Annotated in this window: 48 protein-coding genes and 5 pseudogenes (1 of these 53 running past the window's edge); 34 read left to right on the top strand and 19 right to left on the bottom strand. The window is 70.5% G+C overall.

Annotation, left to right across the window (positions count from 1 at the left end):
- Nucleotides 1-303 (top strand): annotated as a pseudogene (locus tag ACFYR0_RS35250) (IS110 family transposase); its annotated part reaches 99 nt to the left of the window's first position; the annotation flags it as partial.
- 69 nt (nucleotides 304-372) lie between these two features.
- Here the strand turns inward: ACFYR0_RS35250 and ACFYR0_RS35245 are convergent.
- Nucleotides 373-840, bottom strand: a complete 468-nt coding sequence (locus ACFYR0_RS35245) for a DUF5959 family protein (protein ID WP_389337610.1) — start codon at nucleotides 838-840, stop codon at nucleotides 373-375.
- Nucleotides 841-1,589: 749 nt separating this feature from the next.
- Complete coding sequence (locus ACFYR0_RS35240) at nucleotides 1,590-1,994, bottom strand: hypothetical protein (RefSeq protein ID WP_389337607.1); 405 nt, start codon at nucleotides 1,992-1,994, stop codon at nucleotides 1,590-1,592.
- 400 nt (nucleotides 1,995-2,394) lie between these two features.
- Between ACFYR0_RS35240 and ACFYR0_RS35235 the strand changes: the two genes are divergently transcribed.
- A complete protein-coding gene (locus tag ACFYR0_RS35235) occupies nucleotides 2,395-2,895 on the top strand; it encodes a DUF6082 family protein (protein WP_389337604.1) in 501 nt (166 codons plus the stop codon).
- Between the two features lie 130 nt (nucleotides 2,896-3,025).
- Here ACFYR0_RS35235 and ACFYR0_RS35230 read toward each other — a convergent pair whose 3' ends face one another.
- The gene (locus tag ACFYR0_RS35230) at nucleotides 3,026-3,811 is read right to left on the bottom strand and encodes an SMI1/KNR4 family protein (RefSeq protein ID WP_389337601.1); all 786 of its coding nucleotides are present in this window, start codon (nucleotides 3,809-3,811) and stop codon (nucleotides 3,026-3,028) included.
- 201 nt (nucleotides 3,812-4,012) lie between these two features.
- On the opposite strand from ACFYR0_RS35230, the gene ACFYR0_RS35225 reads away from it, so the two are divergent.
- Nucleotides 4,013-4,426, top strand: coding sequence for a hypothetical protein (locus ACFYR0_RS35225; RefSeq protein ID WP_389337599.1), 414 nt, complete (start codon nucleotides 4,013-4,015; stop codon nucleotides 4,424-4,426).
- Nucleotides 4,427-4,525: 99 nt separating this feature from the next.
- Nucleotides 4,526-5,364, top strand: a pseudogene (locus ACFYR0_RS35220) (hypothetical protein).
- On the opposite strand, the gene ACFYR0_RS35215 reads toward ACFYR0_RS35220, so the two are convergent.
- The 3 genes from ACFYR0_RS35215 to ACFYR0_RS35205 all read right to left on the bottom strand — a co-directional run bounded on the left by ACFYR0_RS35215 (nucleotide 5,352) and on the right by ACFYR0_RS35205 (nucleotide 7,674).
- Complete coding sequence (locus ACFYR0_RS35215) at nucleotides 5,352-5,702, bottom strand: hypothetical protein (protein ID WP_389337597.1); 351 nt, start codon at nucleotides 5,700-5,702, stop codon at nucleotides 5,352-5,354. The pseudogene ACFYR0_RS35220 and the gene ACFYR0_RS35215 overlap by 13 nt on opposite strands.
- 239 nt (nucleotides 5,703-5,941) lie before the next feature.
- Entirely contained in the window at nucleotides 5,942-6,670 is a 729-nt protein-coding gene (locus tag ACFYR0_RS35210) for a TIGR03943 family putative permease subunit (RefSeq protein ID WP_389337594.1), read from the bottom strand.
- Nucleotides 6,667-7,674 carry a permease gene (locus tag ACFYR0_RS35205; protein ID WP_389337591.1) on the bottom strand — a complete coding sequence of 336 codons (1,008 nt, stop codon included), beginning with the start codon at nucleotides 7,672-7,674 and terminating at the stop codon, nucleotides 6,667-6,669. The genes ACFYR0_RS35210 and ACFYR0_RS35205 overlap by 4 nt, the downstream gene beginning before the upstream one ends.
- A 511-nt stretch (nucleotides 7,675-8,185) precedes the next feature.
- Between ACFYR0_RS35205 and ACFYR0_RS35200 the strand changes: the two genes are divergently transcribed.
- The 4 genes from ACFYR0_RS35200 to ACFYR0_RS35185 all read left to right on the top strand — a co-directional run bounded on the left by ACFYR0_RS35200 (nucleotide 8,186) and on the right by ACFYR0_RS35185 (nucleotide 10,161).
- Nucleotides 8,186-8,356, top strand: a complete 171-nt coding sequence (locus ACFYR0_RS35200; protein ID WP_389337588.1) for a hypothetical protein — start codon at nucleotides 8,186-8,188, stop codon at nucleotides 8,354-8,356.
- Between the two features lie 293 nt (nucleotides 8,357-8,649).
- Nucleotides 8,650-9,429, top strand: coding sequence for a hypothetical protein (locus ACFYR0_RS35195; RefSeq protein WP_389337585.1), 780 nt, complete (start codon nucleotides 8,650-8,652; stop codon nucleotides 9,427-9,429).
- Nucleotides 9,392-9,721: a DegT/DnrJ/EryC1/StrS family aminotransferase gene (locus ACFYR0_RS35190; RefSeq protein ID WP_389337582.1), complete on the top strand. Its 330-nt coding sequence runs from the start codon at nucleotides 9,392-9,394 to the stop codon at nucleotides 9,719-9,721. Before ACFYR0_RS35195 ends, ACFYR0_RS35190 begins: the two co-directional genes overlap by 38 nt.
- The gene (locus ACFYR0_RS35185) at nucleotides 9,718-10,161 is read left to right on the top strand and encodes a low molecular weight phosphotyrosine protein phosphatase (RefSeq protein ID WP_389337579.1); all 444 of its coding nucleotides are present in this window, start codon (nucleotides 9,718-9,720) and stop codon (nucleotides 10,159-10,161) included. Before ACFYR0_RS35190 ends, ACFYR0_RS35185 begins: the two co-directional genes overlap by 4 nt.
- Here the strand turns inward: ACFYR0_RS35185 and ACFYR0_RS35180 are convergent.
- The 3 genes and pseudogenes from ACFYR0_RS35180 to ACFYR0_RS35170 form a co-directional block, all read right to left on the bottom strand.
- Nucleotides 10,162-10,686: pseudogene (locus tag ACFYR0_RS35180) on the bottom strand (glycosyltransferase); the annotation flags it as partial. It abuts the gene before it with no gap.
- Nucleotides 10,687-10,815: 129 nt separating this feature from the next.
- Nucleotides 10,816-11,364 carry a hypothetical protein gene (locus tag ACFYR0_RS35175; RefSeq protein ID WP_389337576.1) on the bottom strand — a complete coding sequence of 183 codons (549 nt, stop codon included), beginning with the start codon at nucleotides 11,362-11,364 and terminating at the stop codon, nucleotides 10,816-10,818.
- A 114-nt stretch (nucleotides 11,365-11,478) separates the two neighbouring features.
- Nucleotides 11,479-12,939 carry a hypothetical protein gene (locus ACFYR0_RS35170; protein WP_389337573.1) on the bottom strand — a complete coding sequence of 487 codons (1,461 nt, stop codon included), beginning with the start codon at nucleotides 12,937-12,939 and terminating at the stop codon, nucleotides 11,479-11,481.
- A gap of 1,432 nt (nucleotides 12,940-14,371) precedes the next feature.
- Here ACFYR0_RS35170 and ACFYR0_RS35165 point away from each other — a divergent pair.
- The 7 genes from ACFYR0_RS35165 to ACFYR0_RS35135 are packed head-to-tail and all read left to right on the top strand — an operon-like array spanning nucleotide 14,372 to nucleotide 23,384.
- A complete protein-coding gene (locus ACFYR0_RS35165; RefSeq protein ID WP_389337570.1) occupies nucleotides 14,372-15,304 on the top strand; it encodes a conjugal transfer protein in 933 nt (310 codons plus the stop codon).
- Entirely contained in the window at nucleotides 15,301-15,642 is a 342-nt protein-coding gene (locus ACFYR0_RS35160) for a hypothetical protein (protein WP_389337567.1), read from the top strand. Before ACFYR0_RS35165 ends, ACFYR0_RS35160 begins: the two co-directional genes overlap by 4 nt.
- A complete protein-coding gene (locus ACFYR0_RS35155) occupies nucleotides 15,639-16,262 on the top strand; it encodes a hypothetical protein (protein WP_389337564.1) in 624 nt (207 codons plus the stop codon). Before ACFYR0_RS35160 ends, ACFYR0_RS35155 begins: the two co-directional genes overlap by 4 nt.
- On the top strand, nucleotides 16,259-18,964 hold the full coding sequence (locus ACFYR0_RS35150; RefSeq protein WP_389337561.1) for an ATP-binding protein: 2,706 nt from the start codon (nucleotides 16,259-16,261) through the stop codon (nucleotides 18,962-18,964). The genes ACFYR0_RS35155 and ACFYR0_RS35150 overlap by 4 nt, the downstream gene beginning before the upstream one ends.
- The gene (locus ACFYR0_RS35145) at nucleotides 18,961-19,314 is read left to right on the top strand and encodes a hypothetical protein (RefSeq protein WP_389337558.1); all 354 of its coding nucleotides are present in this window, start codon (nucleotides 18,961-18,963) and stop codon (nucleotides 19,312-19,314) included. The genes ACFYR0_RS35150 and ACFYR0_RS35145 overlap by 4 nt, the downstream gene beginning before the upstream one ends.
- Before the next feature lie 3 nt (nucleotides 19,315-19,317).
- Nucleotides 19,318-22,236, top strand: coding sequence for a hypothetical protein (locus tag ACFYR0_RS35140; RefSeq protein WP_389337555.1), 2,919 nt, complete (start codon nucleotides 19,318-19,320; stop codon nucleotides 22,234-22,236).
- On the top strand, nucleotides 22,233-23,384 hold the full coding sequence (locus tag ACFYR0_RS35135; protein WP_389337552.1) for an NlpC/P60 family protein: 1,152 nt from the start codon (nucleotides 22,233-22,235) through the stop codon (nucleotides 23,382-23,384). Before ACFYR0_RS35140 ends, ACFYR0_RS35135 begins: the two co-directional genes overlap by 4 nt.
- 273 nt (nucleotides 23,385-23,657) lie before the next feature.
- Here the strand turns inward: ACFYR0_RS35135 and ACFYR0_RS35130 are convergent, their stop codons facing one another.
- From ACFYR0_RS35130 to ACFYR0_RS35120, 3 genes and pseudogenes are all read right to left on the bottom strand, one after another.
- Entirely contained in the window at nucleotides 23,658-24,173 is a 516-nt protein-coding gene (locus ACFYR0_RS35130; protein WP_389337549.1) for an NUDIX hydrolase, read from the bottom strand.
- 155 nt (nucleotides 24,174-24,328) lie between these two features.
- On the bottom strand, nucleotides 24,329-25,009 hold the full coding sequence (locus ACFYR0_RS35125) for a class I SAM-dependent methyltransferase (RefSeq protein ID WP_389337547.1): 681 nt from the start codon (nucleotides 25,007-25,009) through the stop codon (nucleotides 24,329-24,331).
- Between the two features lie 537 nt (nucleotides 25,010-25,546).
- Nucleotides 25,547-26,031: pseudogene (locus ACFYR0_RS35120) on the bottom strand (hypothetical protein).
- A gap of 445 nt (nucleotides 26,032-26,476) precedes the next feature.
- On the opposite strand from ACFYR0_RS35120, the gene ACFYR0_RS35115 reads away from it, so the two are divergent.
- The 5 genes from ACFYR0_RS35115 (at nucleotide 26,477) to ACFYR0_RS35095 (ending at nucleotide 33,094) form a co-directional block, all read left to right on the top strand.
- Nucleotides 26,477-29,116 carry an ATP/GTP-binding protein gene (locus ACFYR0_RS35115; protein WP_389337545.1) on the top strand — a complete coding sequence of 880 codons (2,640 nt, stop codon included), beginning with the start codon at nucleotides 26,477-26,479 and terminating at the stop codon, nucleotides 29,114-29,116.
- A gap of 125 nt (nucleotides 29,117-29,241) precedes the next feature.
- Nucleotides 29,242-30,258, top strand: coding sequence for a replication-relaxation family protein (locus ACFYR0_RS35110; RefSeq protein WP_389337542.1), 1,017 nt, complete (start codon nucleotides 29,242-29,244; stop codon nucleotides 30,256-30,258).
- A gap of 343 nt (nucleotides 30,259-30,601) precedes the next feature.
- Nucleotides 30,602-30,835 carry a hypothetical protein gene (locus ACFYR0_RS35105; RefSeq protein WP_389337539.1) on the top strand — a complete coding sequence of 78 codons (234 nt, stop codon included), beginning with the start codon at nucleotides 30,602-30,604 and terminating at the stop codon, nucleotides 30,833-30,835.
- A 526-nt stretch (nucleotides 30,836-31,361) separates the two neighbouring features.
- Complete coding sequence (locus ACFYR0_RS35100; RefSeq protein ID WP_389337536.1) at nucleotides 31,362-31,934, top strand: RNA polymerase sigma factor; 573 nt, start codon at nucleotides 31,362-31,364, stop codon at nucleotides 31,932-31,934.
- Between the two features lie 245 nt (nucleotides 31,935-32,179).
- Nucleotides 32,180-33,094 (top strand): FliA/WhiG family RNA polymerase sigma factor, encoded by a 915-nt coding sequence (locus ACFYR0_RS35095; RefSeq protein ID WP_389337640.1) that lies wholly within the window; start codon nucleotides 32,180-32,182, stop codon nucleotides 33,092-33,094.
- A gap of 362 nt (nucleotides 33,095-33,456) precedes the next feature.
- Here ACFYR0_RS35095 and ACFYR0_RS35090 read toward each other — a convergent pair whose 3' ends face one another.
- Complete coding sequence (locus ACFYR0_RS35090) at nucleotides 33,457-33,630, bottom strand: hypothetical protein (RefSeq protein ID WP_389337533.1); 174 nt, start codon at nucleotides 33,628-33,630, stop codon at nucleotides 33,457-33,459.
- 265 nt (nucleotides 33,631-33,895) lie between these two features.
- Between ACFYR0_RS35090 and ACFYR0_RS35085 the strand changes: the two genes are divergently transcribed.
- From ACFYR0_RS35085 to ACFYR0_RS35055, 7 genes are all read left to right on the top strand, one after another.
- Nucleotides 33,896-34,417 carry an RNA polymerase sigma factor gene (locus ACFYR0_RS35085; RefSeq protein ID WP_389337530.1) on the top strand — a complete coding sequence of 174 codons (522 nt, stop codon included), beginning with the start codon at nucleotides 33,896-33,898 and terminating at the stop codon, nucleotides 34,415-34,417.
- The gene (locus tag ACFYR0_RS35080; protein WP_389337527.1) at nucleotides 34,417-36,711 is read left to right on the top strand and encodes a hypothetical protein; all 2,295 of its coding nucleotides are present in this window, start codon (nucleotides 34,417-34,419) and stop codon (nucleotides 36,709-36,711) included. The genes ACFYR0_RS35085 and ACFYR0_RS35080 overlap by 1 nt, the downstream gene beginning before the upstream one ends.
- Nucleotides 36,712-37,861: 1,150 nt before the next feature.
- Nucleotides 37,862-39,694 (top strand): pentapeptide repeat-containing protein, encoded by a 1,833-nt coding sequence (locus ACFYR0_RS35075; RefSeq protein ID WP_389337524.1) that lies wholly within the window; start codon nucleotides 37,862-37,864, stop codon nucleotides 39,692-39,694.
- A gap of 147 nt (nucleotides 39,695-39,841) precedes the next feature.
- Nucleotides 39,842-40,771 carry an antibiotic ABC transporter ATP-binding protein gene (locus ACFYR0_RS35070; protein WP_389337521.1) on the top strand — a complete coding sequence of 310 codons (930 nt, stop codon included), beginning with the start codon at nucleotides 39,842-39,844 and terminating at the stop codon, nucleotides 40,769-40,771.
- Nucleotides 40,768-44,958 carry a caspase family protein gene (locus tag ACFYR0_RS35065; RefSeq protein WP_389337518.1) on the top strand — a complete coding sequence of 1,397 codons (4,191 nt, stop codon included), beginning with the start codon at nucleotides 40,768-40,770 and terminating at the stop codon, nucleotides 44,956-44,958. Before ACFYR0_RS35070 ends, ACFYR0_RS35065 begins: the two co-directional genes overlap by 4 nt.
- Nucleotides 44,959-45,160: 202 nt before the next feature.
- Nucleotides 45,161-45,319, top strand: a complete 159-nt coding sequence (locus ACFYR0_RS35060; RefSeq protein WP_389337515.1) for a hypothetical protein — start codon at nucleotides 45,161-45,163, stop codon at nucleotides 45,317-45,319.
- Nucleotides 45,316-46,062, top strand: a complete 747-nt coding sequence (locus ACFYR0_RS35055; protein ID WP_389337512.1) for a class I SAM-dependent methyltransferase — start codon at nucleotides 45,316-45,318, stop codon at nucleotides 46,060-46,062. Before ACFYR0_RS35060 ends, ACFYR0_RS35055 begins: the two co-directional genes overlap by 4 nt.
- A 162-nt stretch (nucleotides 46,063-46,224) precedes the next feature.
- Here the strand turns inward: ACFYR0_RS35055 and ACFYR0_RS35050 are convergent, their stop codons facing one another.
- The 3 genes from ACFYR0_RS35050 to ACFYR0_RS35040 form a co-directional block, all read right to left on the bottom strand.
- Entirely contained in the window at nucleotides 46,225-46,641 is a 417-nt protein-coding gene (locus tag ACFYR0_RS35050) for a hypothetical protein (protein ID WP_389337509.1), read from the bottom strand.
- A 374-nt stretch (nucleotides 46,642-47,015) separates the two neighbouring features.
- Entirely contained in the window at nucleotides 47,016-47,147 is a 132-nt protein-coding gene (locus ACFYR0_RS35045; RefSeq protein WP_389337506.1) for a hypothetical protein, read from the bottom strand.
- An 888-nt stretch (nucleotides 47,148-48,035) separates the two neighbouring features.
- On the bottom strand, nucleotides 48,036-48,449 hold the full coding sequence (locus ACFYR0_RS35040) for a hypothetical protein (RefSeq protein ID WP_389337503.1): 414 nt from the start codon (nucleotides 48,447-48,449) through the stop codon (nucleotides 48,036-48,038).
- A gap of 168 nt (nucleotides 48,450-48,617) precedes the next feature.
- Here ACFYR0_RS35040 and ACFYR0_RS35035 point away from each other — a divergent pair, with 168 nt between their 5' ends.
- A complete protein-coding gene (locus ACFYR0_RS35035) occupies nucleotides 48,618-48,965 on the top strand; it encodes a hypothetical protein (RefSeq protein WP_389337500.1) in 348 nt (115 codons plus the stop codon).
- 152 nt (nucleotides 48,966-49,117) lie between these two features.
- Nucleotides 49,118-49,288 (top strand): annotated as a pseudogene (locus ACFYR0_RS35030) (IS1380 family transposase); the annotation flags it as partial.
- A 141-nt stretch (nucleotides 49,289-49,429) separates the two neighbouring features.
- Here the strand turns inward: ACFYR0_RS35030 and ACFYR0_RS35025 are convergent.
- Nucleotides 49,430-50,515: a hypothetical protein gene (locus ACFYR0_RS35025; RefSeq protein ID WP_389337498.1), complete on the bottom strand. Its 1,086-nt coding sequence runs from the start codon at nucleotides 50,513-50,515 to the stop codon at nucleotides 49,430-49,432.
- 13 nt (nucleotides 50,516-50,528) lie between these two features.
- Entirely contained in the window at nucleotides 50,529-51,548 is a 1,020-nt protein-coding gene (locus ACFYR0_RS35020) for a hypothetical protein (protein WP_389337495.1), read from the bottom strand.
- A gap of 453 nt (nucleotides 51,549-52,001) precedes the next feature.
- Here ACFYR0_RS35020 and ACFYR0_RS35015 point away from each other — a divergent pair, with 453 nt between their 5' ends.
- Nucleotides 52,002-52,667, top strand: a complete 666-nt coding sequence (locus tag ACFYR0_RS35015) for a hypothetical protein (protein ID WP_389337492.1) — start codon at nucleotides 52,002-52,004, stop codon at nucleotides 52,665-52,667.
- A 350-nt stretch (nucleotides 52,668-53,017) separates the two neighbouring features.
- Here ACFYR0_RS35015 and ACFYR0_RS35010 read toward each other — a convergent pair whose 3' ends face one another.
- Nucleotides 53,018-53,446, bottom strand: coding sequence for a hypothetical protein (locus ACFYR0_RS35010; RefSeq protein WP_389337489.1), 429 nt, complete (start codon nucleotides 53,444-53,446; stop codon nucleotides 53,018-53,020).
- Nucleotides 53,447-53,993: 547 nt separating this feature from the next.
- Between ACFYR0_RS35010 and ACFYR0_RS35005 the strand changes: the two genes are divergently transcribed.
- The 4 genes from ACFYR0_RS35005 to ACFYR0_RS34990 form a co-directional block, all read left to right on the top strand.
- Nucleotides 53,994-54,221, top strand: a complete 228-nt coding sequence (locus ACFYR0_RS35005; RefSeq protein ID WP_389337487.1) for a hypothetical protein — start codon at nucleotides 53,994-53,996, stop codon at nucleotides 54,219-54,221.
- Nucleotides 54,218-54,817 (top strand): hypothetical protein, encoded by a 600-nt coding sequence (locus ACFYR0_RS35000; RefSeq protein WP_389337484.1) that lies wholly within the window; start codon nucleotides 54,218-54,220, stop codon nucleotides 54,815-54,817. The genes ACFYR0_RS35005 and ACFYR0_RS35000 overlap by 4 nt, the downstream gene beginning before the upstream one ends.
- On the top strand, nucleotides 54,814-57,309 hold the full coding sequence (locus ACFYR0_RS34995) for a hypothetical protein (protein ID WP_389337481.1): 2,496 nt from the start codon (nucleotides 54,814-54,816) through the stop codon (nucleotides 57,307-57,309). Before ACFYR0_RS35000 ends, ACFYR0_RS34995 begins: the two co-directional genes overlap by 4 nt.
- A 153-nt stretch (nucleotides 57,310-57,462) precedes the next feature.
- The coding region (locus ACFYR0_RS34990) for a DUF2637 domain-containing protein (protein ID WP_389337478.1) at nucleotides 57,463-57,671 on the top strand (209 nt) is incomplete at its 3' end.

Here is a 57,671-nt window from a genome sequence, read left to right as displayed (position 1 = left end):
GCTTACGCCGGCTCCTCGCCCATCACCCGGGCCTCCGGCAAGAAGTCCCGCATCACCCGCCGCTGGGTCGAAAACGACCGCCTCAACCGCACGGGTTACCTCTGGGCCTTTTCCGCCCTCCGGGCTTCGCCCAGGGCTTTGGCCTACTACCCTCGCCGCCACGACGAGCACGGCGACTGGCACGCTGCTGCCCAGCGCAACCCCTTCAAGCGCATGCTTGGGCAGATGTTCCACTGCCTCCACCGACGCGAACTGTGCGATGAGAACACCGCCTTCCCAACCGCCCTGGCCGCTGCCGCTTGACGGCTTGGGGTCGTGAGGTGTCTTCCACTCGCCCTCGGATGCGCACTGATCTGCCAGCGACGCCTGAACTCACGGCCAGTAGCTTCTTGATCGCGGCGTCGTGACGACCTGGTTCGGCCATGTCTTCCGGACCCGGCCAAGTTGCTCGCGCAGGCTGTCCACCCAGCCGTCTCCCGGGTTCAGGACGATACGGACCGAAACGCCGGACTCGGCACTGTCATCCACCGTGACGATGGGGCGGGGTATCGAGAACTGCCTGTCGATCACAATCCCGATTTCGGTCTCGTCCATGACCGGCCAGCGGATGTCCTGCCCGCTGGAGAGCTCGTTCAGGGCCGTTGACCAGTCGTCCATGGCCTCCGGTGACAGGCGCAGCCCAAGGCGCCCGCCGGCGAAGGCACTCGTGATGACGAGTTCGGCGTCAAGGTAGTCGTGGTACGGGGCAGCCCCGGGCCTGTTCCGCCCCAGAATGCGCAGCCGGACGCTGCTGTCCGGATCGATCAGGCAGATCAGGTCCATTCCCACGCCCTCGCTCACGCGCCCTCCCGAAACCCCCAGAGTTCCCGGTCATCATGCACGCGTCGCAAGCCGGCCACGATCGGTACTTCGTCAGGAGTCGTAACCCTCCTCGCCGCCCCCGCATCCCACAGGGCTCCGCGGCCTACCCGTCCCTCCCCGTCCACCGCATGCACGCGCTCTTCGACCGTTGCCTGAACAGCGCCACGACCCCACCGGCGACGGCCGCACGCAGACGCACGACACCGACGTAGCGATCACCGCCAAGGCAACTCCGGCGGCCGTCGGCTGACCCGGCACGCCGGAAGGGCTGCGACTGGTCTGCAAACGTTCTCCGAGAAGCCGTCCGCACCGCGGCCTTGGCCGTCGGGACGCTGTGGCTCTGCCCCGCCTGCCGATGGGAAAACGAACAACCCGGGCGTACCGACTCAAGCGGGCGCGGCTGCTGGCGATGCACTGCTCCGGCCCGGCATCGCACGGTGCCCAGTTCGCGGGCCGGACTCAACGGCAACGGTCACACATGCGGGCGGATCCTGCTCGGCGCGATCACGCGCGTTGCAACGGTCCGGTTCCGCGCTGCGGCCATACCAGTTATCCACGGCTGTCGGCCCGTGCTTCTGGTGTGATCACCCGTGACGGCCGGGTTTGCCCCACCAGGGCAGGATCGGCGGCAGATCGCTCAGGTCGCGTGCCGGCCGCTTCGGCGTCGGGGACTCGCCGTCGTCGCCGTCCCAGCGGCGCGCGTACTGGTCCGGGAGGCTCCCCCAGCCTCAGTAGGGCACCGGGAGGACGGGGATCTCACCGAGTTCGTCGGCGGGGTCGATCCGCCGGTCCGCCACCGTGCACAGATGGGTCCACTCGTCCCCCATGTCGAAGACATAGGCAAACTGCTCACCGGCCTGCAGCCTGCTCAGCCTGGTGGCATGGCCGTCCACGGTAGTGTCCGGGGCCTCGCCGTCCCACCAGTCCAAGGGGCTGACCCGGGTGCCGTCGGACAGGGTGAACAGGTGCAGGTGGGCCAGGTCCCATCGGGCGAAGGCGAGATCGACGGCCGTGGCGAACTGGGCGAAGGAATGCGACCGCGCGGCGGCGAAGACCCGTCCGGGGCGAGGCCACAGGTCCCCATCGTGCCCGGAGACCAGTTCCACCCGGATGGACAGCCACGTACGCGCCATGAACACCACCTTCGCCGTCACGTCCTCAACAAGGGGCGAGGCTACCGAGTGTGACTGCCCGACGGAAACTCGCACGTCCGTGCAGGCCGAGCTTCCGTCGGCGGCCGTCACGACACCGGGAACACCTGCGCGCCGTACAGGAGGCGAGTGCGATCAGTGCGGCGGGGGCGCTGCGGCCGATGTCCCGTCGTTGCCTGCCTGCCGTGTGGCCACCATGTGCAGGTCGGTCACGGACTCACAGTGGGGAAAAGTGCCCAGTCTTGAGGGAAGCCGCTCTCGGCACCGCCGGACCGTCCTCGTCTCCGCCAGTGCCCTGCTCCTGCTGGGCCTCATCCTCACAACGCCGTTCATTCTCCACGCACTTGCCCCTGACAGTCTGGACTGGGGACAGCTGAGCGACGTGAGCCAGACCTACGGTGCGCTGTCCGTCCTGTTCTCAGCGGCCGCACTGGCCGGAGTGGCCGCCTCGCTGTGGTATCAGGCCCGGCAGACACGCATAGCCCAGGAAGCCGCCCGACGCGACGCCCACCGCGAACTGATCATTCTGGCCCTCGGCGGCCCTGCCCTCCTCGCCTGCTGGGAACCCCCGGCCACCCCCATGACGGCCGCCCGCAGAAAACAGATCCTCTTCACCAACCTCATCGTCACCAACTGGGAATCCGACTTCCGGCTCGGAAACCTCGGGCCCGCGGCCCTGCGTGGCATGCTCGACGGCCGCTTCCAGGGCGAGATCGCCCGCGCGCACTGGGAAACCGGCGGCCCAGGCTGGCGCGCCTCGGCCGAACACTCTGCCGACACAAAGAGGCACCAGTTCGTCCGGATAGCCGATGAACGCTACACCCGCGCCGTCGCCCACAGCCCCGCCGTCCCCGCCGCGGACTACTTCGACCCCACCCCCTGACACGCCGCGCCGTGCTGCCTCCGCGCGCTCCTTCGCCCACGCCTGATCCAGCGACAGCGTGACTTGAAGATCCTCAGCCGGAGCAATAGTGACGATCTTGGATCTGGTTCCTGCTCAGCCGCCGTGATCGTCAGAACGGCAGAACGAAGTCGTGATCGTCGACCGACCGGTTCACGACAGGCACGGCGGCAGGCCAGACACCAGGAATTGCTTCGGTTGCGCGCTGAAGATCGGTTTCCGTCCTACCCGTCACCACCAGCTCCGTCCCCTCCGATCCGGGCTCAAGGCAGAGCAACAGACCGGGGGCGGAGAACCATCGAACGGGCGGTCCCATCGGATCGAACCACGCCGGATACGGCGGCAAGGCGACAGGGGAGAACTCCTCCTGCAGGCATGCGACGACCTCAGAGGTTGCCTGACACGCGCGCCCATGAGCCCACCTGGCTGTGACGGCTTCGCTCAGCACGGTTTCCACACAAGCAAGCGACATGCGGTCGAGGAAAGGACTCCGGTTGGAAGACCGCGGCAGACGATCGGAGAAGAGAACGACCGGCGGGTCCTCACGGGACAAGTCGGCCAGTGCCACACCCCAACCAGCACAGCCCTGGTTCTCGCTGCGGAACACAAGAAGCTCGCCCGACGGGTCGAGTAGCAGTTCATCTGGCTCCAGGAACGGGTTCTGCTGAGCCACCAGGTCACGTCGTCGGCCGAAGAGCGCGTACGCCTCCCGGAGTGCGACAGGAAGGCTCAAGCCGAGTCGATCCTCCGCCCGTTGGACGTCCACCGACGTGAGCCCATCAGTGAGCGACAACGGCGTGGACCACGAGGCAGCGAAGTCCCGGATGAACGCCCACGCGTCCACTCGCTCCGGGCAGCCACCAGCCAGTGCCTCAGCTACGTCGAACATGCCAGCCATGCCGCTGACCCTATGCGGTCACCCTTCTCCGCCGGTCGCCCCCTTCATCACGCTGTCCGCGCTGTTTCCCAAGAACGTCGATGCAGAGCACTGCAGCTTCGCCGCAATCCGCAAGTCCCGTAGCAGAACCTACCGAACAGCGCCGTCCTGGGCCCGGAGTGAGCCGAGGCGATGTCGGTGGCTGCGTCTACCGTGGCCTGCATGACCAGTGCGCCGAACTCCCCTTCGTCATACCCGCAACTGCTCACCTGCGAGGAGAAGCTCGCCGACGCGAAAAAGCAGCTCTGCCTCCCCCGTATCGTCGTGATCTGCGGCTCCACCCGCTTCATGACCGAGATGACCGAGGCCGATCTGCGGGAGACCAGAGCCGGAAGAATCGTCGTCAAACCGGCCTATGACATGAAGTCGCCGCACGAACTGTCATCCGATCCTGTCGAGGCCGAGACGCTGAAGGTTCGACTCGGCGATCTGCACCGGGCGAAGATCCGGCTCGCCGATGAGGTACTCGTAGTCGGCGACTACATCGGAGACAGCACCCGAGCCGAAATCGCCTACGCCCGGTCGCTGGGCAAGCCCGTGCGGTTCACTCACCCCGAAGTCAACCCCGTCGCCTGACCGCACGCTGCCACCTCGGCAAGCTCCCGTCCGCCGTCCTCCGGCCGGTCTCGGAGGCGTCTCGTGTACACGGGCCGACTACTCGGTACGTTCGGGCGCATGACGCTGCGTTCGGTGGATCTGCGCAAGGAGCCCGTGGAAGCCGTGCTGGACCGTGTCGAACGGTCCCTCGGGGTGAGCCTGAACCGTGAGACGGTCGTGCGTAAACGCCGGTCCGTCGGGGCGCGAACGGACCGCGGTACATGGGTGCGGATCGAACGGCGCGGACTCGATCGGATCGGGGTCCAGGGAGGAGACGGCACCGCGTCCGCGGAGGCTCTTCACGGGGTCGCGAAACCCGCCTGGCTCACCGGCTTCGCGTGGCGGGACGGGACGGAGGCGGTGATGTGGCGGGCGGACGAGACGGAGTTGCTGCCGTCGGCGCCGGTGAGCAGCGCCGACGCGGCGGAGGATCCACAGCTGCCCGAGGCGTGGTGGAACGCGCTGAGCGCCTCGCTCGATGCTCTGGCCACGCAGCACACCAACCGCATCGCGACGCCGGACACCGAGACGCTCACGCAGGAGCTGGTCACGGGGACGGTCCACAGCGTGTTCCCGGGCGTGGATACGGCTGTGGCCGAATGGCGGCCGGCCCATGCGGATTTCAACTGGGCGAACATCACGGCGCCGGTGTTCAGTGTGTTCGACTGGGAGGACTGGGGCATGGCCCCGCGTGGCCTGGACGCAGCGAGTCTGTGGGGGCCTCCCTCGCGGTGCCGGCTCTGGCCGACCGTGTCCGCGGCGAGCGGCGTGAGGATCTACAGAGCCGGGACGGCATGCTGATGACACTGTTCGTCGCCGCGAAGATCCTCGGCCCCTACGCCGATCCCGAGGACCCCCGCCTGGAACCTGCACGGAAGACGGCGGAGCAGCTGCTGCCAGAACTTCAGACGCGCTGACGGGCTCTGAGGAGCTGCCTGTACTCCCGGACCACGTTGTCGTCGATCTCGTACGCCATTGCCTCGGTCAGTTCCCGCCGGTGGCCGACGTCATCCGTGCCGACCGCGACCGCGTCGACCCGGGGCAGGCCGTAGGAGGACCGGAAGACGGCCTGGATCCTCGTGGGGGACGGAGAGTTGAGCAGGAAGATCCTCGGATCAAAACGATCCCACACCGCATCGGCCGTGCTTGCGCCGAAGGGGCTCATGCCCCACACCTGCGAGGGCCGCCACCACAGGGCCAGAGCCTCCGCCGCTTCGAGGACGTCGGCCCCGACCAGCAGCCGGGCTCGGACCATCAGGACATCGGGGCATGGCACGTCGAAGTCGATGAGGGAGCGCGGCTCCCACGTCGAGACGCCCCGGGAACGGCAGAGCCCTGCCTGTGCGGCAGGGCCGCCGTACCGCGGCGCTGCGGGGACGGGCGGACACATGCCACGTCTGCAGGACCGGTTGCGGGTGCCAGGGCGTGCCCCCTCACCGGTCGCCCCGCGGCACCTTCCGGCAGCCGCCCGCGTGGAGGGCGCCCTGACCCTCTTCAGTCGCCGTACTCGTTGTACGGAACAGGCACCGGCCTGGCCTCAAGGACGTCGATGAACGGGATGACGCCACCGTTGACGGGGTCCCTGGTCCGCTTGTCGGTGTAGGTGCCGGTCACCTCGAACCACGAGTCGGGCTGCAGGACGGGCGGAATGCGCCCGGCCAGGCCGACCTTGACGGGCGATGCGTCGGCGGCGCAGCAGTTGAGGGTCATGCGGGTGAGGAACGGGGCGCCGTCGCTGTCCAGGGCGATGAAGCCGGTGATCTTGACGTGGCGGTCGCCGAGGGAGCGTCCGTGGTCGTAGGCGGCGCGGCCTGCGTAGTCGGCGATGCCGAGCGGGAGAGGGTCGCCGGCGGGAAGGGCGGGATAGCCCAGCGGTTCCTGCAGTGCCGTGCCTGTGTGCATGGCACTGTAGGAGCCCAGCGGGGGTGGGGAGACCAGGATGAGGGCGAACAGGGGCAGCAGCCACAGCCAGGAGATCCGTGGTTCGTGGTGGGCACGGCCGCTGCCGCCCCCGGCTTCGGGCACGCCCTCCCGGGCCGCGCGCGGCCGCCGCAGTTCGTACCAGACGGTGGCCACGGCAGTGGCGATCAGGACGATTCCGGCCGCGAGCAGGAACGGGCGCAGCCCGGCCTTGACGTAGCGCAGGTAGAGATCGCTCAGGCCGGCGCGCAGCACCGCCGCGCCGGTGAGGAACAGGACGGCTGCCTGCGCCTGGCGGTTCACAGCAGCACCGCCCCGACCAGGGCCGACACCGCGACGGCCAGGATGAAGGTCGCGGGTGCGAACCGCAGTGCGAAAGTGCGGCCGAACGTGGCGGCCTGCATGGCGAACAGTTTCAGGTCGATCATCGGACCGACGACGAGGAACGCCAGCCGGGCGGTGAGCGAGAACTGCGACAGGGACGCGGCCACGAACGCGTCGGCCTCGGAGCAGATCGACAACACCACCGCGAGCACCGCCAGGGCGAGGAGCGAGATGACGGGGTTGTCGGCCGCGGCCTGCAGCCAGCCGGCCGGCACCACGGTCCTGAGCGTTGCCGCGGCCATCGCGCCTACGACGAGGAAGCCTCCCGCGTGCATCACGTCATGCCGTACGGAGCTCCAGAACGCCGCCCCCTTTCCATGGCCCTCGAGCGAGGGACGGGTAGGCGGGCGCAGCCAGTCGGCCCGTCCCAGGCGTTGCCACAGCCAGCCCATCGCGCACGCCACGAGCAGACTCGCCACGAACCGGGCGAGGACCATACGCGGGCTGCCGGGAAACGCGACGGCGGTGGCGGTCAGCACGATCGGGTTGACCGCCGGGGCGGACAGCAAGAACGCCAGCGCCGCCGCCGGAGGCACGCCCCGGCGCACCAGCGCCCCGGCCACCGGCACGGACGCACACTCGCAGCCCGGCAGGACCGCCCCGGCCATCCCGGCCACCGGCACCGCCAACGCGGGCCGCCCCGGGAGCACGCGGGCGAAGAACGACGACGGGACGAACACCGCGATGACCGCCGACAGCGCCACCCCGAACACGAGAAAGGGCAGAGCCTGGACCACCACCGCGACGAACACGGTCATCCAGCTCTGCATCACCGGCGCGGACAACGCCCGGCGGACCGGGCCCTGCAGCATGAACAGCACGACCAGCAGCATCGTCAGCACGAGGGACGAGCTGGACCGTCCACCCCGCGCGTCCTCCGCCTCACGGCCGTCAACGCACCCCGAGGCCGTTTTGGTGGTCACGGGTGGGACACCTCCGGGCTACATGGACCAGATCCTCTCCTCAATACGCTCCTTTCGACACAGCTACTCACTCGCGCGCATGTTTCCTGCCCCCACGCCTCGCAGGCCCGGCATGTCGACCGCCAGGGCCTGCGACTACTGAGGAGAAGCCCTCGCGGCCGAGCTGAGCGCCCGCACCGACAGCGGCGAGCCGATGACGGCGACACAGCTCGCCGAGCAGTAGGCCACCGAGGCGATCGACCGCGACGGCTGCGACCGCGGCCTGGCGGCACAGCTCAGCCGACAGTTCGGTGGACCGCAGAGGTCCTGGGAGTACGTCGTGCGCAGCGCCCTCGCACACCCCTTCACAGCCGCGCCGCCCTGCGCGAGCGCGGCGACATCCGGGGCCTTGCCGCATCCCTCGCCAGCGGACACGGAGCAAGCCCCGACGTCTGGTCCCGCGCGGTGAAAGCCGCCCGCCCCGGCTCACCGAGCCCGCCACCTGAGCACCCCCGCACAGCATGCACCCCCGATGCCCGGCTACCAGGTCCGCGACACCGCCACCGGCCGGCTCGACGACGAACTCGAACGCGACCTCGCCGCCAACGGCGAACGCATCGGACGCATCCGCCCACCCCTCGACATCGAACAGGTCACCGACAGCGCGACACAGACCCTGATGGTGTCCCGTGGGGTGGTGTAGCCGATCTTGGCGGGGATGTGCGCCTCTTGTGAGCCGTTGGGTGCGTCGGCTGCCTGCATCTGGCCTTCGCTGGACCGACTGAGCACCTCGAAGCAGCAGCCGAGGAAGGAACCACGTCTGCCACGCCGGTGTCCCAAGTCGGCAGTTAGACACACGGCGCGATGCAGGGAGATGTCAGATCTTCCTGGTCCACTCGGGCTACGGCCCTTGTTGTGATGCTCTGGCCCCGAATCCTGTCCGCCGGATAGTGTGATCGCCGGGGCGAAGTTGGCTAACTCCGGTGAACACCACTGATGTTGAATGCCGACGCCAAGGGAGAGCTCATGGCTGGTTGGTGGCGAAAGAAGTCCCCGCTAGAGAAGGACGTGCCGGTAACGGGCGAGCCGGAGTTCTCGGCCGGGTTGGCGCGCGGGACGCTGCCTGCGCATATCGACGGACCTGGCGGGCGGCGGGCGGTGACGCTCGCCGTGCACGATGACGGCGTGGTGCTGACCGACGGTGATGAGCGCCGCGCCTACCAGTGGTCGGAGGTCGCCCACGTGTGGCACGCCAACGACATGGACGGCGAAGCGGCCGACGGTTTGATGATCACGAAGTGGCTGCATGAACTGCTGCTGGAGTTCACCGACGGCACGGTCGTGGGCTCACTGCTGGCCGACCCGCCCGTCGTCACGCCGGAGCCCGCCTTCCGCATTGGCCGGTTGTCGTCCTCGCCGCCCTCTAGCATCGCGCCGCTGATGCAGCGCGTCAACGCTCCGGTGACCGAACTGCATCTCGCCAGGGCGAAGGCGACACTCGCGGCCGGCGGCCAAGTGAATTTCGGCCCACTGATCGCCACGGCGGACGGGCTGCACCATGACGGCAAGAAGATCCCCTGGCACACCATCACCTCATGCCACTACAGCGTCGTCATCTTCTCCGAGGACGAGAAGGAACTGGGCGCGATGCTCCGCATGGAGTACGAGGTCGACGGCGGCGCGTACGGATTCCCGTTCGCCTGGCTGCGGATACCAGCGCTCGACGTCCCGGACCTGGATGTCCTGGTGCGGCTCGCCGAAGAAAACCGCACCTGAACAGCAGTGGCCCCCGCCACGATCGGCTACACCACTTCACGGACACCATCCAGACCCTCGGACACCACGTCCTCCTCCTCGGCGCCGGGAGCGGGACATCGGGGTCGGCGTCCACTACCCGCCCAACCACACCCAGCCCGCGTTCGCCGCCCGGCACCGCTGCCTGCCGACCACCGAGCAGGTGGGCGAGGAGATCCTCAGCCTGCCGTTCCACCCGCACCTCACCGACACGGACATCGACCTCGTGGGGACCTCGCTCGAACAGTCCCTCAATGCCGCCGGAGGATCATGATGCGCAAGATCCTGACCGTGTGCCTGGGGAACTACTGCCGGAGCCCGTTCGCCCAGGTCGCGCTCACCCGCAGGTACGGGGCCGCGGTGACGGTCCGTTCTGCCGGGCTGATCGGCAAATGGCAGGACCAGCCCGCCCATCCGTCCATGATCAACGCGGCGCGGCGGCTCGGGCTCGACCTCACCCACCACCGCGGACGGCAGATCACCGTAGGGGATCTGGACTGGGCGGACGACGTCCTGGCGATGGACACCGCGGTCCTCGACACGCTCCGCGCCATCGACGGCGGCCACACCACGCACAAGCTCCGCCTCTACCTGCCCGGCCGCGACATTCCCGATCCGACGGGCCAGGGCGAGGACACCTTCAAGGAGTGCGCCATGCTGATCGAGGCGGGCACCGCCCTGCACACCGCAGGGCGCCGCCAGCCTTCCGGCTGATCAGGCGGATGCGGCGGACAGCACCACGTCCACGAGCCGGTCCGCCGCATCCGGCCGCCCGTACGTCCGAGCCCGCTGCGCCATCTCCGCGCGCAGGGCGGGGTCGGCCAGGAGCGGGCCGAGCGCGCTGCGCAGGGCCGGGCCGGTGACGTCGCCGAGCAGCGCCAGCGCGGCGCCCGCGTCGGCCAGGTGACGGGCGTTGTGGGCCTGCTCGTTCCCCGCCGACGTGGCGAGCGGGACGAACACCGCGGGCTTGCCGAGCGCGGTCAGCTCCGCCAGCGTCCCGGCGCCGCTGCGCGCCACGACGACGTCGGCGAGCGCCAGCACGTCGGGGAGTTCCGGGCCGAGGAACCCGGTCAGGTGGTAGCGGCCGGCGAGGACCGGGTCCAGCCCGGCGGCGGCCGACCGCAGTTCGTCCACGTTCGCCGCACCGCACTGATGGACCACGTTCGCCTGCGCCAGCAGCCAGGGCAGCACGTCACGGACCACCTGGTTGATCTGCTGGGCGCCCTGGGCGCCGCGGGTGAAGCGCCGCAGCACCTGCTCAACCTTCGGCGGGTCCCGGGCCGAAGCGCGGTGGCGACAGCGAACCACCGAGCCCAGGCCACCCGTGCCGGGGCGTCGTCCGGCCCGTAGGCGGATGCCGCCGATGGGTCACTCGTCAGGCGCGGACTGCAGCAGGGGCAGCAGGCCGTCGCCGGGCCACAACGGGCATCCCACCTCCACGCGTGCCAGATGCCTGCCGACCTCGACCAGGACCTCCACGCGGTCCGCGGGCCCGTATGTGCTCTGCCGCCCGCCTTCCGGGCCGACGGTGCGCACCTGGCTGTGCGGGCCCGCGCACAGCAGGGCGCGGGCGATGTCCGGCAGGCACAGACTCACGGCATCGCACGCGCGTTCCTGCACGAGGCGGAGCAGGTCCGCGGTGACGGTCTCCCAGTCGCCGACCTGGCGCCATCGGGCGCCGCCGTCGAGTTCGTGGGTGAGCGTGGCCAGCGGCACGATCTCCCCCACCCGGCGGCCCCGGACGAGTCGGTTGTGGATGCGGGCGCCGTCGGGCTGCCGCAGCCGGGGGTGCAGCAGAGAGGCGGCGGCCACGACGGTGGTGTTGATCTCCCAGGAGCCGGGACCCGGGTAGTAGGGCTCGTGGGCGAAGAGCAGATACACCGGCCGGACGGGCTTCTGACTGGCGTTCTGTGACATGAGCACTTCCTCCTTCGTGGGCGAAACGGAGCGGCGCCGCGATCACCGGTTGCGGCGGCTGGGCCCGCCCGCCGCGCCGGCGCTCAACACCGGGCGAGGGCAGGGGGCCGGCGGTCATGGACCGGCGTCGTCGGGCGGGTGGGCGGTCACGGTGGCGCAGGTGGTGCAGCGGCCGTCGCCTGCGGGGTGGGCGCGGCGTGGGGTGGGTCCGGGGCAGGTGCGGCACAGCGGCCAGTCCAGACAGGCCGGGCACAGGTCCTCGCCGGGCGCGGTGGCCGGGGCGCCGCAGCCGGCGCACTCGACGAGCGCCCGGTAGGCCAGCGCCTCGGTGACGGTGCGGGCGGCGGCAGTGGACGATCGCCCGGTCGCCGGCCCCGTGGGCGGCTCGTCGGCGAAGGCGTGCTCGTGGTGATGCCCGTACTCGGAATGAGCGGGTGGCGGGTAGGCCTGGGCGGCGCGCAGGCGGGCGGCAACGATCGCGCCGACGCTGGTGCGCACCGGCTGCGGCAGCGGCCGTCCGGCGATCACGTGCCGCAGGTGCTCGCAGGTCCATCCCGCTTCCAGCATCACCGTGACGACCCGGCCCTGGTCGGTGAGCGTCTGACCGGTCAGCAGGAACTCGGGACGTTCGGCGCCGAGTTCGAGCAGCAGCCGGATCCCCGGGTGCAGCTCGTCGGCCACAGGCCCCTCCGTCCGAGGCTTCGACGCCTCAGGAGCCGGGGGGTCTTGCGGTGTCGTCGCGTTGGCGGCGGCGCACGGACGGAGGGGGCTGGTGTTCTGCTTGTTGGTCTTCTTACTCATAGTCTTCTTATGCGTGCGGTGAACCGACGTCGGTTCATCCACCGGTGGATAACCCGACAACGGTCGCGACCTGCGGCTTTCCAGGGCGGGCAGATCGGTGAGGACGTACGCCGCCCCGCCCAGGGTGCCGTCGGGGTTGCGTACGCGTTCACGCTGCAGGAAGCCGTGTTCCTGCAGCGCGGACAGCCCGCTGCGCACGGCCGCCGCACCGTCGGGGCTGCACCGGGTCAGGTCGGTGACGCTCACCCGCCAGCCGTCCCGATGGGTGCTGACGAGCCCGAACAAGCCCTTCGCCTTGAACGACAGCCGGCTGTCGCGGAACAGGCCGTTGGCGATCTGCGTGAACCGGTCCGCGGCCATCACCCCGCGCCGGATCCCCGCCCCGAAACCGGGCCGCACCCCGTCAGCGGGGGCGGGCACGAACACCGGACCGTCGGCCCTGGCGGGGGTGTCGGCGGTCTCGGCGGGGCGGTCGGTGATCGAGTACACGATCTCGCCGAGCGTCCCGTCACCGTGCCGCACCTGCTCACGGACCAGGTAGCCGTGCAGCTCGAGTTCGGCGAGTGCGGCGCGTACGGCGTCCCGTCCGTCGGGCCCGGCCCGCACGAGATCGGCGATGGTCACGTGCCAGCCGGTGGCGTGCGTGCTGATGCAGCCGAACACGCCCTTCGCGCGGTAGGACAGCCGGCTGTCACGGAAGAGACCGTTCGCGATCTGCGTGAACTGATCCGCCGCCATCGCCGCACGCCGCACCCCCGCCCCCGTACCGCTCACGACCGCGCTCCCACGGCGGACAGGCCGGGGCGACCGGAGGGGCGGGCCAACACCGGTGCTCCGAGACGGGCTTCGGTGGAAGGCGTGCTGGTGGACGTGTTCGTCATGCCGTCAGCACAGCGTGCGCCCCTGACCACCAGCCTCACCACGGACCCCTCACCACAGTCACGATGAGGACACGAAATGCGTGGTCGGGTCATGGTCAGACCAGGGCCGGACCGTGGTGGGGCCATGGTGAGCCTCACCACGCCCTCACCGTGAGCCGGGCACAGCCTTCGACAGGCCGTGTGAATCCCTCAAGGCGCGCACCGGCCGCACGCCCCTGCCAGAGCGTGTCCCCGGCCCGCAGCGGACGCGCGGTCAGGCCGGGCAGCCCGTACTGCCTCCTCGGGTGAACACCGCGCTGACCATCCGAGTCCGATCTCCGCCCCGGCGGGCAACTGAAGGCCGCCGCGTCACAGCAGCCGGACTCCTCACCCGGCGGATCCCCATCACGACCGAGCTGCAACGCCCGGTCGCCGTGCCACCGCGTCCGCCGCTTTCGCCGGGCCTGCACCGGCCTACGGCCGGCTCATCGTCAGGTTCGTGGCCGGCCTCACCACGGGCCGACCGTGCCCTGCGAAAGGCTGCACCACTCGACTGCGCAGGACCGGCGGGACGGCGCGCGGCGGCTGCGCAGTCGGCCCACGACTCTGCGCAACCGGCCACCCGGGTCGCATAGCCGCTCGCGCAACCCGACTGCGCACTCCGCCTTCCCCACTGCGCACGCCGAGCCGGAGGACTGCGCAGACGGCGACGCCACTCCCGACTGCGCATCGCTGCGCAGCCCTGGCAGTGCTCAGCCCTCGCTCGGACAGGGGGCGGAGACGCAGGGACGGCCCGGCACGCACCGGCCCGCGCAGGCCCGTGATCAGACCACGGCCGGACCATGGCCCAACCACGGGCTCTCACGGACTGCACAGACCCGACTGCGCAGCAATGGCGGAGCCCGCGTCACGCGACTGCGCAGCCGACCGACGACTCTGCGCAGTCAGCCTGTGTAGTCGGTGTGTGCAGTCCTCTGCGCACTCGTCTTCCCGTTGCCCACACGCGGTCGGCGGCTGCGCAGACGGACAGCGGCTCGCGACTGCGCACCGGCGTGACGACCCGACCCCGCCGAACCTGTCTCCCGGGTCTTCGGGCCGCCTGTGCGGAAAGGAGGCCCCGATCGCGCCCGCCCGAACCTGCGCCGGTCCGTGGTCGGGTCGTGGTCGGCCTCACCATGCCCTCACCACGGCCCGGCCATGGTCTGACCACGGCCTCATCATGGTCTGACCATGGATTTCGTGTCCTCATCGTGACCGTGGTGAGGCCTCCATGGTGAGGCTGGTGGTCAGGGGCGGTTGCTTTCCTGTCGGCGACAACCACCCCCACCCGCACCGGGAGTTCGACCATGCCCCTACGCAAGCGCGCCCCGCAGGGCCAGGCCGCTACCGCGGCGGCGGCAGGCGCCCGCCTGCACACGATGCGCCGCCGCAGCCGCCTCACCCGCCTGGCGGTATGGACCGTCATCGCGGCCGGCCCCGCCGCCCTGCTCCTCACCCTCACCACCACCCCCGCCACCGTCCAGGCCGCTTCCCCTCCCCCGCCCACCACCGTGCGCACCGCGGTCGCTGCCGACCCGGGCGGGTATGCGCAGGTGTTCCTCCGTGCGTGGCTGCACAGCAGCACCGGTGATGCGGCAAGTGCGCAGGCGCGGCTTGCGCAGTCGATGGCCCCGGACATCGCCCTGCCCGACCCCGCCACCGGCGCGCACACGCAGCTGGAGTCCGTGACCGCGGTGCGCAGTGCGCAGCACCCGGGCGGCGGTTGGTCGGTGACGGTGGCCGCACAGGACGCCGACCAGACGGTGCGCTACTTCGCCGTGCCGGTCGCCGCCGACAGTTCGGGTTCGTCGTTCACGGTGACCGGAGCGCCCGCCGTGGTCGCCGGTCCCGGCCGGGCCCAGACGCCGCCGTCGCCGTACACGGTGGACGTCCCCGACGGAGAACTGGCCACCGCAGTCGGCGAGTTCCTCGCCGCCTACCTGACCGGCGCGGGCGGGACCGACCGCTACCTCGCCCCCGGCGTGACCCTCACACCCGTCTCCCCCGCCCCCTACACCGGCGTCACCGTCGAGCAGGTGGCCGCCGCCGAGGAGACCGCGGCCGCCGAAGAAGTCCCTGCCGACGGGACCAGGGTGCGCGTCCAGGCGGCAGTCGAGGCCCGTGACAGTGCCGGGCGCTGGCCGTTGTCCTACGACCTCGACCTCACCGCCCGCTCCGGCCGGTGGGAGATTGCCGGCCTCCCCGCCGCAGCAGCATCCGGGAAGGCAGGCGCGCGATGAATGGGTCGGCATCCGTCGTTCTGGCCGGGAAGCTGGACAACCTCGGCGACAGTTGGATCACCATGCTGGAGGACTGGGCCACCAAGGGCCTCGGCGCGGGCCTGCTCGGCCTCGTGGTCATCCTCATGATCCAGAAGGTCAGCCTGAAGGCGGGCATCGGCGCCCTCCTCCTGATGATCATCGCGCTGGGGCTGTACAACTCCCGCAACGACCTCGCGGAGATGTTCGAGGACGAGGTGAAGAACCCCGCCCAGGGCGCACCCGCCGTCCCCGGCCCCGTCCAGACGCAACTGCGGTCCTCCCTCGATCGGCTGCCGAGCGCCGGGAGCTCGCTGTGAGCGCGGCCGTGGGACGGGTGGGCCGCTACTACACCACCGCGCGGCGTCATCCGTGGGTCCTGGGCAAGGTCGCCGACTGGCGCATCCCCCTCGGCCCCTACACCCCCGCGCAGATCACCGTCGCGGTCGGCGGCGGCTTCCTGCTCTTCAAGACGATCAGCTGGTGGTCCTGGATGGGGCCCGTCCCGGTCGCCGTCTGGGTTCTGGCCGTATGGGCGGTCCGCCGCCCCAAGATCCGCGGCCGCGCACCCCTGCCCGCGATGCTCGGCTGGATCCTCCTGGCCCGCCAGCCCGCCGGCGGGCGGATCGGCGGCCGCCCGGCCCGCGACCGCAGCCCACGACCGCTGCGCGCCGGCTTCACCATCGAGGACACCCCCGCTCCGCCGGGTCCGCCCCCGGCGACGGGCACGACTGCTCCGCGCCCGGCTTCGCGTATCGCGCCGTCCCGTGCGATTCGGCGGAGGCCGCAGCGCTCCGCGCAGGCCTCGCGCCCGCGGATGACTGCTGCCGCCCCGGTACGCCGTCCGTCACCGGCCGCCACTGCACCGGTACGGGGTCCGGCGTCCGGTGTGCAGCGGCTGCTTGCGCAGTCCGAGCGCAGTGGAGGTGGTGTGCGGTGAGGGTGCCGATCCGTCACATCGCCGGGCATCTCGTGTGGTCGACGCAGGGCAGCGTGTGGGCCGTCTACCGGCTGCACCCCGGCCCCGACGAACACGGCCGCCGGAACGAGAACGTCCAGGGCACCCACGTCCCAGCCCAGGCGCGTGAGGAGCAGCTAGCGAAGGTGACGCATCTGGTGCGGTCGCTGTCCGGGGCGCCGCGGCTGATCGGGTTGTGCGCGCAGGTCGATCCCGGAGAGATCGCCCTGCGCATGATCGAAGGCATCGAGCCCGGACATACGTCTGCCGCCGGTGGTGCGCATCCGTGGGTGCAGAACGTCGAGGCCGCCCTCGACCTTTTGGACGGGCAGGAGATGCACCACCGCACCCTGTGGCTCGCCGTTCCCCTCGACGCCCAGGCGTCCGGCCAGCGTCTGTCGGGGGCACTGGGTTCGGCGTGGGCGGAGGTCGCGCCGGTGCTCGGCATGCGGCCGGCCCCGGTCGGCCGGCGGGAGGTCACCGCGTGCCGTCAGCAGGCCACCCGCGTGGAAGCCGCGCTCGCGGGCGGCATCGCGTTGCGTCCCGCCCGGCCAGCGGAGGTCGTGTGGATGATCCAGCATGCCCTGCACCGCGGCCTGCCCGAACCCCTGCTCACCGAAGCCGAAACCAGCGACCACTACGGCGGGCATGTCCGGAGCGGGATGCTGCGCTCCCCCAGCTACGCCGATCTCGGCCAAGTCCGCCTCCACGAAGGCGGCATCGATCCCGCCGGAGAAGACAGCGACGAGCACCCGGCGACAGACGCCACCCGCTCGGGCCGCGGCTCCTGGTTGCGGCGAACGACAGCGTCGCCACTCGCGCGGCGCTGGCTGCAGGTCGAGACCGAGACCGGGACCGGCTATCAGGCGCAGCTGGTGCTGGCGGAGTGTCCGCCCGCGGTCGGCGTGGAGGTGGCGGATCTGTTCGCGCAGCTGGAGCTGCTGGACTTTCCCGTCGACTACGCGGTCGATCTGACGCTGGTGCCGGCGGAGAAGGCGCGGGATCAGGTGCGGCGCAAGAAGAACGAGCTGGTCGACCAGGCCGACCAGTACGACGCCCGGCCCACCGGCATGCCCGCCTCATTGACGGACGCGGCCCGCGATCTCGGCGAGCTCGACGCCCGTCTGTCCCGCACATCGGTGGAGGTGGAGGTGCAGTCGGTGACCGTGTTCAGCGTGTGGGGGCCGACCGCTTCCGTGTGTGATGGGCGGGCCCGCGCACTGACCGCGCTCCTCGCCGGCGCCGACTACCGGGCCGTGCGCCCGGCAGGTCTGCAGGAGGGCCTGTTCACGCTGGGCCTGCCCGGTGCCGTGCGGCCGGGGGTGGTGCGGGAGTTCACCCAGCACCAGGTCAGCGAGGACTGGGCCCTGTCCGGCGCCTTCACCACCACCGAGGTCGGCGACCCGGACGGCATGTTCCTCGGCATCGACCTCGACTGCGGCACCACCCGCCCCGTCATGATCAACATCGCCGACGCCCCCAAACAGGACGCCTCCGCCTCCATGGGCATCGTCGGCGATCTCGGCGCCGGCAAGAGCGTCCTGCAGAAGCTGATCGCGGAGGCGGTGTGGGCGCGCGGCGGCTGCGCGATCTGCATCGACCGCACCCCCGTGCGCGAATGGGCCGCCTTCGCCCGGAGCGCCGCCCGCGGCCGCTGCCAGATCGTCGACGCGGCCCGGGCGGAGGTGTCGATCGATCCGCTGCGGCTGTTTCCCGGGGCGGAGGGCCGCCACTACGCCCTGTCCTACCTCACCCTGCAGCTGGGCATCGCCGCGATGAGCACCAGCGGCGAAGTCCTCCACCACGCCGTCGAACAGGCCGCCGCCGGCAGGCGGCCGTCCATGTCCCGGGTGCTGGACGTCCTCGACGAGATGGCCGGGCGCAAGGCGGGCCGGCGGCAGGACGCCGCCGCCACCCTCGCCGGACTGATCCGGGTGGTCGCCGACAATCCGCTCGCCGCGATGGTGTTCGAACCCGGCCTGCCGCCGCTGCGGCTCGATGCCTCCGGCAGCAGCGACATGATCGTGATCACGACGACGGGGCTGAAGCTGCCGCCGAAGGCCGCGTTCGACAAGCCCGAAGTCCTGCACCAGCAGCCGCTGGAAGCCCTGATCGGCCGCGCCGTGCTCTACCTGATCGCCGCGATCGCCCGGCAGACGGCCTTCGAGGACCCGGGCCGCTTCACCGCGGTGGTGCTGGACGAGCTGTACTGGCTCACCAGCTCGGCCGAGGGCACCGCTCTGGTGCACGAGATCCTCCACGACGGCCGCAAACACGGCGCCGGACTCATCGCCGGATCCCACGACGCCGACGAACTCGGCCCCGACCGCGGCCTGATGGCCTACCGCGCGCTCGCCCGCACCACCGACCGCGAACGCGCCCGCCGCGGCCTCGACTTCATCGGCCTCGACCCAGGCGACGGCGAACTCGTACGGCTCGTCACCACCGGCCTGTCCCCAGTCGGCCAACGCGGCCGCGAGGGCGAGTTCCTGCTGACCTGCCCCCGGCAGAACACCGGCCGGATCAAGGTCATCATCCCCGCTGTTCCCCGCATCACCGACTCCATCACCACCACCCCCGGCACACCCAAACCACCCACCGCCACGCCACCCGCCCGGAGGCCGCGCGGCCGAAGCCGGCGTGGTGGCAAGGGCGCCGCCGGGTCCGAGGAGCGTCCGTCATGAACTCCTCCTTACGGTCCCTACACCGGTTCACCACGGCGGGGCTCCTGGCCCTTGCCCTCAGCTGTGCGGCAGTCGGGATGCTCACGCTGATCCTCACCACCGGCCTGCCGCAGGCCTGGTGGCCGCGCACCGGCGACGCCTTCACCCCCACCGAGCGGCCCCGGCAGTCCCCGGCATGCGCGCTGGTTGTGGGCGCGGCCGGTGAAGCATGCGAACGCCATGCAGCCGCCCACGCGGACGACGGCCGCCAGAACGGGGGCGCTTCCTGGCTGCCGGCCGTTCCTGCCGTGGGCCTCGTCCTGCTCGCCGGTCTGGGCTGCCGGGTGCTGGCCGGTCGAAGGCGGGGATGAGCGATGCGTCCAGACCGCGGATCCCTCCGCTCGATCGGCTCGGTTCTGCTGCTCACGGTGTTTTTCGTGCTGGTCAACGCGCAGGTCGTCCACGCCGCCGACGGCAACGCGACCGGTGACCTGCTCGCGCCGTTGAACATCTCCTCGTCCGAGGGGGTGCCGATCGACGGGTACGAGCTGAACGCCGAGGGCGGCTCGATCGTCAGCCTGAGGACCCAGTCGCTGGCCTTCGCGCTGTCCGGGCTGTTCATGCTGATCCGGCTGCTGGTCGGGCTGGCCGGGTGGGCGGTCGAGGTCGCGTTCCGCTTCCCGCTGCTGAAGCTGCTGGTCGCGCCCGCGCAGAAGGCCGCCGACACCTACAACACGATCGTCGTCGACACCCTCGGTCTCAAGGGGCTGCTGCTGGCGTGGTCGTTCGTGTTCACCGGCTTCATGCTCGTGCGCGGCCGCATCGGCCGCGGCCTGGGCGAGATGGTGCTGACCCTGCTGATCGCCGCGTTCGCCGCCTCCACCCTGATCCGCCCGGACACCCTGCTCGCCGCCGACGGGCCGTTGGGGCAGTCGACGCAGGTGGCGGCGGAGGTCGCCGAGCAGTCCGTCAACTCCTACGACTGGGGCGGCAAACTCGCCAGTCGAGGTCCGTGCGACGGGATGGCGGGCCGGCAGGAACTCAGTTGCCTCGAGCGTGAGGGCGAGGGGCCGGTGTCGGCGGCGCAGGTGGCGCGGCCGCTGCAGGACTCGATCACGAACGCGCTGGTCGTGAAGCCGTACATGCTGCTGCAGTACGGGCGCATCCTCGACCCCGGCAAACCTGCCGACCGCCAGGCCTACGCCGTCCACCTGAAATGGGTCACCGGCGGCTACAAGGCCGACGCCAGCGGCGGTGGCGGGGGCGGGGGCGGGGGCGATCCGTGCCGTCTGGTGGTGAAACCGGCGAGGAAGTACTGCGAGAGCGAGCGGGCCGGGGACAGCGCGGCCGAGGACCTGCCCGCGCTCACGCCGGGCGGGGAGCTGCTGGACGCCTCGAACGCGGTGGTCAGTGAGGAGGACCGCGAGTTCGCCGCGTTCCTCGCCGACCTGGACAAGGCCGGCGAGGTCGGCAAGGCCAGCGCCGCCTACGCAGGGAAGCCGACCTGGTGGCGGATCGGCGGAGCCCTCCTGCTGCTGGTGGCCGCGCTGTTCATCGCCGGGATGATGCTGTCCTCCGCGCTCGTGCTCCTCGGCACCCAGGCAGCCTGTGCGGGCGCGGCGGCCGGGGCCGGGGTGGCGTTCGTGGCGGCGATGCTGCCCGGCCCGGCGCGGCAGTCGGTGTGGAAGTGGCTGTCCCTGTGGGGCATCGCCTGCCTCACCGTCGTCGGGGTGTGTGCGTTCATCCCGTTCTTCGCGATCGCCGTGGACGCCACCATCACCGACGGCCCCGACCTCATGGTCGAACGGATGCTCCTCATCGTCGCGATGGCTGTTGTCGGCGCGGCCCTGCACCGCAGGCTGCTGGCCGGGGTTTCCGGGTTCGGCCGTCGGATGGCGATGCGGATGCGGTACGCGAAGATCGGCGGTACCCATCTGCCCGGCGACACCTCCGAGCTCGGCGCCGCCCTCGCCATGAACTCGCCGTCGGCGCTCGGTGGTTCACCGGGCGGAATGCGTGCACTGACGGGTGGCGGGGGCCGGTTCGGGCTTCTCGGGACGCGGCAGCGGCTGATGGGCGCGCTCGCCTCGATGGCGGACGGCACGGGCATGCCCGTCGACACCGGACGTCTGCTGTCCGACGCCAGCGCCGAGGCCGGCCGCGGCCTGGCCCCGCTCACCGCGGGAGCGGCGGTCGCCGGACTCGGCGCACGGCTCGCGGCTCGCGGCGGGCACTGGCTCCTCATCGGGCGGCGCCCCGACCGGGAACAGCTCGCGCGCTGGCAGCGGCCCACCGCCGACGGCGACGACAACCCGGCGGTACCTGGCGGGCCGGCCGGTCCTGGTGGTGGTGGGCAGGGTGGTCCGTTGCGGCCGCGGGGGCCGGGCGACCGGCACCGCGACGAGGACGGACAGATCGTCGACCGCGCCACCGGCGCGGTGCTCCATGACCAGAACATCGACCGGACCCTGCTCGCGACGCGGGCGCACAACCGGCTGGTGCGTTTGCGCGGCTACCGCATCCTCAACCGCACCACCCGCACCGCCTACGCCACCACCGCCGGCCTGCCCACCACCACCCGTCGCGTACGGGCGGGTGCCAGCCGGTACGCCCACGACGCGCGCCAGCAGGTAAGGGTCTGGGGCAACACAGTCCGAGAGGACGGCCGTGCCTGGGGTGACGCCGCACGCAATGCCGCCCGGGCCGTCCGGGACGGCGGCGACCACGGCGGGCCGGCCCCGTTCACCAACCGCCGCATACCCACCCCGGCTGCGGCCCCCCGCGCCTCCGGCCCGGACAGCAACTCGCCCCTGCCCCCACCGCCGACCCGCCCCAACACGACCGGCCAGACCCGGCGCCCGTCGGCGCAGCCCCGGCCCGCACCGCCACCACCACCGGCCCGGCCGACGGCTCAGCCGGGCCGAAGCGGCGCATCCTCTGCGCCGCCTCCCCGCCTGCGGGGCAGCACACCACGCCCACCGGCCCCTCCCCCACCCGACCCCACCAGCACGCCGCTACCTCCACGCCAACCGAACCCCCGCCCCGCGTCGGTACCACCGCAAGGCGGCACACGACCAGCCGGCTCCGCGCTGCCCGGACGCCGCACACCGCGCAGCGAGACCCGCCGCCAGGCCGAGGAACGCTTCCGGGAACTGCTGCGCCGCACCGACCCCGCCAACCAGACCCCACCCACCCCACCACGGCCGCCCCGACCGCCCCGACCGCCCCGGCCCCCACGACCGACGGACAGCCGCCGACCCGAACCCCCGGACACGAAAGGAGAAGACGGATGAGCCGCGCACGACGGCGTATCACCCGCTGGGCATGCGCGACCGTACTGCTGGCCGGCGCGGCGGCATCCTGCGCCGTGCCCCTGGGCAACGCCATCACCGCCTACACCGCACTCCAGGCCCGGGCGAGCGTGGGCGGGCCGGTTGCCGGAGGCGGGAGTTCGGCGGACATCCCGCCGAGGATGCTCACCGCCTACAAGCACGCCGTGCAGCGGGTGGGCCGGCTGGTGCCGCGGTGCAGGGGCATGCGCTGGCCCGTCCTGGCCGGGATCGCGAAGATCGAGTCCAACCACGCGGTGGGACACCGCATCACGGCGGGCGGTGACATCCGTCCGAAGATCTACGGGGTCCTCCTCAACGGCTCCGGGCAGGGCGGCAACACCACCGCCTTCCCCGACACCGACCGGGGCCGCTGGGACGGCACCGCCACCGGCGAACGCGCCGTGGGGCCGTTCCAGTTCCTGCCCTCCACCTGGGCAACCACCGGCCAGGACGCCAACGGGGACCAGGTCGCCGACCCGCACAACGCCGACGACGCCGCCCTCGGCGCGGCGGTCTACCTGTGCGGAAACGGCCGCGACCTCACCAGGCAGCCGCAGCTCGAGGCCGCGATTCTGGAGTACAACCACTCCCGCACCTACCTGGCCGACGTCCTCGGCCGGATCGGGCAGTACACGCGTGCCGCCGACGACGCCGGCCTGAACGGCATCACCGGGACCGTGCGCACGGTCCTCGAGAGCGCGCTCGCGCAGCGCGGGGTGCCGTACTCGTGGGGCGGCGGCAACACGGACGGGCCCTCGTACGGTATCTGCTGCTCCCCCAGCGGGAAGAGCGGTACGACGGTCAACGGCTTCGACTGCTCCGGGCTGACCGTCTACGCCTACGCCCGCGCCGGGATCCGCCTGCCCCGCACCGCAGCTGCGCAGGCCGGTATCGGCCGGCGCATCCCCGCCGGGCTGGGTATCACCGCACTCGAGCCGGGTGACCTCGTCTTCTTCGCCCACGCGCCCGGCCGCGACGCGAGCATCTACCACGTCGGCATCTATACCGGCAGCGGCCGCATGATCAACGCCGCCCGCCCCGGCACCACCGTGCGCCTCGACCCGGTCAGCTCCATGTCCGGCTACGCGGGAGGAGCACGACTGCTATGACCGCCGCCTCGCCCACACCATCCCCGACGACCGCGCTGACGCTCGCCACCCGGCTGCTGACGGTGACCGGGTCACCCTGCTGGGCATGCCGAGCGGCGGGCAGACGCCGACCGCGACACCACCGTCGCCCGCACACAGCGCCGGTCCACCAGCCGCAACCGCCACACCCTTCGGCCGGCCCACCGTGGCGGCGTCGCCACGACCACTGGCTTGCAGTAGCCCGCTGCCGGACCGCCAGAGCGCGGCCGCCGTCCGGCGGTCAGCGGCCGTGGCTCAGCTCGCGCCGGGGTGCGCGGGGCGGGCGGGGAGGGCGCGGTAGCGGGCGAAGGCCTCGCGGGCGTCCGCGACGAAGTCCTCCCGGCCGGCCATGTCCGCCAGTTCGGATTCGGTGACCCAGGCGTACCAGGCGATCTCCTCCGGATCGGGCCGCAGGGGCCCGGTGATGACGGCCTCGTGGACGGCGAGCCAGTACGGGCTGATCACCCCGTCGCACAGGAACTTGAACACGAAACGCGGCCGGACTATCACGCCCAGCTCCTCCGCCAACTCCCGTGCGGCGGCCTCTTCGTACGACTCACCCACACCCGCCGCTCCCCCGAGCATCCAGTTCACCTGCCCCGGGAAACGACTCATCCCGGCGGGACGGCGGTGGACGAGGAACCGGCCCTCACCATCGCGGCAGACCACCGTCGCGATCCGGTGCAGCCACCGGCTGCGGACCGCCTCCTCCCGGTCCACCACACCCAGCACCACATCCCGTTCGTCCACCCGGTCCACCAACTCACCCATAGGGAGTCACGATGGCAGACACCACTGTCAGTACCGCCCGCCGACAACGCGCCCGGCCCCACACCGGAAGGACCAGCACGGCCCCGCCAGCCTGCGGCGCATCACCGACCCTTCAGTACGAGGCCTGGGTCACGGGACGGTGCAGCGTTCTGCCCTCAACGCGCCGATCCCTCGGGCAGGCGCTGGGTGATGCGCCACAGCCTGCGGGGCAGGCCGCCCTCCTCGAAGGGATGCACCTCCTCCAGGCGCCAGCCGTCGGCCAGGGCATCGACCAGAGGCCGGGAGAAATAGTGCACGGCGAAACCGCTGTGCTCCCAGATGCCGTCCCCGCGACCGGTGCCAGCCCCGTAGTGGGCGTCCCCCGTGTGACGGACGGTGTAGACGAAGACGCCGCCCGGGCGCAGCACGCGGCGAACCTCGCCGACCAGGGCGTGGAGTTCTTCGGTGGACAGGGCCATGCACAGCAGCATGTGCGCGAACACGCCGTCCACCGACGCACCCGCGACAGGAAGCGGCTCCCGCACATCGTGGACCACCGTGGTGACCCGCCCGGCAGTGCCCTGGCCGGCCGCGGCTGCGCGCAGCTGCTCCAGCCCTACCGGGCTGAAGTCGGCGGCCGTCACGGCGAAGCCCTCGCCAGCGAAGTACAGCGCGTCACGGCCGTGCCCCGCGCCCAGTTCCAGCACCTCGCGGGCACCGGCCGCCCGGAACACTCCGGCGGCGTGGACCGCCGCCTCGGACGGCTCGGCCCCGTACATGCCGGGATGCTCACCATAGGTGTGCTGCCAGTGCGCACGCTGCGCCGCGGCCAGATCCTCCCGCCCGTCCCGCGACATGCTGCCCGCCCACCTCTGATCCCGACCGGCTCCCACGCCAGCCTAAAACGACACCGCGGTCCAGGGTCTGCGACCCGCAGACCGGGCGACCAGCACGTACCCCGCCACCGCCACAGGGACGCGCACCACACGGGTTCTCGAGGGATGATGCGCTCCCTGCGGCACCGGCCCTCGTCACCGGCCGCAGATGTGTCCCCCAGCGGCCGCAACAGGCCCCGGCCCTCATGGGGCTCTGGCCGCTGCGTGGTGAGGGCGTGGTGCATGACCGAACCATCCAGCCGTCGCGGGAGGCGAGTCGGCCCGTCGTCCTCTCGGCGCCCAGGAGCAGGAGCCGCGCACAGCGGGCCGTGTCCCGCTGCAGGTGACTCCGCCGGAACCGGGTGCAGCCGCCGGCCCCTTGTGTTCGCTGCGACAGCGAGACCGCTGGGTGCAGGCATCCCGCACCGTGTCTGTTCGGTCTTGCCGGGCGTGGCGCCGACGGCCACGTCCCGACGGTCATCGATGCAACCTTCCGGGAGGCCCGGTCGGCGGCCGCGGTCAGCCGGTCGGCGGCTGGGCGAGGACGACGACTCGTTCGGTGTCGGTGTCGTAGCCGAGGACCGGTCGGCCGTAGCAGCCTTCCGGTTCCATCAGCACAGGTCTGCCCAACCGCTGCCCGATCTCCCGGAGGAAGCCGCAGAACACATCGAGGCGCTCCTGGCCCTGCAACTCCCGCAGGCTGACGTCGAAGTCGATCTCGTCGTCGCTGTAGAAGCGGAAGATCGCCAGCACATCCGCAGCAGGCCAGACCCGCAGCTCCGGGCACTCGGCACCCGCAGGCCGCGACAGCACGGCTGCGCGCGAGGCACCGGCAGCACCACGCCTCCCTCGCAGTACTGGAACGTCCAGCCCTTGTCCGCGACAAGATCGAGGACCGCCTGCCAGTCCTGCACCGACGCGTCCGGGACACGCACGTCCGGCAGCGACCCCATCTCTTCCGGGTCGAAGAAACTTTTCACGTCATCCCACAGCAGATCACTCACCCCGTCATGCTTCCTGACCCACCGGGCCGCCGCACCCCTGTTTCCCCTGGCCAAGGGCGTACCACCCCGTCATCCCCCACCCACCCTGCGACAACCGCACCAGGCCCCGGGCCGCAATCGGCTTCGACCGCGGGAGGTGTGGGTGGGGGTCGGGCCGTCCAGCGTTCCCCGGCGGCGGCCTGGCCCGCCAATCTGTCGCGGCCGAGGCGCGGGGAGCTGCCTGCCGGCGGACCGCGTCTGCAGGTGGCCTCCTGAACCCGGCCGACGGCACCGGTGCTCGCCGCGCCGCCTTCCGAGTTCAGGCCGCCGTCGCGTACCGCGGGTCCAGGGACAGCGAGGTGGTGGTGCATCGGATGGGGGCGGGCACCGACCTCAACGGCACCCACAGCGACGGCCGCCTCACCGGCCTCCATTTCACGCGCACGATCTCGAAGGGAACGGCAGCATGGACGCCACGGCAACAGCCCCGCATCCGACCAGCCAGGCACTCGGCGTAGCCGACGCCATCGGCCTCGTCGTCGGGCTGGTGCGTGCGGTCGACTGGCTCTACGGCCACTGGTACCTCCTCGCCCTCGCCATCGGGGCGGCGTGGGCGGGAGGCGAGTGGGCCGTCCGCCATCTCGCCGCCCAGGCGTCCGCGCAGCGGATGGCGCTGGAGCTGGTGGCGTCGCGGCACTTCGATCCCGGCCTGGAGGAGATCTTCCGCCGGGGTGTGCAGCTGGCGCGGGCATCGACGTCGATGCCGTGGTGGGTACCAAGGCGGGCGAAGTGCGTGCAGATCCGGCTGCGGGCGGACGGTACACGTGCGCTGCGGTACCGGATCGAGGGCCCGGCCGGCGGTGAACGGCTGTTGTCGGTCACGCCGTTCGGGCCGGATGTCACCGTGACCCGGGCCGGGCGGATCTCGGACGCGCCGCGCACGCACACGGTGCGGGCGGAGTTCATCCTGCGCGGCAAGCCCACCGCCCCGCTGCGCGACGTCCCCCTCACCCCGGATCCGCTGCAGCCGCTCGTCGACGCGGTCGCCGACCTGCGGGCCGAGCTCGGAGACCTCGCAGAGATCCGCCTGGCCGTCCAGCGCGCCCCGAAATGGCTGCTACGGGCCCGAAGGGTGCAGCTGATGGCCGCGGCACGGCGGCGCGAACAGCGGGAGGCGCGGCGGGCGGCGTCGTGGGTGCGGCAGGACGCGGGCCGCATCGAGGACTCCCTGACCTGGCAGCTGCAGCAACTGCTGTCCGACAACAAGTCTAGGACCGGAGGCGGGCGCAGGCTGGTGATGCCGCCGGTGCCGCGGCGCATCGATGCCGGGGAAGCGCTGGGCAAGCTCGCCGAGGACGATCATCTGGTGCGGGTGCAACTGCTGGTGATGTGCGCGTCGAACACCGAGGGGCGGGCCGAGGCGCGGCTGGCGCAGATCCAGGCCGGGCTGGATGTGTTCGGGGGCCGGTCCAGGTGGGCGATGCGGGGGTGGCGGGCGGGGCCGTGGCGGCTGGGCGCGGACCGCTGGCCCACCCGCCGTAGTTTCGAACGCCGCTGGCGTCTCGGGCAGTGCTGGCCGCCGCGTGCGAACTGGACGCGGCTGGAGGAGCTGACGGGGCTGCTGAAACCGCCGACCATGCACTGCCGGCTGCCGGTCCTGGCCGCCGACCTGCCCACCTTCACCTTCGGCGACCCCACCCTGCTGCTGCAGGGCATCCACCACGGCCCGGACGGCCGACGCCGCCCCGTCGCCACCTACGCCGCCGAGACCCTGTTCGAGGTCGGGGTCGGCAAGGCCGGCGGCGGGAAGACCGAACGGGCGCTGGCCCAGGCGATCGGGTGGGCGCACGCCGGCGGCGGGCTCGTGTTCGTCGACCCGCACCGCGACTCCTGGCCACGGGCCGCGCCCTTCCTCGCCCACGAGGCGCTGATGGACCGCATCGCGCTGATCGATCTGAACGCACTCGGCCCGCGGCCGCGGGTGAGTTCGTGGAACCCGCTCGGCCTGCACTACGGCCAGCAGCCGCACGAGGTCGTCGAAGCTACCGCCGACGCGTTCGCCTCCGCCCTCACCTGGGACGACGCCTCCGCACCCCGCGCGCTGACCCTCCTCACCGCCGCCCTCACCGTCCTGGCCGCCGTCAACGAGGCCGCCTGCCGGGCCGGACGCCCCGCAGACCAGGCCACCCTCTTCCACATCCGGGCCCTGCTCACCGACCACGCCTTCCGGCATGCCGCACTGACCGCCGTCGCCCACCGGCTCGATCCCGAGACCCGGGCGTGGTGGCAGACGGTGTTCCCGACGCTGGCCCCGGACGCGTTCGCCGTCGTCCTCAACCCCCTCGCCCGGCTCGCCGCCAGCCCTGTCACCCGCGCGTTCCTCGGGCAGGGCGACGGCGTCTACGACATCCGCACCGCCATGGACACCCGCATGATCGTGTGGATATGCCCCGGCGGCAACGGGCCCACCGACCGCCTCCTGACCTCCCTGCTCGCCCGGGACCTGCTGCGCGCCGCCCGCTCCCGCAAAGACACCCCCGAAGGCGAGCGGGTGCCGTTCCGGCCGTACTTCGACGAACTCATCACCCTCACCGGGGCCGCCCCCGAGACCATCGCGGCCATGTTCGAGGACCTGCGCAAATACCGCTGCCACGTCCACGGCATGACCCAGCTCCTCTCCCGCCTCCCCGCACCGGTGCGCCAGTCCCTGCTGCAGAACGCCTCCACGCTGGCCACCACCGCGGGCTCCGTCTCCGCCATCGCACCGGTCACCGCGGAATGGGACGACGATCCCAGCCCGCAACGCGTCGCCACCATGGAACGCTTCCAGCACTACGTCTCCCTCACCGTCCACGGACAGCGCATCGGCCCCGTCCGGTTGGCCGGGCCGCACCTCGACGACCTCTACGCCGACCACGCCCGCCCCCAGCAGGCCACAGCCCTGGAACGCGCCGCACACGCCAACGCCCAGGCTCTGCCCCTCGACCAGCTCAACGAGCGGGCCACGCAGCAACTCGCCCGCGTGACCGCGTTCCTCACCGCACACACGAGTGCCCGCGCCGGCACGACCAGGCCCACCGCGGGAAGGGACACCGAGTTCGGGTGAGCCCCCGCCCCACGCCGGTCCAGCCACACCGCGGCAAGCCCGCCCTCTCGGGGTGCGCGCAACCCGACGACTCGTCACCCGCCCCCGAACCGCGCAAGGGCTGCTCCTCACAGGAAGGACCGCCGATGAACCCCGACACCGACTACGGCAGGACCAGCGCTGGCACCGGTGCCGGCGTGCGGGGCAGCGCGGGTACCGCCGCGGGCGACGGGCCCGGCAGTGCGGCGGTGCCGGCCGGGCAGGCCCCGAGTCCGCGTGACCCGCTGCCGCACCAGCTGCTCACCGCACTCGCGCAGCACCGCATCGCCACCACCGACCAGCTGCGCGCCATGCTCCGCCCCCACGCCGCACGCCAGACCGTCTGGGCACCCTTGAACGCCCTGCGGGAGAAGGGCCTCGTCGACCAGATTGTGCTCCCGGCCTCCCACCGGGCGCGGGCCTGGTACCTCACCCCCGAAGGCGCCCGCCACACCCGCGACCTGCCCGCCCTCAGAGGCCGGCCCCCTTACCCCGTCACCGCCGCGAACGCGGCCTCACTCAAAACGCCCCACACGTTGACCACCGTCCGCGCCCACCTCGCCTTCGCCACCGACGCCGCCCGCCGCGGCGACGAACACGGCTACCTCGACTGGACTCCCGAAACCGCCCACCCCATCGGCGACGGCCAGCGACTGATCGCCGACGCCGTCATGCGCTACACCCTCCACCACCCCAGCCAAGGGCCAGAGCAAGAGCAAGGACGCCTCAAACTCCGTGCGTTCATCGAGATCGACCGCGCCACCATGAGCAGCGAACGCCTCGCCACCAAACTCATCGACTACGCCCGCCTGCACACCTACCAATCCCAGCCCACCGGCCGCCACCGCAACCAGCAGAACGCCAACCCGGGGCCTGGATGGCTGCGCTACTACCCCGTCTACCCGCGCATCCTGTTCATCCTCACCGGCGCCACCCCTCACACCCTCACCAGCCGCATCCACGACCTGCAGGCCATGACCCGTGAACACCCTCATGTCGCAGCCCTCGCCCGCGAGGTCCCCCTCGGCGCGGCCGTCCTCGAAGACCTCGAGGCGCACGGTCCGCGGGCAGACGTATGGAAGCCCCTCGCCGGAGGGCCGGCATGCTCCTGGACCGAACTGTGAGCCGGGCTCCCCCTCGGGAGCAGGTGGCAGCGTGTCCTGCGGACGACGCTGCCGTACGGGCCGAGTCCATCCCCCACAGGCGCGGACAACAGCCCCGTGAAGCACCGGTGGGGCCGCCGAACTCACACCCGCCAAAGCCCAGTTCCGCACGGCAGAAGCAACAAAGTGCCCCGCCGCGAGCAGCTCCGCCCGCCCGAGCGGGCCACACACTGCCGCAGGGCGGCCAGCGGCCCCTCGCCCCTGCCGCCAGCCGGGCAGCAGTCGCCTGAAGACCGGCATCCGCCCCCTCACGCCGCGACGCGTACGACACAGCGCAGTCCACCGTCAGCAATGGAGACCGCCCGTGAAGAAGCTCACCGAAACGTTGATCGCCGAAGGCGTGCCCGACGGCACCTTCGGCGGCGCCCGACCCTGCACCACCCGCCGCAAGAAGCGCCCCACCCCCGACCCCGCAGCGGGACGACACCTCGCCGACCTCGCCGCCGCAGTCCGCGAGATCGACCGGGAACGCGGCTACGGCGTCAACCACCGCTACCGGCAGGCCGGCAAGGGAATTCCCCTCACCGGCAAGCCATGACGGGCCGACACGGCGTTCCTCGCCGTCGGGCGGGGCCAGCGGCCAAGTCCAGGTCCAGGCCGTGCCGAGTGAGGATGCGCAGGTCGACGGCGTTGTCGTCGCCCCGGTGATCGCTCAGGGGGCGGCATGGACGAGGCTGAGGACGGCGCGGGCACGGAAGTGCGTCAGGCGGGCGGTGTTCGGGACGGGAACGGCGCTGTGGGGCCTGAGCCCCGATCTCTGCTAAACACTTTTCCCGGGGCGGCAGATGAACAGGTATGAACGTGATCTCAGCCCTGGTGCGTCGGTGGGCTATGGAAGGGCAAGCCTTTGTGCTGGACGGATTCGCGTGGCAACCCGTCTGTGGTGTCCTGCTCGTCGTCGCAGTGGCGGGAGGGGTCGCCGAGCGGTCTCGGCGCAAGACCTTGGTTGCCGTCACGACACAGTCACCGCCCGGCACCCTGGTGGCCCAGGAACGCGGTATGACTGGCTCGAGGATGTGGATCGAGGTGGGAGCCCGTGCGCACGAACTGCCGGAGAGCGAGTCATGACGCCCCGCGTCCCGCCGGAGCACTGGGGCGAGATCGAAGATCTCTACCGGCGCTTTCGCGACGGCATGGTCAACTACGCCACCCGGCTCCTCGACGGCGAACCTCATCTGGCCCACGACCTGGTCCAGGAGACCTTCAAAGCCGCGGCCCTGAGGTGGGACACGTTGCAGCTGCGCGGCGAGTCCGGTCAACGGGCCTGGCTTTACCGGGTGTTACGGAACAAGGTCTACGACCGGTGGCGGAGCACGGGCCGTTGCGCCCTCGGCGGTCTCGACGAGGAGCGGGCCGCCGACCTGGACACGCCTCGTACGGCAGTCTCCAATGTGCTGCTGCAGATGTGCTGGAAGGTCATCGACGGTATGCCCCGTTCCCAGCGGCGCGTGGCACTGTTGAAATGGCACGGCGAGTGGACCAACGGCGAGATCGGCGGTCATCTCGGCATCACCGAGAGCACGGTCCGGGTCCATCTTCGCAACGCACGCAGAACACTCACCGCGGAGCTGGGGGACGAGGTCGTCTTTCCCTCCGAGTGGGAGGACACTGATCCGGGAGAGGAGGCAGCGCGATGAGCCAGGGTCACAGCCAGGAGCGGCCTGACACGACAGACTCTTCTGCGGCGCCGTACCCGTCGGTGGCCGCCGACGACCTCTTCCAGCAGCTCGACCGCGTCGTTGACGCGCAGACCCCGGCGTCCGGCACCGCCGACGGCCTGAGCGAGCTGAGGCGATGGATGGCCGGTGAGCGGTCGCCGCACCAGGAGGAGAGCGGGATCGCAGCGGGCCGCACCGCTGACCGCGTGGCCGCGCACGGTGCGCTGTCCGCGGACCGGCCCGCCGACCGGGATACGGGCGACGGACGGCTCGCCCGCGCGGTCGCCGTAGCCGTCCTCGCCCCGCCCGCCGCCGAGGAACGCAACCCGCAGGCGCCCGCACCCTCCAGCCTCGACGAGGTGTGGCGGAGATACAGGGCGACCGGGGACGGGCAGCTGCGCGAGCAACTGATCCTGCACTACTCGCCACTGGTGAAGTACATGGCCGACCGGGTGAGCACCGGCCTACCGACCGACGTGGATCTGACCGAGCTGGTGTCGGCGGGCGTGATGGCTCTGATCGAGGCCATCGAGGGATTCGACCCCGACCGGCCCGTCAGGTTCGAGACGTACGCGGTCACCCGCATCCGTGAAGCGTTTGTCGACGAGCTCAGGGCGCTGGAGCGGATTCCCCCGTCGACGCGTCGGCGGGCCCGGCAGGTGGAGCACGCGTACGCCGCCCTGGAGGCCCGGCTGCGGCGGACGCCCTCGCAGACGGAGGTCTCCGCCGAACTCGGCGTGGAGCCAGGCGAACTCGACGCGCTGATGGACCAGTTGGCGCTGGTGAACGTCCGGGCACTGGAGGAGATCCTGCGCGCCGAAGCCACGGACGGCCCCGGCACCGAGATGACAAAGACCCTGGAACGCCTCGGCTCCGACATCCCAGCCGAGCTCTTGCAGGACCGGCAGACGCGCAGACTGCTCGCGCGGGCGATCAACGACCTGCCCGAGAGGGAGAAGACCGTGATCACCTTGCGCTACTACGAGGGCCTTGAATTCGCCGAAATCGGGCACGTGATCGGCGTGACCGAGAAACGGATCGCACAGATCCACATCAGGGCCGTGCTGCAGCTGCGGGCGAAGCTGGAAACCTCCGCACTGCGCACGGAAGGAGACAGCACAACAGCCGGCGACGGCTGAGCACCAGGCCGAGCCACCCACCGCATCCCAGGGCTCCGCACGAAGGGCCGAGCGGACCCCCGCACGTGGGGCCTGCCCGCCGGCAGGCCCCACGGCTGCTGAGATCTCCGGGACAAGGCGGCCTTCCTCACGGCGTACGGTTCGCAGAGGCCGATGCCTGCCTGGGGGGCCCAGTGCAGGAATCCGGGCAGGCGCCGGGGCAGGTTTCCGGGACCTCGGCGCGGGCACAGCAGCACAGCGATGTAGCGCATCCCGCCCTCCCGGACGGACAGCCCAGCGATCAGACAGAGGGTGATGCTCACCGTGCAGCCCGACCCGAACCTGGATTGGGGCCCGAAATCCCACAGGCGCTCCAGAGGCGGTCACCGGGTGATGATCACACTCGCGGCCGCGCAGAGCAGCGTCACGCCCGCGAAGGCCACCACCACAGGCTCGGCCCAGGACGGGTGGCGGTGCACCAGAAGTGCCAGGCCTGCGAAGCCCATGAGGCCGACCACGACAAGGAGAAGAACGACGAGCAGTGCGAGTGTGGACATTGGCGATGGCCTCCAACGGCTCTGCGTACGGCACCGCTTCGTGCGGACTCAGAGACAGACGAAGATCGCGGTCGGTCCGTTACGCCGCCGGGGCACGGGCGCATGTGCCTGAAGTCGTGGCACGCAAATTCGGCGTCGAGCCCTGTAACAACCGGCGGGTGCCGTGCGTCCTGTCCCTACGAGCGGGTCTGTACGGGCTCCTCCTGCACGCCCGCGTAGTCTCCGTGCAGCCGGACCGAGCAGCAGATGACGGAGTCAGGGAGCGGTGAGCGATGAAGCACCTGAGAGGCCCGATGAGTTCGCCGCATTCTATCGAGCTTCCTACGGGAGAACTCTGCGCCGTCTGATCAAGAAGGGGCAGATCTCACAGCATGACGCGGAGGATATTCTATCGATCGCATATGCGGAGACCGCTCGGCAATGGTGCAACATCAGAGATCCGCATGGGTACCTCTGGGACCGGGTCTGCAAACGGTTCCTTGACTACTGGCGCAAGCGGAAGCAGCAGGGCAGGGAAGCGCTCTGTGACCCGTCGGGGGAGATCTCGGTTCTCCCGGAATCGGCTGCGAGCAGGCCGGAAGGCTGCGTAGAACTGGCGCGATTGTATGAGCTGATCGCTCAGTTGCCCGCGGACGATCAGTTACTGATCCTCATGGATGCGTACGGGTACAGCAAGGAGGATCAGGCCACCAAACTCAACGTCTCCCCCGGGGCGGTGAGAGTCCGGCTGTGCCGGGCGAAGAAGAAGCTGGATGCGCTGGTGGAGAAGGACAGGGAGAGCCGCTGATGCCCATCGTCAACGAAGGCTTCGAAGTCAGCCGGCCTCGTCCGATCGGCGGCGGAGAGATCACCGGAACCATGCTGCATTACTGGCGGATCCTTCATCTGGCCGAGGACGAGGAACCTTCTGCCGGCATGGACGAGCTCATGGCGGATGAAGAACTCTTGGAACGCATCAGGGCTCTGGACACAGTGGCTGTTCCACCACTACCGCGAGACATCGAAGAACTCAGCGACAGCAGCCGGTTCCTGCACGCCCGAAGCAGGAGTGCCTCGGAGTGTGAGGGTCCGGAAGACGGGCAGGAAGTCCTGCGCGCACTCCCCGCGCACGCTGGCCACATGGCCGCGTTCCCGTATGAGTTCCCTGGCGATGACCCCATCACCCCGTACCTGTACAGCCCTTTCGACACTTCCAGAGCTACCCTCGGCATCGTCAAAGCCGAGTCCGTTCGCCGCACGCTCGGCCGTCTGGATTCCCATGCGGTAAACACTCTCCTGGAGCAGTATGTCCAGCCCGACAGTTTTGAGGACGCCGCACAAGCCCTCCGGCAGGACCATGTAGTAGTACTCACCGGGCCGGCAGGCATGGGCAAACGGTCGGCAGCCGTGGCCCTGCTCAACACGGTCATGGAGCGTACGGAATGCGTCGAGCTCTCCCCGGACAGCAGCTTGGAAGAGCTGGCTGACGGGCGCCTGGCGTTCCAGCACGGCGTCGGCTATCTGCTCAGCGACCACAGGCAGGAGGACTCGGCCTCAACGGCAGAGTACGCCTGGCGCCGGGTAAGCGACACGGTGCGCGACCGCGGCGCCTATCTCGTGGTCACCACCGCGAATCAGACAGGCCGTGAAACCCTGCGATCCGTACGCCACCTGCCCTGGCAGCTCCCCGACTTGACGACCGTCCTGCGCGTTCGCCTCCTGCGAGCAGGCTGTGTCGAAGACACCGTCGAAAGGGCTGTCTCGTGCATGCCCGCCGGATGCCGGATCGCACAGATCGCCGCAGCGGCCGACCAGATCGCCTACGGCGCAGACCCTGAAGAGGTCTGGCTGGAGCACACAGCCGCCCAAGCCCAGCCTGTGCGCGACTGGTTCGACAATACGCGCTCTGCGCACGAGTGGATCGAGATCACCACGCTGGCCTTCACCACCGGTCTGAGCCACCAGGACTTCGTGACCTGCATGAAGCGCCTGGAGGAAAGCATGGCCGCCACCCTCTCTGCACCGGCCACGCGCGACGAATCGGCCAAGGCCGTCCAGCACGACGCCGACGGCCTGCCCCCCTCGTCTCTGAACACGCTGCTCGCACCGCGAACGGGCGGCGCACCCGACCATTTCCCACTCGTCTTCCATCACCCGCACTACCGGCAGCGGGTGATGGAGGAGCTGTGGGCCAGAGGCTCGACGGCGTACTGGCACAGCGTGCGGGAATGGCTGACGCTCTTGGCCGGCCAGACCCGGCCGCGACTGATGCAGTTGTCCATCGCCTCCGGCCTCGCCCTGCTCGCCCGGCCCGCCTCCCACGAGGTCACCGAGAACTACCTCACCTCCTGGGCGGCAGGTTCCGCAGGCCCCGGCGGCCAGTCCACAGCCGTCCTGGCAGTGCACTGCATGTCCCTCGACGACCAACTCGCCGCGAACGCCCTGTCCCTTGCCCGGGACTGGGCCGCCGCACCCGAACCTGAACTGCACACGACAGCCGCGGCGGCGTTCAGCGGGCCGCTCGGTGTGCGTTTCCCGACCGACGCCGTCACCACCCTGCTGCGCATGCTCGACCGCTCGCAGCAGGCCGAGAAAGCGACGGCCGCACTCGCCGCACTCGCCGCAGCCCTCAGGGAAAACGGCCATGACGCCGGTGCAGTGCTCCGGCCGCTCGCCCACCAGATCAAGAACCCGACCGGGAAACACGCCGCACGGCACACAGAACGCCGCCTCGACGCCGCACTGACCGTGCTGCAGACCCGCGACGCAGCAACCGGCCGCCTGCTCTGCGCCGTGCTGGCGGCCCAAGATCCCCGCAACGCAGACACGATCGGCGAGCTCTGGGCAGAGCTGCTCAAGCACCAGCCCCGACGGCACCAGGGACTGCAGATCCTGGAAGCCACCCTGCGTGACCTGCCCGCCCTCACCCACCAACCGCAGCACACCGCCCAGCAACTGGGCCGCTCCCTAGGATCAGCCCTACCTCCGCGCGAACGCCTGCGGCTGGGGCTCTCACTGTCACCAGCCCTCACGCGCCCCGACGACGCCACCGATGCCCTGATCGACACTACACTCCACGCCGCCCTCACTACGCGGGACTAACCGGTAAAGCGCCCCCCATAGCGCCGCTGCTGACGATCACAGTGCGCGATCCGCAGCACGGAACCCGGCCTCGGAGGCAACAGCTCGCACGCCGACAGACAGCCTCGCCCGAAAGGACCCCGGACGCGCACGCCCCGCCGGGCTGACCGCAGGAAGGGACGATCCGCACAGGTGCGGGAACCTGCCAATGCCGACCCCGCGAGCCGACCGGAGTAGCTGCGGTCGCGGGCCGCCTCCCCCTGCCCGACGACGGTTGTCGCAAGACCGGGCTCGCGCTCCCGCATGCCGCGACACGCACCACGCTGCACAGTCCATCGACAGCAAAGGCGGACCGCTCGTGACCGTGTCCATCGATGCGCTTGCTCGCCAAGGACGTGCCGGACGGCGCCTTCGGCGGCGCCCGCCCCCAAGCGGTACCCGTCACGATCAGCGCCCCGCACCCGACTCCGCGGCCAGCCGACATCTCGCCGACCTGGCCGCCGCCATCCACAAGATCGACCGTGAACACGGCTACAACGTCAACCACCGATACCGGCAGACCAGAACGGAAGGCCTCCCACCTGACGGAACCATGACCGCGGTCGCGGCGCTGCCGCCGCCCTCGAGACCGGACTGCAGCGCCTGCCGTTGATGACGGCCACACCAACCGCTGGTGGCTCGACCCGGCCTACGGCCGCCGCTTCCCGGCCGACATGCGCACAAAACGATCACTTCCATGACGGCGGAGCCGGTGGCGTCAGCGGGGATGCCGCAGGTGCGGCACCTGCAATGTTCCTGTCCGAGTCGCCGTCGGAAACGAACGGGCGACGACACAGGAGCCCCGACGCAGTTGGCGCCGGGCGCGCAACCATCCTGCGCGCAGGATCGTCCTTCGGTCATGCCGTATCCGAGCCCTGCACCGTCCTCAACTCCACCCTCATGGCCGTACTGCGGCCACGGCACCACCCCGCAGGACCCAGTGGGCTGTCGCGGCATCCATGTCCCCGGTGGTACTGCCTGCCTCGCTCACCTCGCCCTTACCAACCGCGACGCCTATCTCGCGACACTGACCCCCGGCACTGATATCGACCATCGGGGTACTCCGTTCACCGCGTCCCTTCTCACCGCCCTCCTCGACGCACTGCGTGACCCTGTAACGGGAAGCCCTCGCGTGGGCAGCGCCGACTTCGAGTCAGCAACCTTCGAGGGCTGTGCCGCATTCACGTCTGCGATCTTCGAGGGCCAAGCCTCCTTCATCTCGGCGACCTTCTATGACGGGGCAGAGTTCAGGGGAGCGACCTTCAATGGCTACGCCTGGTTCGCCGCGGCTGTCTTCAGAAGCTATGCGGAGTTCGTGTCGGCGACCTTCCACGACGGCGCCGGATTCGGCGCCGTGACCTTCACGCACAACGCCAGGCTCAGTGCGGCGACCTTCAAGAGTTACGCGTGGTTCGGTGCGGCGACCTTCAAGGCCTACGCCGACCTCGGCATGGCAACCTTCGAAGGCGAAGCCGGCTTCCCGTCGGTCGCCTTCGAAGGCGAGGCCGCATTCGCGTCGGCAACTTTCAAGGACACTGCCGAGTTCGGGTCAGCAGCCTTCGAAGGCGATGCCGAGTTCCGAGCAGTGACCTTCGAGGACAAGGCCAGGTTCCGAGCCGCTACCTTCAAAGGCGCGGCCTGGTTCGAGGGGGCGACCTTCCAGAACGAGGCATGCTTCGAGGACGCAGCCTTCCAGGACAGCGGCCGATTCCAGACCGCGACCTTTCAGGGTCACGCCCGATTTGCGTCGGCGGCGTTCGAAAGCGACGCCACGTTCGCGTCGGCCACGTTCCGACACAGCGTCGAGTTCCGGGCCGCGTCCTTCGGGCAAAACGCCGGGTTCGAGGACGCTGCCTTCGACGCAGCCGCAACAGTCGGGCCCCTCGTATGCTCTGGGCGGGTCCTGCTCTCCGGAGCAATGTTCGGCGGACCGGTGACCCTCGCCTTTGCCGCGCATCGCCTGGAGTGCCGGCGCACTCGCTGGTCGTCCACGGCGGAGATACGTCTGCGCTATGCCACGGTCGACTTCGCCCACGCGGTGTTCGAGTACCCGCTCACCATCGCTGCAGAGCCCGACCCTTTCGGGCTCGCTGCCGGACAGCAGCTGGCGGAAGATCCATTCGCTCACGTGTCTGACCCGAAGGTACGTCTGGCATCGTTGCGCGGAGTGGATGCCGCCCACCTGGTCCTCGCCGACGTCGACCTATCCGCATGCCTGCTCACCGGCACAGTGCACCTGGACCAACTGCGCCTGGAAGGCGCCTGCCTCTTCGGCACGGTCCCGCCCGCCGTGCACTGGCGCCGCGGGTTACCTCTACGGTTCACCCAGCGCCGCACACTCGCCGAAGAGCACCACTGGCGCGCCTCACAGCCCGGCGCGGTCCGGGGCTGGAACACAGCGGTCCTGGGCGCTGGACACGCCGGGCCGTTGCAGCTGGCACCGGTGTACCGGGCACTGCGCAAGGCCTTCGAGGACGGCAAGCACGAACCAGGGGCGGCCGACTTCTACTACGGGGAGATGGAGATGCGCCGCCACGCCGACGACATCCCCCGCAGCGAACGAGGCCTCTTGACGATGCACTGGGCGCTTTCCGGCTACGGACTACGAGCCTCCCGCGCCCTGGCCTGGCTCGGTGCCGCCATGCTCTGCACCATCGTGACGCTCATGGCCGTCGGCCTGCCCAGCCATCCCCCGAAGCAGACCGCGACCGGCACCGTCCCGTCCCACGGAGGGCGGGTCACGCTCGAGATCGACAAGGACGATCCCCGCAACCCCACTGGCAACCCCTTCAGCGGAGAGCGCTTCGAAAAGGCCCTCAACATCACACTCAACTCGGTGGTGTTCCGCTCAACCGGCCAGGACCTGACCACTGCGGGCACGTACATCGAAATGACCGCACGCCTGACCGAACCCGTCCTTCTGGGCCTCGCGATCCTTGGTATCCGCAACCGCCTCAAACGGTGATCAGCCCGGAGCGCATCAAGTGCTCGACCGAGCACCTCACGGAGTTGCAGCACGCGTCACCTTGGTAGCGGCAAGCCTCCAGCAGCCTGCGCACACAACGGCATTCAGGATCTGCCAGTGGACGGTGCGGCAGCGCCGCTACGGTGAGTGTCCCAGAACGGTGAGCGGGGGGCTGTGGTGGCGCGGGTGGTGCTGGTGCACGGGATCGCTCAGCAGTACGAGGGTCCGGAACTGCTGGGACTGCGGCTGTCAGCCGCGGTCCGTGACGGGGTGAAACTGGCGACGGGGCTGGCGCTGGCGCCGGAGGATGTGGCGTGCGCGTTCTACGGGAACGTGTTCCTCGAGCCGGGCAGCCGCTCCGCGGATCTCCCGCCGTGGAACGAGCACGATGTGGAAGCCGGTCTCGAGGCGGACCTGCTTCAGGCGTGGTGGCAGCAGGCCGCCGCTCTCGAGGACGCGGTGGCTTCGCCGGATGAGGAGGGCACGCGGGGTCCGGCCGGGTTCGCCGCGTCCCGGCTGCTGCTGCCTCAGCGGGCACGGGCGGCCCTGAACGCGCTGGCCGGTGCACGCTTCTTCCAGCCGGTGACGAAGCGGATGCTGGTCTCGGAGCTGAAGCAGGTGCGCCGCTACCTCGACGAACCGCCCGTCTGGCAAGCTGCGCGGGCCGCGGTGGCGGAGCAGGTGGGTGCGGACACGCGGGTGGTGGTGGCGCACTCGCTGGGGTCGGTGGTCGCCTACGAGGCCCTGTGCGAGAACCCCGGCTGGCCGGTGACGGACCTGGTGACGGTCGGCTCCCCGCTCGGCCTCCCGGTCATCTTCAACCGGCTCAGTCCGCTGCCGGTGCAGGGCCGGGGGGCGTGGCCGGGCGGGGTGGTGCGGTGGACGAACGTCGCCGACCCCGGGGACGTCGTCGCCCTGGTGGGCGAGCTGGCCGCGCGGTTCGTGCCCGGTCCTGTGGGCGGGGTGCAGGACCGGCGGATCACCAACGGGGTGCGGATGCACGACTTCGAGCGCTACCTGACCGCCCCGAAGACCGCGAGCGCCGTGGCCGCCGGACTGCAGGAGCCGCCCGCATGACCACCATCGAAGCCGACGCCCAAAACACGGCGGGGCGCCGGTTCCTGATCGCGTCCGGCGTCGGCAGCTTCCAGGAGCCCGGCATCAAGACTTTGCCCGGCGTCGAGGCGGACGTGCGGCGGGTCCGGGAGTTGCTGGAACCCATGGGCTACCAGTCCGTCCTGACCTCTCTCGCCCATGATCCGACCCGCGACGCCCTCGCCGAAGGCATCGAGGACTGGGCGCTGGAGACCTCCCTCGGACCGGACGACGTCGTCGTCGTGTACTTCGCCGGGCACGGCGTCTGCGAGGAGGACCGCCACTACCTGCTGTGCGCCGACACCCGTCCCGGCCGGTGGACACGGGCTCTTGCAGCCGAGGACCTGGCCCGGCGACTAGTGATGAGCGAGGTCGGGCATCTGCTGGTCATGCTGGACACCTGCTACGCCGGTGCCGGCGCTGCAGACATCAGCCGGATGGCCCTCGGCCTGGCGGACCTGCACCGTGGGCGCGCCAACCGCTGGCATCTGGCATCCGCCCGCGCCCGCGACCGCGCGGGAGAGAACGCGTTCGTCGACGCGCTCCACGACGTCTTCACCCACCGTCGGCACGGCGCCACCCAGCGGTTCCTGACCGTGCGGGAGGTCACCGAACGCGTCAACGCCCACTTCAAGACCCACCGACCCACTCAGCAGGCCCGGCTGACCACGTCGGAGACCGACGGCCAAGACCCCTTCTTCCCCAGCCCCCTGTTCCTGCCGGGTCTGCCCGCCGACGGCACCGATCTCGCCAGCATCAGCCTGTTACGCCGCCGGCATGCCGGACACTTCGGGCCGCGGGGACGCGGCGTGGACCACGTTGGTGAGCGGGGCGACTACTTCACCGGCCGCTCCCGCGCCCTCCGCGAGCTCACCGCATTTCTCGCCTCTGGCGGCCCGGACCACGACCGCAAGGCCCGCGTTGTCACCGGCGCTCCCGGCTCGGGCAAGTCCGCTGTGCTGGGACGACTCCTGACCCTCACCCACCCGACGGCCCTGCGGCCGGCGACGGCACGCGTGGCTTCGGGTGGCGTGCCCTCAGCGGATTCCCTGGCGGTGATCGCATTGCATGCGCGCAGGGCCACGCTGGGTGACTTGGTCACTGATCTCGCCTCAGCGCTGGGTCTGCCGGCCGGGGCTGGCCTCGACGAGGTCCTGAAGGCCCTGGCCGACAGGACCATACCCGTAGCTGTCATCGTGGACTCCCTGGACGAGGCCGGAACCGCCGGCGACACCCGAGAGGGCAACCACATCGCCCGCGAACTCCTCCAGCCGCTGTCTACGCTGGCCCCGGTGCGGCTCATCATCGGCACCCGCCGCCCTCAGATTGCTGCCCTTGGTCATGCCATCCACGTCATCGATCTCGACGAACCGGGTCACATCACTCGAAGCGACATCTCCGACTACGCCCGCGCCCTCCTCGAGGACGCCAAGGACCCCGAGAGCCGCTCCCCCTACCGCCACCAGCCGCACCTGGCCGCCACCATCGCCAACGGCATTGCCGACCGGGCAGGTTCCTCATACCTGGTCGCCCGGATGACCGCGCGCGCCCTGGTCCACGGCCAGATCTACGTCGACACCTCCCGGCCCGGCTGGCGTGAACGGCTGCCCAGCGACGCGAAGGAAGCCTTCGCCGCCTATCTGGACCGCTTCGGCGACGACCGGCCCAAGGTGGAGCGGCTCCTGCGCCCTCTCGCCTACGCCCACGGCGCGGGCCTGCCCTGGTCCACCGTGTGGGCACCCGTCGCCGAAGCCCTTTCCGGTGTGGTCTGCTCGCAGGACGACCTGGATTGGCTCCACCAGCACGCCGGCGCCTACATCATCGAAACCCCCACCCCGGACGGATCGGTCTACCGTCTCTTCCACGAGACCATGGCCGAACACCTGCGCCGCCCCGGCCGCGAGCAAGACGACCACGCGGCCATCGCCCGCGCCCTCACCTCTCTCGTCACCCCCGATCCGGGCACCGGTGTAAAGGATTGGGCCGCAACCCACCCCTACTCCCGCCATCACGTTGCCACCCACGCCGGAACAGGGGGCACCCTCACCGCCCTCCTGGACGACCCCGAGTTCCTAGTCCACGCTCACCCCGCCACCCTGCTTCGTGCCATGGATGCCACCAGCTCTGCGGTCCATTCCAACGTAGTAGCCCACCCCGCAGCGGCGGTTTACCGCGCATCCGCCGCTGTCCACGCCTCGCTCCCGTCAATCTCCCGACGCGATGTCCTCGCCGTCGACGCCGCTCGCTACCAACAGCCCTCCCTCGCCAACAGACTCGCCCGCACCCGCCCGTACACCCCCCGCTGGGCCACCGGCAACCTCGTCAACCCTGCACATCGCACTACCCTTGCCGGCCATAGCAAGTGGGTGCGCTCCGTCGCAGTGACAGATATCGACAATCGCCCCCACGCCATCACCACCAGCAACGACAAAACGGTGCGAGTATGGGACCTGACCTCCAATACGGAGCGTGGTGTCTTCACCGGCCACAACGACAGGGTGGGCGCGGTGGCGGTGGCCGAGGTTGACGGTCGCCCACACGCCATAACTACTGGCGCAGACGGGACGGTCCGGGTGTGGGACCTGAGCTCTGGTGCGGAGCGTGCCGTCTTCACCAGCCACACCGGCCCGGTGACCGCAGTTGCTGCAGTGCACATCCACGACCGACCCCACGCTGTCACCACCGGCAACGACAACACGGTCCGGGTCTGGGACTTGACCTCCACCACCGAACGTGCTGTCCTCACCGGCCACACCGGCCCGGTGCTGGGAATCGCGGTGACAGCGATCGACAATCGCCCCCATGCCATCACCACTAGCGACGACAACACGGTCCGGGTGTGGGACCTGAGCTCTCGTGCGGAGCGCGCCGTCCTCACCGGCCACACCGGCCCGGTGTACGGGGTGGCGGTGGCACACCTCGATGACCGTCCGCACGCCATCACCACCGGCGGCGACACGACAGTTCGAGTATGGGACCTCACCTCGGGCACTGAGTGGGCCGTCCTGGCCGGCCACACGAGTTGGGTCTGCGCCGTGGCGGTGGCACAGATCGGCGGCCGTCCTCACGCCGTCACCACCAGCGCCGACCAAACCATCCGAATCTGGGACCTCACCTCCGCCACCCAAAGCGCCGTCCTCACCGGCCACACCGGCCCCGTACTGGGAATCGCAGTCGCACAGATCGACAACCGCCCCCACGCCGTCACCACCAGCGCCGACCAAACCATCCGAATCTGGGACCTCACCTCCGCCACCCAAAGCGCCGTCCTCACCGGCCACACCGGCCCCGTACTGGGAATCGCGGTGACCGAGATCGACAACCGCCCCCACGCCGTCACCACCAGCGCCGACCAAACCATCCGAATCTGGGACCTCACCTCCGCCACCCAAAGCGCCGTCCTCACCGGCCACACCGGCCCCGTACTGGGAATCGCGGTGACCGAGATCGACAACCGCCCCCACGCCGTCACCACCAGCGCCGACCAAACCATCCGAATCTGGGACCTCACCTCCGCCACCCAAAGCGCCGTCCTCACCGGCCACACCGGCCCCGTACTGGGAATCGCGGTGACCGAGATCGACAACCGCCCCCACGCCGTCACCACCAGCGCCGACGAAACCATCCGAATCTGGGACCTGACCTCCCGCGCGGAGCGTTCCGCCGTGGTCGCCGACGCCAACTCGGTGTTTGGGGTGGCGGTGGCGGAGATCGGCGGCCGTCCTTTCGCTGTCACCACCGGCACCGACCAGACGGTGCAGGTCTGGGACCTCAAGTACGGCCACACTGAGCGCGCAGTCCTCACGGGTCATAGTGAGTGGGTGAACCGGGTGGCGGTCGCGGAGATCGACGGCTGCCCCCACGCCGTCACCACAGGCGCCGAGCAAACAGTGCGGGCGTGGGACCTGGATTCCGGTGCGGAACGTGCTGTCCTCACAGGCCACACCGGTCCCGTGCTAGGAATCGCGGTGACCGAGATCGACAACCGCCCCCACGCCGTCAGCACCAGCGACGGCCGCACTGTGGTGTGGGATCTCGAGTCAAGTCGTGTAGTGGCAGAGCTCTCTCAGCCCCTGACGGTCCAAGCCATCGCAGCACAGGGCGACTACCTCGTCCTCGGAATGGCCAACGAGGTCGTCGTACTGCAACGCAGCTCTCCTGCGGACTGACAGCGCCTCCCGGGAGTATGCGGGCGGCGGCAGCGATGGAAGGTTCGCGACCCTGCCGAACTGCACCCCGACCCGGTCCAACTGTCGGACGATGAGATCGACGGCCCGCTCGCCCTGATGGACACCATGACGATCGAGGGCCGAACCGGAGAACTTCCTGGCCATCCTGGAGAAGGGTTTACGTTCCTACAGCCTGCCGGTCTTGGACGGCATGCTGAAGGAGTCCATCCTGGTGGACCTCGGCTACGTTGACGGCAACGCTCTCGCCACGGCGCGGACGAACGCCGACTCCGCGCCGGTCGTCCCCGACCTGCTGTGCGACGTGCTCGCCCTGGAGGTCGGACTGCGAAGCTTCATATGACCAGCCCCGAGACGGAAGCCGAGCACGTGGAAGCCACCAACCTCCTGTACCGCGATCCGGCACTCTACGACGTGGTCCAGTCCGACAGCACGAGCGCCCGAATGTGCCAGACCCTGATCGAGCTGCACCGGCCGGACGCCCGGACCCTGGTCGACTTCGGATGCGGTACCGGCCGCGACCTGGAAATCCTCGCGAAGCGCTTCGAGTGCACCGGCGTGGACCTCCAGCCCGGCATGGTCGACTACGCCCGCCGAACCCGGCCCGGGCTGGACATCCGCACCGGCGACATGCGCACCGCGCGACTCGGCAGCCGCATGGACGTGGTGACCTGCATGGGCAACAGCCTCGCCTACGTGCACGACAACGAGTCGATCAACCAGGTCTTCACCACGTTCGCCGCCCACGCCCGGCCAGGAGCGCTGCTCGTACTGTGCTCCCCCGTCGCCCCGATCACCCGGACCGAGCCGACCACCGCCACGGTCGACACCCCGACGGGATCCGCGACCGTCACCCTCCGCCACACCTGGGACCTGCGCACCCAGATCAACACCATGCACCGGCACTGGACGCTCCCCACGGGCGAGGAGGCCCGAGACGAGATCCGCAGACGCGTCCTGTTCCCCCAGGAGCTCGAACGCTACGCGGAGGGCGCTGGCTTCGAGGTCCTGGACATGCTCGACGGCACAGGGACAGGGCTTACCGGCCCCACCGCATACACGGTGGCACGACAAACTCCGCGGTGACCGGCGGCGCGAGAAAGGCACCAGCACCGCCACCCGGCTCCTGACGGCAACAGCGACGGGTTCCCCCGCACAACCACGGACACCGACGGAACACAGATCACGTGCTGACCTGCGAATAAGCAGGTAGAAGGATCTGGCGCAGTGATGACCGAGCCTGCCGTCTCAGTGCTTGCCGTGGAGTGCGTGGTAGGTGCGGAAGTCAAAGAAGCGTAGGCCGTCGATCACGGTCCCGGACTCAATTTCCTGCAGAGTCCAGGGGTGGGCGGAGTAGTCGTCAACCGCAACACCTCCGCGCTCAAGCAGCAGCGCGACCAGTTGGTGAAGTTCTGCAGTGCCATCGATCCGCCCGGAGATGTCGATCTGCACCGCCCACCCGGGGTGATGTCCGACGGCCGCGTCGAGGACTGCGACATCGTCGGGTTCCCAGTCGGAGAAGAGGTACCCGGTGTCCTCATCGTCGATGTCTATGTAGAGGCTTCCGTCCAGAGTCCACGGATCACGCTGCTGGGGCAGGTGCTGATCGAGTGAGGCGACGGTCTCGGCTCGCTCACCCGCGGGAAACACGAACACGCTGCGCATGGGATGGAGCGTAGGCGGTGCGGCTTCGCGGTGACCACGGATATTCCCGGCAGGTGCGGGTCGGCCGATGTGGTGCGGACGGTGATGTCAGCGACCAGCCTGCGCACTTCCGCACGCCCTTCGCAGTACACCCGCACCCTCCACGTTCCCTCACCGTCGGACAGGTGAACGCAGTCCGCCATCGGACCACCGGCCACACCCCACACCCCACACCGCCAGTTCACCCGCCACGCAGCGCAGCTCCGCCTCCCCGCGCTCCTCCCATACCCCGCGATCTTCCGCACCCGGGGGCCGGCCGTCCCAGATCTCCGCCGTCAGCGTCGCGGTGTGGGTGCGCCCGGCACTCTCGATGTCCAGACGCCCCTCATGCACCGTCAGGAAAGGCCGTCGCTCACCCGGCCCTGCGGATACGCCAGCGGGACCTCGGTGTCGTCAAGGTCCTGCAGCGCGAAACCGTAGTAGTCGACCTCTACATCAAGGTCCTGCTCCCGGATCAGCCCAGCCACGACGGCTCCTCATCACGGCACGCTCAGTCAACGCCACAGCCCTGTGATCGTATCCACGTCACCGACGCCGCTCGCAGTGATTGCCCCTGATGAACAGATCCGCCCGTAAGCCGCCGCGGCGAATCCGACGCCACCGCCGTCTCAGAGCTGCGGCTCAGTCACCGGGCTGTAAAGAGAACGGCCCTGGCCCACTTCCGGTGGTGACAGAAAGCGATGCTCCATACGGACAGTAATCTGCGCTGCTGGGCCGCACGTCGACATCCGGGCCGTGAGCGCTCCCCGGTCAGGAGCAAGGGCTCAGGCGGGCGTCTTTGCAGCTCAACCAGGCTTGTTCTTCCCGTTACTTTCTGTCACCATCGAAAGTGAGCCAGAGCCGAAATCTTTACAGGCCCCTCCAACCTGGCTTCGTGATCTTGTCGCGGACTCGGCTGGGAACGGGTACGGCGACGAACGCCGAGTTCGGTGCCGCGCGCTAGCGGGTTATCCACCAGGTTGCGGCCGCTCCGCTCGCCGTGGCGATGAGTCTGACGAGCCACACGGGGATGCACTGGAGGGTGATGTGCAGTCCTCCACAGCGCAGTTCGAACCGTGGAGGCCTGTACCTGCCGTCCGTCTTACGAGTCGTTGTCACCGTGTGCGTTCCTCTCTGTTGGGGCGGCTGGGACGTACGCCTTCTAGCTCCCGTCGCGCGCGGTTGCGTGACGTGGGTGAAGAAAGAGACAACGCCGTGTCGACGGACCGGGGTTCGAGAGTGCAGGCAGGGCGGTACGTGGAGGCGGTGTGCAGGTAGTAGCGCTGGAGGTACTCGCTTGGCGCAGATGTGCCACAGTGCCTACTCGGCATGGAGTGGTCGAACTCGGCGACGCGGTGCCCCGGCGGCCAAGAGAATCAGTACTCCAGTGTGATGCCGTGATCTATCCAGCGGGTCCGTCGTCGGTAGTGGCTGCGTCGGGCTGTTGCCTGGTGGCGCCGGCGCCAGTTGGACCAGTGCAGCAGCCTGGTTGTGGTTACGGCTGGGGGGAAGACGGCGACGAGTAGGTGCCGGATCTCCGGGACGGTCAGCGTGATCGGATCGCGGCTGCGGGCGAAGTGGTCCGTGTCCGTGGGCGGTTCGGGGGTCGCTTCGGCGGCGAGAGCGGTCAGGAAGACCAGGGCGAGCATGGCAAGCGTGATGTGCCGGTGCCATGAGGTCCAGTGCCGGACCTGGTAGTGGTCGAGTCCGACCTGGCTCTTGGCAGCTTGGAAACACTCCTCCACGCTCCAGCGGGCACCGGCGACACGGACCAGCTCGGCCAGGGGCACTTCAGTGGGTGACCAGCACAGGTAGAAGGCGAGTTCGCCGGTGGACCGGTTGCTTCGGATGAGCAGGTGACGATGGCTGTTGGCGCCGATGTGGATCCAGGCCCAGTCGTAGTACCGCGGGCCTGGTAGAGGCCGACGTCGCGGACCTTGTCGATGAACACAGGGCCGGTGGAGAACTTGAAGGTCTGTGAGCGGTGCGGGGCCAGGGCGAACGCCCGCCAGATCCGCGAGATGGTCGACTGCGACATCCCCATGGCCGCGGCCATCGACCTCGTCGACCAGTGGGTCGCGTTCTTCGGTGTCTGCTCGAGCGTCTTGACGATGACCCGCTCGACGTCGGCATCGATGGTCTTCCGGGGGGACGCCGAGCCACGGGTCGTTACACAAGCCGTCCAGACCCCGCTCGATGAAGCGCCGCCGCCCGGTGCGGACGGTGTCCGCCGTGATCCGCAGCCGGCGCGACACCTACTCATGGGGAACGATGGCAGGCCCTGGTCGCGCGTCAGACACCCATAAGGGGAGTCTCCCGCCGTGGTGCGCCGCTAGCCTCGCGCTTTCACGAGGTGGGGTGCCCGAGGCTTGATCAAATAAACGGAGAGTGCTCCTGACCTGCAACGATGGGACTTTTCGAGGGCCCTGTTGGCTGCATGGGAAGAAGCACTCTCCAGGTGAAGAAGCGTATCGGGTCGTACCCGCGTGTCCGCATCGAGGGCGGCGGCCGGGCGGTGGTCTCGTAGACCGGGGAAGTGCTGCTGGTCGAGACCGTCCGCAAGGTCGGCCTGGACACCGCGATATCAGCAACGCTCACGCCGTGGCGGAAGGCTCGGGCAGTGCACGATCGTCTGGCACCGCACCCGTGCGTCGGGCACGCTCGTCGACCTGGTCGCCGCCGACTCGATGCCGTGCCCGGCCAGCGTCACGCTCTACCGGACGGGCCCGGGACGCGTCGCGCGCCCGGGCCCGTCCCGTATCGGTGCAGTTCAGCGGACCTGGACGGATGCGACCAGAGTGTTTAGGTCCGGCCAGAGCTTCTTGTTCGTCTCCGGCAGTACGACCCACAGCACCGAGGGGCGGACCCGCCCGGTGTCGACCACGAGGACCGCGTTCAGGTCCATCGTGGACGGCACCCCGCGTTTGTGGAAGTGGATCTCGCTGACCAGCAGCCAGGCGTCATGTCCGTCGACCTTCAGCGGCTGCGAGGCGACGTCGACCAGGATCGCCTGGTCGCGGGGGTACTCGTAGCGCCGCCGCTCGTCCATCACCGCGCCCGCCACGCCCCGCAGCTCCCCGGTGCCGCCGGCCGCGGCCATGATGTCCTCGTCGACCTGCGTGGACTTCACGAGTGCGCGCTGGCGCCCCTCCTGTTTGCGGGTGAAGCCGTCGAAGATCGGATCCAGCGTCTTGCTCCGGTCCCACGTGCCGCCCAGCTCCGCGTACTCCAGGGAGGAGTCCGTGACGGTGCCGATGACCGGCGAGCCCTCGCCCGGGTAGTCCGGCACCTTGACGGTCCCGGTGAGCCGCTGCTCCTCGGGCAGCGGGGAGGCGCCGGGGGTGAGAGTGGGCACGGGGATGCCCTGCTGCGGGGCGTCCGCGGTGCTGCCCGCGCAGGTGGCGGACGAGGAGTCCGGTGTGCTGTGCGCCTGCTGGACCACCTTGCCGCCGACCAGCACGGTGCACGTGAGAGTGCCCCCTTCCTGGTCCTCGCGGCTTCTGACGTCCAGATAGAAGTCGGCGCCCGCCGCCAGCTCGACGGTCTTGCGGTACGGCAGGATGACGACCCCGTGGGGCTCGTGGTTGCCGTTCGCCTCCCCGACGGTGAGGTTCACCGAGGGGTGGTCGCCCGTCGCGATGTAGGTGACCTCGACCCGCCGGGATTCCTTGTCCGGGGATGCCCCGTCGTCGCTCGGGCCGCCGACGGCCAGAGCCAGGCCCACCGCGCCGAGCATGACCACCTCGAAGAGGATCACCAGGGCGCCGACCAGGTAGAACCCGCCCGGGATCCGGTCGAAGGTCTTCTTGCCGCGGCCGGAGTGGAACTCGCGTCTCGGCTGGGATGTCTGCGTCATGTCGTCCTCCCCCTCACGCCCGGCCGCTGTCGCCGGACCGGCGGTCGGCCGGCTCCTCGGCGAACCGCGTGGCCAGCAGCCCCGCCTCCCGCGCCTCGTCCAGCATCCGATGCAGGTCCTGGAGCCGGGACCGGTCGGCGAGCCCCTCGATCTCGGCGACGGCCAGCTCGTCCCGCACCGTGTTCACCACCAGCTCGTGCATGTCCTCGCCGAGTTGCTCCAGCTCTCGTACGGCCTCCCACTCGCGGTACGCCGCGTCCGCCGCGCGGGTGTTCTCGGCGTACCGCTCCAGCGCCTCCACCCGCTCCTCCAGCGCGCTCGACGACAGCCGCAGCGCCCGCCGCTGAGTCCGCAGCACCTCCTCCACCCGCGAGCCGGAGGCGTCCCCGGCAGCGGTGCGCACCTTCCGCGCCAGCCGGGTCAGCTCGGCCAGGCGCTGGGCGATCTCGTACTGTTGGGCCGGCAGCGTCACGTCGTTGGCGATGTCGTCCAGCAGCCCGTCCCGGTCGACCTGCGACTGGAGTACCGCCGTCACGGCGGCCTGGGCGCGCTCCATCCGGCGCAGCGGCGAGTGGCCCAGCAGCTCGCGCAGGGAGTCGTCGCCGAAGTCCTCGGCCAGGTAGTAGCGGCCGTGGCGCAGCCGGGCCACCCGCTGCCGCTCGTCGGTCCCGCAGCCGAGGACGACGATCAGCAGCCAGGCCAGCAGGTGCACGCCCACGACGGTCAGGATGAACGCCTCGAACCCGAACTGGACCCCGACCCAGATCAGTCCCGCCTGCGCCGCGAGCCCGACGGCCAGGCCGGGCCACACGCCGATCAGCGCCCACAGGATCGTCACCGGCAGTAGCGCGCACACCGCGGAGACCCCCAGGGCCGTCCAGATGTCCGCCTTGGTACGGCCGCCCAGCCCCGGCTCCTCGGGCAGCGGCAGCGCGGCTGGGAAGAGTCCGTCGGCGGACTTCTCCAGCAGCGCGCGCTCCGCGTCCTCGAGGGCCGGATCCACCACCGGCCGCAGCGCAATGTCCTGCGCCATTCAGCAACACCCCCCACAGGTTCGGGGAGATCGTGACACACGCCGGAGGGGCTGCCCACGCCACCCCTGTGCCCGGCCGCCGACTGAGACGGCGCGAACCCGAAGACAAACTGTCTTCCACCCCTGGCCTGATGCCGCTGAGGCCGACGGGGTGCGACGCGCAGCCAGAGGCGCGAGAAGCGCCCCTGTCCGGTAGCCGGCGCCCCCAGTCCTGCGCCCAATGACCCCTGTCCGGGCACCGGCAATTGCCACTTCACAGGTCACCGTGGCACCCCGCGCCACGCCGACTCGACGGCGCTATAGCCTCCGGCTGTGACCTTGCGCCGCAGCCGGACCGGGAATCCTCGTCCTCACGAACTGCCTGACCATCAAGCGCTCCTGGACGATACAGACTGGGCGTCGCTCGCCACCGCGCGCGGGACAGGCGAAACCCTGCCGACAGCGCTGACACACATGATCAACTCTGACCCGGCCGTCAGGGCGGCCGCCACCGACACCGCGCTCAGACAAGTGACCCACCAAAACACCATCTACGAAGCCACCGTGCCCGTAGCGCTGTACGTCGCGGCCATCCTCAGCCATCCGGCCATCGCGGTGGACGACTTCGGTCACCGCCCCGACACGCCACCGCACCGCCCGACCCTCGTGCGACTACTCGAGTGGCTCAGCGACACCGCCCACGACGCCGACGACGAGTGCGTCGCCATGGCCGAACGCCACTGCGGCAAGGGGTTCCTCGACGAAGTCAGGGAGATGCGCGCCTTCCGGGACCTGCGCCCGGCGATGTTCTCCGCTGTCCACGCCCTTCTCAGCCACGACAACGTGGACGTCCGTGACGCGGCCCTCGTCGCGGCGATCCCCCTCGCAGAGCACCCCGTCCTCACCGCGCACCGGTCCGAGCTGGCCGACCACGCCCGTCGTCTGCTGACCGCCAGCACCGACCGCCACACCCGAGACCGCGTCCTGGACGCCATGAAGGCATGGGGTCACGACACCAATGTCCTGGAGGACGCCGACGACATCGCAGCCCGCGAGCGTCCCGCCCGTTTCAAGGCGGAACATGGTTCCTGGTGGGCGACCGACGGGACAGGTGGTTACTCCGAAGACCCACCGTTCTGACTCAGGGATACACGCCCCCGGGCGTCCGTCGACCACTCGCAGCGGCCGCATCACACGAATCGGGCCAGAGCCGGCTTTGTGAACAAACCCGAACGGCAGTGTGCTGAGCCTCGGCGCCATCCACCGCAGTGGCTGCAAGGAGCTGCCAGCGGCGGACCATGCGGTTCTTCAGCCAGGCCCGCCAACCGGTTCTTCCCGACGCGCCGAAGGGCCGCCGCAGAGCTCTTGCAGCCGAAGGCACGTTCCACGGCGGGAAAGCACTCCAGCATCCGGGCCCGCAGCCGGTTGCCGGTACGGGCGCGGCCGAGTTTCCTCCGCACTCGCATCCTCACTCAGCCGACGGTGCCCCTTCAGTGAGCCTCTGGCGGTGAGGGGAGGTTGAGCTGTCCATGCAGCAGAGCCGCAGCCTGGAGGTCGTTGGTGACCATCACCTGGGCCAGCCTGCCCGCGACTGCGACCACGCTGCTCCAGGCCGGGACGTCCAGATAGACCTCGTCCGGGGCACCGCGGCCTACCGCTTCCTGCACGCTCGTGTAGACCTCGCCCAGCTCCTCCATGAGCGCGACTTCCTCCTCCGTCCGCAGGCTCTTACCCAGCCACGGCGCGGGATCGTCCGCGTTGCAGAAGTCGTCGAACAGCACGGTGACCACGTAGTCCAGGTCCTCGAACTCCTCCGGCCGCAGCCAGACATCTCGCTGCCACGACGGACTCGCAAGGGCGAGAACCGCCGGCACAACGTGCAGTCGGAAGACCGGGAACTCGATGCCGTGATCCGTCATGACGTGAGCCTACCGACCGGGCAAGGGACACCACCCGCCGCCCAGTGCGCTGTTCACGCAACTGCGGCCAGAGCCGAATCCGAGATCCCCAGCACCAGTTCCTCGCCGAGAACAAGGACCCGACCGAGGGAGTACGCCTGCTGCACGCCCTGTACCCCGAGTCCCACGTCCTGGGCCCACCGGCACAGCGACGGGCAGCCGTTGCCCGAGGCCGCCCGCGCGGTCAGCCGTCAGGCCGGTCCCGGACTGTCCCCCGAGGGGGCGGAGCCCGTCGCAGGGCCCGCAGCCGGGCGCCCTGTGAACAGGTGCCGCCCTAGTCAGGAGCACACGGTGGCCGCTTCCCGTGCTGGACGGATGCCCGTACTCCGACAGCTCGATGCCGCCTGCCTCCGGCAGCCCGTCACTACCTTGGGCGGGCAGGTCACCGAAAAGATGCCAGCTTCATTCAAAAACCCTTGCACTTTGCTCACGCGAAGCTTTAGATTACCGCTGTGAAGTAGACGTGACCCCCATGTCCCTTGCAAACACGCGACTTCAGGGATTTCAGGTGAACAACACCGTAATCAACGTTCGCACCGACGAAGGCTTCTTACTCTACCGCTGGCCCGCAGCCACCCGCGACGTGAGCCGTATCGGCGACGCCTGGGTCCTGCACGCCTGCGGCGACTTCGACCTCGACGACCTCAACCTCGTCCGCGACCAGTTCACGCACCGGCGCGTCACCCTCGACGGCGACGTCATCACCGTCTGGCCCCGCCCCCGGGAGACGGCATGACCGGCGCCGGCACCCTCCCCCGCAACCACACCCGGCTGTCCGCGGCCGTGGCCGGGGCCCTGGCGGCAGCGCTCGCCCTGCTCGGCGTGGCGGGCTGTGCGGGCGGCGATGATACGGGCGACCGGGCCCGGCCCGCGGCCGCCACCAGCAGTGCCGGGGCAGGCGGTCAGGCCCGGCGCGAGGCGCAGGAGCAGGCGGAGCCGCTGGCGGTGATCGAGGGGCAGCATCAGATGCTGCTGACCGTCACCGGCGCGGAGCGGGATCCGGGCGGGTTCCTCACCGTGCGTGGCATGCTCGCCAACCAGGGGACGGAGACGCTGGAGGTCCCGGCGGGGCTGCGCGGCAACGAGAGCGAGGTGCTGCGCAACAGACAGTCGCTGGGCGGGGCCACCCTGGTCGACTACCGCCAACGCAAGCGGTACTACGTGCTGCGGGACACCGACGGCCGGCCCCTGACCACCACCAGCGTCGACTACCTGAAGGCCGGCGAGAGCATCCGGGTGTTCATGCAGTTCCCCCAGCCACCCGACACCACCCGTGAAGTCGGCTTCCAGCTACCGCAGTTCGACACCGCCACCATCAGGATCGACCAGTGACCCCCGCGCCCAGAGGACGGGCTGCCCGCCGTGCGGCACCGGCCGTCACCGCTGCCACCGCTCTGGCCGCCCTCACCAGCGCCATCCCCGCGGCGGCCACCGCCCCCTCACCAGGCCCGGCTGCCGCACGTGGCACGCAGGGCGTGAAGGTGATCGACGTCGACGATCCCGACCTGGCGCTGCGCGAGGGAGCCCGTCTGGCCACGCCCAAGGTCCTCGCCCTCGACTCACCCCAGCTGTCCATCGACCGGCACGTCGAAGCGGTCCCGCGCGGACAGGCACCCGACCGGCAGCCCCATGCACCGGCCTCGCGGACACCGGCCGCCGACCCCACCCGCCGGCCCAGCGACAAGGGCGAGGCGCCGCCCGCGCCGGACGCCGGCAGTACCCCAGGCGCACCCGCTCGCGAGACACCCGCAGCCTCCACGGACAGCCCGGCCGCCCCAGGCTGGCAAGCGCCGACCGTGCTGATCGGCGGCGGCTGCCTGGCCGCGGCGGCCGTCCTGGCAGCCCTCGCCGTGCGCCGCGCCCGCCGGGACCGCACCCCCGACGCAGTACGACGGTCCGCGGCCGGCGCATCCGCTCGCGCTGTCCTCGCCAGCCAACTGCCGCCCGGCCGCGGCCGTGCCGACGGGCCCCCATCCCTCGAACGCCTGGACGCGGCCCTGCGTACCCTCGCCCGCCACTGCGAGCAGACCGGTCGGCAGCTGCCCGCACTGCGGGCGGCGCGGATCAGCGCCGACACCCTCGAGATCCTCCCCGACGTCCCGGCAACAGCCCCGCAGACGCCGTTCGAATCTGGGCCCGACGGCTGGTGGTCCCTGGCCCCCGCCACCGGGAGCGACCTGCTGAGCGCCCCGGCCGCCGACGCCTTCCCGGCGCCCTGCCCCGCCCTGACCGCTCTCGGCACCACCACGGACGGGAGCCTGCTGCTGCTCAACCTTGCCCAGTACGGCGTCATCCTCCTCAACGGCGACGACGACGCCGTCCTAGCCGTGTGCCGCTCCCTCGTCCTGGAACAGGCGCTCAGCCCCTGGACCGGAACAGTCCGCCTGATCACCGTCGGCTTCGGCCGGCACCTGTCACCGCTGCTTCCACACGCCCGCCTGACCCCGGTCGATGAGCCAGGGGATGCGGTACGCGAGGTGAGCGAACACCTGCTGGAGACAGGCCAGTTGCCCGCATCAGCACACCAGCCCTGCCTGCTGATCTCCGCCCGTCCCCTGGATGCGGACACAGCCGCCCGCCTCGCCGAACTTCTAAGCGTGCCCGGCCGGGCGCCCGTCACCGTCATCGCCCCCGCCGGGGGCACCGGCCCCGACCCCGACCACACCCTCACCCTGGACGCCGCAGTGACGGAACCCCAGCTCTTCGAACCCGTCGGCTGCGAGGTCCGGCTGCAGCGCCTCGACGACGCCACGTACCAGCAGCTCCTCCCCTCCCTGCAGGCCCACGCCTCCGCCGACGCCGACCTCAGCGAACCGACCCCAGACCAAGCGCACCTCTCCGACGTGACGCCGGCTTCGCCTGGCGCCGAATCGCGCGGTAGCAGCGGCGGCCCTGCGGGCAGCAGCGCCACTGATCCGTCACAACACCCCGACGGTGAAGGCACGGACGGCGGCAGGGCTGACGGAGTGTTCCCGGCGCTGGCCGCCGCGGCCGCCCGCACGTCCCGACTCCGGCCTCGCCGTTCCCCCGCCGCTGCCCCGGGATTCGACGGCGGTGTCGCTGCCGCAGCGTCGGGTGGGACAGGCGATCCCGATGCGCCCGAGATCCGGGTTCTGGGTCTCCTCGAGGTCGACCGGGTCCCCGACACCGGGCACGGACCGCGCGCAGCGCAGCTCGCAGCCCTGCTGTACTTCCACCCCCATCACAGTGCCGAAGCCCTGTGTGCGGCGATGGACCCGCACCAGTCGTGGGGGGTCAGCACCCTCAACGCCCGACTCAACGGACTGCGCCGCTTCCTCGGCGACGCCCCCGACGGCACTCCCTACGTCCCCCGGCGCCGCCACGGTGATGATCCCTACCAGATCAGCCCCCGCATCCGCTGCGACTGGAGCGTGTTCCGGCGCCTCACCCACGATGCGCACAGCCGGGGCCCGGACGCGCTGCCCGACCTCGAACGCGCCCTCGCCCTCGTCCGCGGACGTCCCTTCGGCGACCGGCCGCCCGCCTGGGCCGAACCCCTCCAACAGCAGATGACCACCGCCATCGCCGACACCGCGTATCTCATCGCCACTCACCGCAGCAGCCCCGGTCCCCGCCAGGACCTGACCGCGGCACGGCACGCCGTCACCACCGCCCTCGACACCGGCCACCACAGCGAACGCCTCTACCGGGCCTGGATGACCACCGAACACCTCGACCGCAACCACACGGGACTGCGCGCCGTCATCGACCGTCTCCAAGCCCACAGCCATCAGCTCGGCACCGCCCTCGAACCCGAAACCGAGCAGTTGATCCGGCAACTCCTCGCTCCCAGCCGCTCCTGACCACCCGCCATGACGATCACACCAGCGACCGCCCGCGGTGCGCCTGCACTCAGGCGGCACCGAACCCGGCGCCCGCAGCGGCCCCAGCACACGGGCGTGGCGCGCGGCATGAGGCCGCGCGCTGCGCCGTCCACCGCTGGCAGCGAACGCACCATGATCCACACGGCCGGACCGGCGCGGGCGGCGCCTGCCCCTCTCACGCCGGTGCAGCGCACCCTGGCCGGTCTGGTCGTCCTTGGTGCGGCCGGGGTGGCAGGGATCGGTTTTGCGGGGTCGTACGCGGCCGTGCGCGAGCTGGCCGTGAAGAAGGGCTTCGGGGACTTCTCCTACGTCTTCCCGATCGGCATCGACGCCGGCATCTG

The sequence above is a fragment of the Streptomyces sp. NPDC005017 genome, from assembly GCF_042873115.1.
In the GTDB taxonomy this organism is placed as follows: Bacteria; Actinomycetota; Actinomycetes; order Streptomycetales; family Streptomycetaceae; genus Streptomyces.
The sequence above is the reverse complement of the archived record's forward strand: the minus strand, read 5'-3'. Positions and strand labels throughout refer to the sequence as shown.

Coding starts and splice junctions, on each gene's coding strand:
- ACFYR0_RS35145 (WP_389337558.1), top strand. CDS start 18,961: ATGAACTCCTCCTTACGGTCCCTACACCGGTTCACCACGGCGGGGCTC.
- ACFYR0_RS35230 (WP_389337601.1), bottom strand. CDS start 3,811: ATGGCTGGCATGTTCGACGTAGCTGAGGCACTGGCTGGTGGCTGCCCG.
- ACFYR0_RS35190 (WP_389337582.1), top strand. CDS start 9,392: ATGTCCTGGTGCGGCTCGCCGAAGAAAACCGCACCTGAACAGCAGTGG.
- ACFYR0_RS35110 (WP_389337542.1), top strand. CDS start 29,242: ATGAACCCCGACACCGACTACGGCAGGACCAGCGCTGGCACCGGTGCC.
- ACFYR0_RS35115 (WP_389337545.1), top strand. CDS start 26,477: ATGGACGCCACGGCAACAGCCCCGCATCCGACCAGCCAGGCACTCGGC.
- ACFYR0_RS35015 (WP_389337492.1), top strand. CDS start 52,002: ATGATCAACTCTGACCCGGCCGTCAGGGCGGCCGCCACCGACACCGCG.
- ACFYR0_RS35090 (WP_389337533.1), bottom strand. CDS start 33,630: ATGTCCACACTCGCACTGCTCGTCGTTCTTCTCCTTGTCGTGGTCGGC.
- ACFYR0_RS35000 (WP_389337484.1), top strand. CDS start 54,218: ATGACCGGCGCCGGCACCCTCCCCCGCAACCACACCCGGCTGTCCGCG.
- ACFYR0_RS35140 (WP_389337555.1), top strand. CDS start 19,318: ATGCGTCCAGACCGCGGATCCCTCCGCTCGATCGGCTCGGTTCTGCTG.
- ACFYR0_RS35185 (WP_389337579.1), top strand. CDS start 9,718: ATGATGCGCAAGATCCTGACCGTGTGCCTGGGGAACTACTGCCGGAGC.
- ACFYR0_RS35100 (WP_389337536.1), top strand. CDS start 31,362: ATGACGCCCCGCGTCCCGCCGGAGCACTGGGGCGAGATCGAAGATCTC.
- ACFYR0_RS35050 (WP_389337509.1), bottom strand. CDS start 46,641: ATGCGCAGCGTGTTCGTGTTTCCCGCGGGTGAGCGAGCCGAGACCGTC.
- ACFYR0_RS35130 (WP_389337549.1), bottom strand. CDS start 24,173: ATGGGTGAGTTGGTGGACCGGGTGGACGAACGGGATGTGGTGCTGGGT.
- ACFYR0_RS35020 (WP_389337495.1), bottom strand. CDS start 51,548: ATGGCGCAGGACATTGCGCTGCGGCCGGTGGTGGATCCGGCCCTCGAG.
- ACFYR0_RS35125 (WP_389337547.1), bottom strand. CDS start 25,009: ATGTCGCGGGACGGGCGGGAGGATCTGGCCGCGGCGCAGCGTGCGCAC.
- ACFYR0_RS35175 (WP_389337576.1), bottom strand. CDS start 11,364: ATGTCACAGAACGCCAGTCAGAAGCCCGTCCGGCCGGTGTATCTGCTC.
- ACFYR0_RS35025 (WP_389337498.1), bottom strand. CDS start 50,515: ATGACGCAGACATCCCAGCCGAGACGCGAGTTCCACTCCGGCCGCGGC.
- ACFYR0_RS35165 (WP_389337570.1), top strand. CDS start 14,372: ATGCCCCTACGCAAGCGCGCCCCGCAGGGCCAGGCCGCTACCGCGGCG.
- ACFYR0_RS35135 (WP_389337552.1), top strand. CDS start 22,233: ATGAGCCGCGCACGACGGCGTATCACCCGCTGGGCATGCGCGACCGTA.
- ACFYR0_RS35065 (WP_389337518.1), top strand. CDS start 40,768: ATGACCACCATCGAAGCCGACGCCCAAAACACGGCGGGGCGCCGGTTC.
- ACFYR0_RS35215 (WP_389337597.1), bottom strand. CDS start 5,702: ATGGTCCGAGCCCGGCTGCTGGTCGGGGCCGACGTCCTCGAAGCGGCG.
- ACFYR0_RS35195 (WP_389337585.1), top strand. CDS start 8,650: ATGTTGAATGCCGACGCCAAGGGAGAGCTCATGGCTGGTTGGTGGCGA.
- ACFYR0_RS35225 (WP_389337599.1), top strand. CDS start 4,013: ATGACCAGTGCGCCGAACTCCCCTTCGTCATACCCGCAACTGCTCACC.
- ACFYR0_RS35080 (WP_389337527.1), top strand. CDS start 34,417: ATGCCCATCGTCAACGAAGGCTTCGAAGTCAGCCGGCCTCGTCCGATC.
- ACFYR0_RS35200 (WP_389337588.1), top strand. CDS start 8,186: ATGCCCGGCTACCAGGTCCGCGACACCGCCACCGGCCGGCTCGACGAC.
- ACFYR0_RS35055 (WP_389337512.1), top strand. CDS start 45,316: ATGACCAGCCCCGAGACGGAAGCCGAGCACGTGGAAGCCACCAACCTC.
- ACFYR0_RS35160 (WP_389337567.1), top strand. CDS start 15,301: ATGAATGGGTCGGCATCCGTCGTTCTGGCCGGGAAGCTGGACAACCTC.
- ACFYR0_RS35240 (WP_389337607.1), bottom strand. CDS start 1,994: ATGGCGCGTACGTGGCTGTCCATCCGGGTGGAACTGGTCTCCGGGCAC.
- ACFYR0_RS35010 (WP_389337489.1), bottom strand. CDS start 53,446: ATGACGGATCACGGCATCGAGTTCCCGGTCTTCCGACTGCACGTTGTG.